General features: G+C 44.5%; 37 protein-coding genes (2 of these 37 cut by a window edge). 34 read left to right on the forward strand and 3 right to left on the reverse strand.

Annotated features, from left to right (window positions below; translation table 11 throughout):
- The 8 genes from ACTSEZ_RS17620 to ACTSEZ_RS17655 form a co-directional block, all read left to right on the forward strand.
- Positions 1–11, forward strand: the 3' portion of a protein-coding gene (locus ACTSEZ_RS17620) for a MurR/RpiR family transcriptional regulator (protein ID WP_035319428.1). It extends 841 nt beyond the left edge of the window; 11 of the gene's 852 nt are visible here — the last part of the coding sequence; its start codon lies off the left edge, out of view; the stop codon is at positions 9–11.
- 18 nt (positions 12–29) lie between these two features.
- Positions 30–929 carry an ROK family protein gene (locus ACTSEZ_RS17625; protein ID WP_369735648.1) on the forward strand — a complete coding sequence of 300 codons (900 nt, stop codon included), beginning with the start codon at positions 30–32 and terminating at the stop codon, positions 927–929.
- The gene (locus ACTSEZ_RS17630) at positions 926–1,801 is read left to right on the forward strand and encodes a carbohydrate ABC transporter permease (protein ID WP_369735650.1); all 876 of its coding nucleotides are present in this window, start codon (positions 926–928) and stop codon (positions 1,799–1,801) included. Before ACTSEZ_RS17625 ends, ACTSEZ_RS17630 begins: the two co-directional genes overlap by 4 nt.
- Before the next feature lie 4 nt (positions 1,802–1,805).
- Positions 1,806–2,696 (forward strand): carbohydrate ABC transporter permease, encoded by an 891-nt coding sequence (locus ACTSEZ_RS17635; protein WP_369735651.1) that lies wholly within the window; start codon positions 1,806–1,808, stop codon positions 2,694–2,696.
- 49 nt (positions 2,697–2,745) lie between these two features.
- The gene (locus tag ACTSEZ_RS17640) at positions 2,746–4,242 is read left to right on the forward strand and encodes a DUF4127 family protein (protein ID WP_369735653.1); all 1,497 of its coding nucleotides are present in this window, start codon (positions 2,746–2,748) and stop codon (positions 4,240–4,242) included.
- A gap of 72 nt (positions 4,243–4,314) precedes the next feature.
- Complete coding sequence (locus tag ACTSEZ_RS17645; RefSeq protein ID WP_369735655.1) at positions 4,315–6,612, forward strand: glycoside hydrolase family 10-like protein; 2,298 nt, start codon at positions 4,315–4,317, stop codon at positions 6,610–6,612.
- Between the two features lie 55 nt (positions 6,613–6,667).
- Positions 6,668–8,227, forward strand: a complete 1,560-nt coding sequence (locus ACTSEZ_RS17650; protein WP_369735657.1) for an FAD-dependent oxidoreductase — start codon at positions 6,668–6,670, stop codon at positions 8,225–8,227.
- Between the two features lie 122 nt (positions 8,228–8,349).
- Positions 8,350–8,616 (forward strand): excalibur calcium-binding domain-containing protein, encoded by a 267-nt coding sequence (locus ACTSEZ_RS17655; protein WP_369735658.1) that lies wholly within the window; start codon positions 8,350–8,352, stop codon positions 8,614–8,616.
- A 595-nt stretch (positions 8,617–9,211) separates the two neighbouring features.
- Here the strand turns inward: ACTSEZ_RS17655 and ACTSEZ_RS17660 are convergent.
- The gene (locus tag ACTSEZ_RS17660) at positions 9,212–13,273 is read right to left on the reverse strand and encodes an Ig-like domain-containing protein (RefSeq protein ID WP_369735659.1); all 4,062 of its coding nucleotides are present in this window, start codon (positions 13,271–13,273) and stop codon (positions 9,212–9,214) included.
- A 200-nt stretch (positions 13,274–13,473) separates the two neighbouring features.
- Between ACTSEZ_RS17660 and ACTSEZ_RS17665 the strand changes: the two genes are divergently transcribed.
- From ACTSEZ_RS17665 to ACTSEZ_RS17685, 5 genes are all read left to right on the forward strand, one after another.
- Positions 13,474–13,926, forward strand: a complete 453-nt coding sequence (locus ACTSEZ_RS17665; RefSeq protein ID WP_369735661.1) for a hypothetical protein — start codon at positions 13,474–13,476, stop codon at positions 13,924–13,926.
- A gap of 149 nt (positions 13,927–14,075) precedes the next feature.
- Positions 14,076–14,597 carry a competence protein ComK gene (locus ACTSEZ_RS17670; protein WP_369735662.1) on the forward strand — a complete coding sequence of 174 codons (522 nt, stop codon included), beginning with the start codon at positions 14,076–14,078 and terminating at the stop codon, positions 14,595–14,597.
- A gap of 100 nt (positions 14,598–14,697) precedes the next feature.
- Entirely contained in the window at positions 14,698–15,489 is a 792-nt protein-coding gene (locus ACTSEZ_RS17675) for a metallophosphoesterase (RefSeq protein WP_369735663.1), read from the forward strand.
- A gap of 52 nt (positions 15,490–15,541) precedes the next feature.
- Complete coding sequence (locus ACTSEZ_RS17680; protein ID WP_369735664.1) at positions 15,542–15,805, forward strand: hypothetical protein; 264 nt, start codon at positions 15,542–15,544, stop codon at positions 15,803–15,805.
- Between the two features lie 115 nt (positions 15,806–15,920).
- On the forward strand, positions 15,921–17,720 hold the full coding sequence (locus tag ACTSEZ_RS17685; RefSeq protein ID WP_369735666.1) for a YecA family protein: 1,800 nt from the start codon (positions 15,921–15,923) through the stop codon (positions 17,718–17,720).
- Positions 17,721–17,957: 237 nt separating this feature from the next.
- On the opposite strand, the gene tagU is transcribed toward ACTSEZ_RS17685, so the two are convergent.
- Positions 17,958–18,902: a polyisoprenyl-teichoic acid--peptidoglycan teichoic acid transferase TagU gene (tagU, locus tag ACTSEZ_RS17690; protein ID WP_369735667.1), complete on the reverse strand. Its 945-nt coding sequence runs from the start codon at positions 18,900–18,902 to the stop codon at positions 17,958–17,960.
- 232 nt (positions 18,903–19,134) lie between these two features.
- Between tagU and ACTSEZ_RS17695 the strand changes: the two genes are divergently transcribed.
- The 19 genes from ACTSEZ_RS17695 (at position 19,135) to wecB (ending at position 54,225) form a co-directional block, all read left to right on the forward strand.
- Complete coding sequence (locus ACTSEZ_RS17695; RefSeq protein ID WP_369735668.1) at positions 19,135–23,133, forward strand: leucine-rich repeat domain-containing protein; 3,999 nt, start codon at positions 19,135–19,137, stop codon at positions 23,131–23,133.
- Between the two features lie 143 nt (positions 23,134–23,276).
- Entirely contained in the window at positions 23,277–24,602 is a 1,326-nt protein-coding gene (locus tag ACTSEZ_RS17700; RefSeq protein ID WP_369735670.1) for a cell wall-binding repeat-containing protein, read from the forward strand.
- A gap of 148 nt (positions 24,603–24,750) precedes the next feature.
- Entirely contained in the window at positions 24,751–25,530 is a 780-nt protein-coding gene (locus ACTSEZ_RS17705; RefSeq protein ID WP_369735671.1) for an SGNH/GDSL hydrolase family protein, read from the forward strand.
- 108 nt (positions 25,531–25,638) lie between these two features.
- A complete protein-coding gene (locus ACTSEZ_RS17710; RefSeq protein WP_369735672.1) occupies positions 25,639–27,513 on the forward strand; it encodes a cell wall-binding repeat-containing protein in 1,875 nt (624 codons plus the stop codon).
- Between the two features lie 397 nt (positions 27,514–27,910).
- Positions 27,911–32,545 carry a cell wall-binding repeat-containing protein gene (locus ACTSEZ_RS17715; RefSeq protein WP_369735674.1) on the forward strand — a complete coding sequence of 1,545 codons (4,635 nt, stop codon included), beginning with the start codon at positions 27,911–27,913 and terminating at the stop codon, positions 32,543–32,545.
- Positions 32,546–32,732: 187 nt separating this feature from the next.
- Positions 32,733–34,841: a cell wall-binding repeat-containing protein gene (locus ACTSEZ_RS17720; protein WP_369735675.1), complete on the forward strand. Its 2,109-nt coding sequence runs from the start codon at positions 32,733–32,735 to the stop codon at positions 34,839–34,841.
- A 61-nt stretch (positions 34,842–34,902) separates the two neighbouring features.
- Complete coding sequence (locus ACTSEZ_RS17725) at positions 34,903–35,664, forward strand: hypothetical protein (protein WP_369735677.1); 762 nt, start codon at positions 34,903–34,905, stop codon at positions 35,662–35,664.
- Positions 35,665–35,712: 48 nt separating this feature from the next.
- Positions 35,713–37,947, forward strand: a complete 2,235-nt coding sequence (locus ACTSEZ_RS17730; protein ID WP_369735679.1) for a SpoIID/LytB domain-containing protein — start codon at positions 35,713–35,715, stop codon at positions 37,945–37,947.
- Between the two features lie 1,016 nt (positions 37,948–38,963).
- Positions 38,964–39,839: a UTP--glucose-1-phosphate uridylyltransferase GalU gene (gene galU, locus ACTSEZ_RS17735; RefSeq protein ID WP_369735681.1), complete on the forward strand. Its 876-nt coding sequence runs from the start codon at positions 38,964–38,966 to the stop codon at positions 39,837–39,839.
- Positions 39,840–39,854: 15 nt separating this feature from the next.
- Positions 39,855–41,162, forward strand: a complete 1,308-nt coding sequence (locus ACTSEZ_RS17740) for a UDP-glucose dehydrogenase family protein (protein WP_369735683.1) — start codon at positions 39,855–39,857, stop codon at positions 41,160–41,162.
- A 130-nt stretch (positions 41,163–41,292) separates the two neighbouring features.
- Complete coding sequence (locus tag ACTSEZ_RS17745) at positions 41,293–43,041, forward strand: N-acetylmuramoyl-L-alanine amidase (RefSeq protein ID WP_369735684.1); 1,749 nt, start codon at positions 41,293–41,295, stop codon at positions 43,039–43,041.
- 177 nt (positions 43,042–43,218) lie between these two features.
- Positions 43,219–44,217, forward strand: coding sequence for a class I SAM-dependent methyltransferase (locus tag ACTSEZ_RS17750; RefSeq protein WP_369735685.1), 999 nt, complete (start codon positions 43,219–43,221; stop codon positions 44,215–44,217).
- Positions 44,217–46,898 (forward strand): glycosyltransferase family 2 protein, encoded by a 2,682-nt coding sequence (locus ACTSEZ_RS17755; RefSeq protein WP_369735686.1) that lies wholly within the window; start codon positions 44,217–44,219, stop codon positions 46,896–46,898. The genes ACTSEZ_RS17750 and ACTSEZ_RS17755 overlap by 1 nt, the downstream gene beginning before the upstream one ends.
- 40 nt (positions 46,899–46,938) lie before the next feature.
- A complete protein-coding gene (locus ACTSEZ_RS17760; protein WP_369735688.1) occupies positions 46,939–48,579 on the forward strand; it encodes a glycosyltransferase family 4 protein in 1,641 nt (546 codons plus the stop codon).
- 78 nt (positions 48,580–48,657) lie between these two features.
- On the forward strand, positions 48,658–49,917 hold the full coding sequence (locus tag ACTSEZ_RS17765) for a nucleotide sugar dehydrogenase (protein ID WP_369735689.1): 1,260 nt from the start codon (positions 48,658–48,660) through the stop codon (positions 49,915–49,917).
- 302 nt (positions 49,918–50,219) lie between these two features.
- Positions 50,220–50,999, forward strand: coding sequence for an ABC transporter permease (locus ACTSEZ_RS17770; RefSeq protein WP_369735691.1), 780 nt, complete (start codon positions 50,220–50,222; stop codon positions 50,997–50,999).
- Positions 51,000–51,731, forward strand: coding sequence for an ABC transporter ATP-binding protein (locus tag ACTSEZ_RS17775; RefSeq protein WP_203289066.1), 732 nt, complete (start codon positions 51,000–51,002; stop codon positions 51,729–51,731). It abuts the gene before it with no gap.
- Positions 51,731–52,945 carry a glycosyltransferase gene (locus ACTSEZ_RS17780; RefSeq protein WP_369735692.1) on the forward strand — a complete coding sequence of 405 codons (1,215 nt, stop codon included), beginning with the start codon at positions 51,731–51,733 and terminating at the stop codon, positions 52,943–52,945. The genes ACTSEZ_RS17775 and ACTSEZ_RS17780 overlap by 1 nt, the downstream gene beginning before the upstream one ends.
- 134 nt (positions 52,946–53,079) lie before the next feature.
- Positions 53,080–54,225 carry a non-hydrolyzing UDP-N-acetylglucosamine 2-epimerase gene (gene wecB, locus ACTSEZ_RS17785; RefSeq protein ID WP_369735694.1) on the forward strand — a complete coding sequence of 382 codons (1,146 nt, stop codon included), beginning with the start codon at positions 53,080–53,082 and terminating at the stop codon, positions 54,223–54,225.
- Positions 54,226–54,411: 186 nt separating this feature from the next.
- Here wecB and ACTSEZ_RS17790 read toward each other — a convergent pair whose 3' ends face one another.
- On the reverse strand, positions 54,412–55,605 hold the full coding sequence (locus ACTSEZ_RS17790) for a glycosyltransferase family 4 protein (protein ID WP_369735696.1): 1,194 nt from the start codon (positions 55,603–55,605) through the stop codon (positions 54,412–54,414).
- Positions 55,606–55,705: 100 nt separating this feature from the next.
- Here ACTSEZ_RS17790 and ACTSEZ_RS17795 point away from each other — a divergent pair, with 100 nt between their 5' ends.
- Positions 55,706–56,821: a glycosyltransferase family 4 protein gene (locus ACTSEZ_RS17795; protein WP_369735697.1), complete on the forward strand. Its 1,116-nt coding sequence runs from the start codon at positions 55,706–55,708 to the stop codon at positions 56,819–56,821.
- A 131-nt stretch (positions 56,822–56,952) separates the two neighbouring features.
- On the forward strand, positions 56,953–57,671 hold the 5' portion of the coding sequence (locus ACTSEZ_RS17800; RefSeq protein ID WP_369735699.1) for a glycosyltransferase family 4 protein. Its footprint extends 358 nt past the window's final position; 719 of the gene's 1,077 nt are visible here — the first part of the coding sequence; the start codon lies at positions 56,953–56,955; the stop codon falls past the right edge of the window.

Below are 57,671 nucleotides of genomic sequence, written 5' to 3' on the forward strand. Positions count from 1 at the left end.
AAATCTACTGACGCATGTTTTCCGGGGGGATGGCAGAGGTGTACGCGATAGGACTGGATATTGGCGGGACTAAAATAAAAGGATGTATAACAGATGAGCATGGTGTGATGTTAACGCGGTTTGAAATTGCAACACCTGTTAAAGAAGGCAGAGAAGGGATCCTGACTGCTGCTGCGTTCGTCATTGATTCCCTTCTGACAGGAACAGACAGGGTAATGGGAATTGGGATTGGATCAGCCGGCAGAATCAATGAACAGACAGGAGAGGTTGTTTTTGCAACGTCAAACCTCCCCGGGTGGCAGGGAGTCAATCTGAAATCAGTTTTTGGAGATATGTATAAACTGCCGGTCTTTGCCGTTAATGATGCAAATGCTGCTCTATGGGGAGAGGCTTTGCATTATGAGAACGAAGATTTAGTGATGCTGACCCTTGGCACGGGTGTCGGCGGTGCAAACCGAATACGTCGAAACGTGCTTTCTGGTGCTCATCACCAGAGCGGCGAGTGGGGACATGTTGTTTTTGTCCCAAATGGACGTCCGTGCAACTGCGGACGAAGAGGCTGTGCGGAGCAGTACCTGTCAGGAACGGCTCTGAACACCATAATCAATGAACGCACCAGCTGGAAGCAGGTCCGGGGATCAGCTGTCTTTGATTTGTATGCAGGCGGCGATCCGGAAGTGGTTCCGGTTGTTGAGGAATATATGGAGTATTTGGGGATTTTTATTGAAAACATCGGCCATGGCATTGACCCTGATGCTGTGATCATTGGCGGAGGAATCATTGAGTCCAGGGAGCACTGGTGGAATCGATTACTGAAACGGGTGGAAGGTGTCAGGGTGATTCCCGCTGTGCTTGGAAACCAGGCGGGAATGATCGGCGCGGCACAGCTTGTCTTCCATTCATTAAAAAGCGGGGTGAGCGGGCGATGAAGCAAGGGAAGTTAACACCGTATCTGTTCCTGCTGCCAGGCTGCATCATTCTCGGGGCATTCATTTTTTATCCGATGCTGCAGGCAATCTGGCTCAGCTTCACCAACTATAACATGGTGACAGAGGCTGAATTTATCGGAACGGAGAATTATCAGAATCTGTTTGAAGATGATCTGTTTTGGAAGGTTCTCGGGCAGACGCTGCTTTATTTGGTCATAGTGGTTCCCGCACTTGTCATCCTTCCTATTTTTATTGCGATTCTTGTAAACCAGCAGATCAGGGGAATTGCTTTTTTCAGGTCTGCCTATTACATACCTGTTGTAACATCGATGGTTGTTGTAGGGATTACATGGAAATGGGTATACGCAGATCAGGGCGTGCTGAATTATTTTCTTGAATCACTTGGGATTATCGGAGAACCGGTGCACTGGCTTACTTCAACCTCAACCTCCATTTTTGCGGTTATGGCGGTAACCGTCTGGAAGGGCCTTGGCTATTATATGGTTATTTATTTGGCGGGACTGCAGGCCATTCCGGGAGATCTCTATGAGGCGGCCGACATCGACGGCGCAAGTAAGTGGAAGCAGATTATCCATATTACGATTCCCCTGTTAATGCCGTCAATCATGATCGTGACGATAATGTCATCCATTTCAGCGATGAAGGTGTTTGAAGAGATTTACGTCATGACAGGCGGCGGACCGCTGAACAGTACAAAAACGCTTGTTTTCTATATTTATCAGGAAGCATTTGAAAATTTGAAAATGGGATATGCGAGTGCCGGGGGAGTCATTTTATTCCTGATCACACTTGTCTTTTCAATCTTGAATATCAAGTTTATGAATAAACGCGAAACGGCGATGAGGGGGTGAGGCAATGGAGCTTCAGCGAAATCAATCACCTGCAGTCGGGGTGAAAGTAAACATGAAGAAAAAATGGAATGTGAAAAAGATCGTCAGGCTGACTTTGACATATGCCTTGCTCATATTTGTCACTTTCCTGACAGTCGGTCCGTTTCTTTGGCTGCTCGCAACGTCTCTGAAATCGGGAAGTGAAAACATCTTCGCCTATCCGCCGCAGTTCATTCCGGAAAACCCGACGCTCAGCAACTACACGCAGGTGATGGACACCTTCCCGTTTTGGCGGTATCTGGGGAACAGCGTCATCGTATCGGTGCTGACAGTCCTGTTAAACATTGTGCTGTGCTCGCTTGCTGCCTATCCGCTTGCCCGTATGAACTTCAGAGGGAAAAACCTTGTTTTCCTGCTGATCATCAGTACGATGATGATCCCGTTTCAGCTGCTCATGATTCCAATCTATTTGCTGTCACTTGATCTTGGTCTGCAGAACACGTATGCCGGTCTCGTTCTTCCACATGCTACAACAGCGTTCGGTATTTTCCTCATGAGGCAGGCCTTTTTAACGATTCCGTACGAGCTGGATGAGTCTGCGAGAATGGACGGGGCGAATGCCTTTCAGATTTGGTGGAAAATCCTTATGCCGCTAGTGAAGCCTTCTGTCGTGACGCTTGCCATCTTTATTTTTGTCATGGCTTGGGGAGATTTTTTGTGGCCGCTGATTATTACAAATGATCAGAACATGTATACACTGCCGCTTGGAGTAAACATGCTTGCAGGAAGCTTTTCAAGCAACTGGAGGCTGATTGCTGCAGGATCCATTATTTCAATCTTGCCGATCATTCTCTTCTTTGTAGCGATGCAGAAATACTTTATTGACGGCGCCATGAAAGGTGCTGTGAAAGGATAGAAAAAAGGGGAGGTGGATGATCATCTCCCTTTTCAAATGAGGTGAGAGTGTGAACTGTAAATTGGCTTTATTGCCTGTTGATGCGCGCCCAGTGACAAGGGATTTGCCTATCCATCTTGCGCAGATTGGAGGATGGGAGATCATTGCGCCGGACAAAGGATCTCTGGGATTTTTAAAAGAGCCCGGGAAGATTGAAGATCATAGAAAGTGGCTGCTTCAGACAGCGGGTGAAGTGGACGGGTTTATTCTCTCTATCGATATGCTGCTATATGGAGGGCTTGTTCCTTCGAGGGTCAGTTCTGCATCAATAGAAGTGCTGACGAAAAGGCTTCAGCTTTTAAAAGAAATTAAAGTTCAGTATCCAGATAAACCGCTCTATGCATTCAGTTCCACAATGAGAATTTCCAACAACTATGTGAATGAGGAAGAAAAAGAGTATTGGAATCAATATGGGGAAGAGCTTTGGGCTTATTCCTATTACAGTCACCGCTTCGAAAAAACAGGGGATGAAGCTTCCAAAAAGACAGTGGATCAGCTTCATATTCCCCGGGGAATTTTGTCGGATTATACCGAAACAAGAGAGAGAAATTTCAAGATCAATCTGCAGCTGCTTGATTATGTGGAGGATGAGGTTCTCGATTTCCTTGTTTTTCCCCAGGATGATACAGCTGAATATGGCTTTAATATCAGGGAACAGGAAGTGCTTGCAGATGAAGTGCTGGAGCGGGGGCTATCATCCAAGGTACTTATTTATCCTGGAGCCGACGAGGTGGCATCAACACTTGCAACGAGGATGATTTATCAGCTTGAAAACGAAACCCAGCCTCGCTTCTACCCGTTCTACAGCGGTGAGAAGGGTGCGCTTCTTCATGCCATGTATGAAGACAGGCCGATTGCGGAGTCTGTAAAAGGCCAGATTTTTGCAGCCGGAAGCCACACAGTTTGTTCGGCAGCTGAAGCCGATATCTTGCTTGCTGTGAATGTTCCTGGAAAGGCGCAGGGAGATCTTGCCCTGCAGAAACATCTTGGAGGCGTTCATACAGCTGACCGGAACGTGGGTGAGTGGATTGCACGATTAAAGTACTATCTCCCTACTAAACCGGTTGCTGTCGCGGACCTTGCCTATGCAAATGGAGCAGATCCGGCGATGATGAAGCCGCTTTTGGAACAGGTCAATCTGCTGGAGCTTGCGGGATTTGGCGCATGGAATACGGCGGGAAACACTCTGGGAACGGTTGTATCACAGGCTTGTCTGCGGCATTTAGCTGTGAAGAAAGGGCTTCTTCATACAGAAAGGAAGCACCAGGAGCAGCTCTTAACGAGAGCGGCTGAGGATTATCTGTATCAAACGGTTGTGAGGCAGGCCGTGAGAAAGCAGATTGATGAAGAGAACGCGAATCAAGAGGAGCTTGTGAAGCTTGTCAGCGCTGAGTTTTTAAAGGAAGTGGAAAGTTTTAAAGAAGAAACCGGTTTTGATTTTGAAGTAGAGGACATTCATCTGCCGTGGAATCGGACGTTTGAGATCGGGTTTACTTTGAGGAGGTGAGCGGGGGAAGCTGAACGAAAAAGGAACAATGGGGATGTTCTTTATCAAAGGTGAGAAGGGGAGAAATTTTTCATGAGCAAACAGGTTAAAACGTGGATTGTTTTTGCTGTGATCGCTGCATTTGTTCTTTCATACTACCCAAGTTTACAGCCTCAGGCAGCATTTAAGGAAAATCTGATTAAGGCACAAAACGGACAAACCTACCAGATCAGCGGATTCAACAAAATCCGCGAGGCCAATCAGCTGATTGTTTATACACCGGAGTTTGGGGCCTCTACTAAAAACAATCAGTGGGGTATTGAGATTATTGTTAAAAATGATGTGGTGACAGAAGTCCGGGATGCAGGACAAGGAGCTGATGCAAAGATTCCTGCAGACGGATATGTCCTTTCCGGACACGGTGAAGCCCGCACGTGGCTTTTAGCCAATGTGAAGCTGGGTGAACGGACTGAGATCCTCTATGACGTGATTTCAGAACCGAGAAAAGAATCGACAACCTCCTTTAACAAGCTGAATCCGCAGGCACCGTTTGAATTCCCAGGCGGACGCGGAGCAGATGAGCTGATCGTTTATACAAAGGATTACGGCTATGACACAACCGGAACCAATCAGTACGGTGCTGAAGTCATTGTCCGCAATGGCATTGTTGTTGAAATGTCGGGAAGCAATTCACCGATTCCGGATGATGGCTTTGTGCTGTCAGGCCACGGGAAGGGGAAGGACTGGCTGCTTAAATATACGCAGGTTGGAGCAAAAGTGACTTTTAACGAGGAAAACAAAACCGTAACGGCTGTCATTGATGCAAGTGCCTATATCAACGCAGCGGAGCTAGTCCTGAACAAAGCAAAAGCTTCACTTGCCTCTGCAAAAGAACAATTCCTTGATATTCCGGAAGCGGATGCTGAAGCCAAGATTGCTGAGGCGGAAGAAGTAATTGAGGAAGCGAGACGTGCTTTTTCAGATGAGAACTGGGAGAGCACGATGGAGCTTTCCGAACAGGCGGCCCTTCTTTCAAAAGAAGCTTATTTTTACAGTGTAGAATCTAAAAAAGTAGATGCCCGGGGAGTTTGGCACCGCCCTGTTGAAAAGAACCGCGAGGAGATTATAAAAACGCTTGATCGTCTGGAAGCTGCAAACTATAACCTTCTTTTTCTAGAAACGTACTTCCACGGCTATACGATCTATCCAAGCACAAAAGCAGAACAAAATCCACAGTTTAAGGGCTGGGATCCATTAGCTGTATTTGTCGAAGAGGCTAAAAAGCGCAATATTGAAGTGCACGCATGGGTTCATACTTTCTTTGTTGGACACGAATCTCTCAATCCGCCTGGCCCTGTTTTAAAAAAACACCCGGAATGGGCGGCCGTTGACCGTCAGGGTGATCTGCCTTCCAAAAAAGAGGTTGGCTACTACTGGCTTAATCCCGCACATCCTGAAGCACGCGACTTTTTATCAGATGTTTTTAACGAAATGACGGATGAATATGAGGTAGAAGGTCTGCATTTAGACTATATCCGCTATCCTGTCAGCCAGCCGTACGATGTTGGCTTCAGCTATGATGACTATACACGGAGTGAATTTAAGAAAGAAGCAGGAGTAGACCCGCTTGAGATAACCCCTGCAAGTGATCCTGAAAACTGGGAAAAGTGGAACAAATGGAGAGAAAGGCAGATTTCAACGTTTGTTGAGCGGATACGCGGTGAAATGAACGGCAAACAAGTCGATCTTTCAACTGCTGTTTTCCCGGAAGTATCAGATGCCATTAATGCGAAATTCCAAAACTGGGTGGAGTGGGTAAACGAAGGACAGCTGGACTTTATCACACCTATGGTCTATTCAGTGGATACAAACTATGTGGAGCGGACATCCCGTGAATTCATTGAGCGCATGACATATCCTGTTTTATCCTACATTGGACTTGCCCCGTTTGTAGGGTTTGACGATGAGCTTCTCGTCAGTCAGGCAGACGCAATAGGCAATACAGGAGCAACAGGGCAGGTTCAGTTCGCCTACCATACGCTTCAGGACCAGCATTTCCATGCCCTTGCTCTTGGACCGCAGCGGACCAGCGCGATTGTGCCGCACAGAAATTCGGTTCAATCAGCAACCGTCGCGTTAGAGGAGCTTTCGCGCAAAATGAATGAAATCTACGTTGCGAAAAAAGGACTTGACCCACAGCTATCGAAAATCATTGAGGTACAGCTGAAGCAGGCGCGGGCTAAATTAGAGAAATCAAAGAAAGAACAAGCGCTGAAACATATTGATCAAGCTGAAAAGCTTTTAAACACAGTCAAAAAGCAAGCTGATCCAAATGTGAAAACGCAGATTGAAAAGCAGCTTGATGATGCCAGAAGGTACCTGGCTCAATAATGGAAAGGTCCTCCCCAACATGCGGGAGGACATCTTTACATAGGGGGAAACAGCCATGACGGAAATGAAGGCGGATATCATCATTATTGGCGGGGGCCTCGGCGGAACGCTTGCCGCATTCTCAGCAGCCAAATCGGGCAAGAAGGTGATTTTAACGGAAGAAACAGACTGGCTTGGGGGCCAGCTGACGAGCCAGGCTGTTCCTCCTGATGAGCACCCGTGGATTGAACAGTTTGGCTGCACGCAAACCTACAGGGAGTTCCGTAATCGTGTACGGGAGTATTACCGCAATAACTATCCATTGAAGCAGGAAGAAAAAGAAAATCCTGCCCTTAATCCCGGGAATGCCTGGGTCAGCAGGCTGTCGCATGAGCCAAAGGTGGCTTTGAGTATTTTGAACGAGATGCTTTCACCATATGTGAACAGCGGACGGATTTCGGTTTTCTATTCAGCCGTGCCTGTTCGTGCAGAGGTTGAAAACGATGTGATTCAGTCTGTGACGGTCGAAAAGACTGGAACGGGTGAACGTATTTTGTTAAAAGGACCTTTTTTCATCGATGCAACAGAATGCGGAGATTTGCTTCCCCTCACAGGTGCGGAATACGTAACCGGTGCAGAGTCACGAGCGGATACGGGAGAGGAGCATGCAGGAGAAGTAAGCCGTCCGCAGGATATGCAGTCCTTTACGTTTGTCTTTGCTCTTGAGCACATTGAGGGAGAGGATTTCACCATTGAAAAGCCGCCTCAGTATGAATTCTGGAAGGAGTATCAGGCTCCCTTTTTGAAGCATAAGCAGCTGAGCTGGTTTATTCCGGATGCTCATACAGGCAGCTCAAAGGAATTTAAGATGTTCTCTCACGAAGATTCATGGGGGCTGTGGGATTACCGGAGAATTGCGGATCAATCATTCTATCAAGGGCTTTATGAGGGCGATATTTCTCTCATTAACTGGCCGCAAAACGACTATTGGCTCGGTTCCATTATTGATGTGGACGCAGATGAGAAAGAAAAGCATCTGTATCAGTCCAAGCAGCTCGGCTACTCGCTCTTATATTGGCTGCAGACAGAGGCTCCAAGGCGGGATGGCGGCAAAGGGTATCCGGGACTGCGGCTCCGAGGTGATGTGCTTGGAACGGATGACGGATTTGCAAAATTTCCGTATATCCGGGAATCTCGCCGGATCAAAGCTATTCACACTGTAGTGGAAGAAGATATCAATGCAAATCTGCGGGACTCCATCAAAAAAGTAAAAGACAGCGTCGGCATCGGCTGTTACCGGATTGACCTCCATCCGACCATTGAAACAAATACCTTATTCTACGCAGAAAGCTTTCCGTTTGAAATCCCGCTAGGTTCGCTAATTCCTGTCAGGCTAAAAAACCTGCTTCCTGCCTGTAAAAACATCGGCACAACACATCTGACAAACGGATGCTTCAGGGTTCATCCCGTTGAATGGAATATCGGTGAAAGCGCAGGCTATCTTGCAGCATTTGCAGCTAATCACAATGTGACGCCTAAGGAGGTTTTAGAGCAGGAAGATTTGCTGAGAAGCTATCAATCTATGCTTGAGAAGAATGGGATTGTGCTGCATTGGCCGGAGGTAGGGGCAATCTGATTAGTAGTTTAGCTGCTGCTTCTCTCCTATTTTTCCTCATTAGATAAAATTAAATTTTGTATTGTATAAATACAATTTATCCCTTATTATAAGGAAAAAGACATGAGAGGAAATAACTACATATGAAGCGATTTTTAGCTGTAACTCTATCTATTGGATTGGCATTAGGCGTTTCCGCTGCACCGGATTCAGCAGAAGCGAAAGCGAAAGTGAAAACGTACAAGAACTGCACGGAGCTTAACAAAGACTACAAAGGCGGAGTGGCCAAGTCTTCAAGCGTAAAAAACAAAGGCGGCAAAACAAAGTATAAGCCCCATGTTTCAAAAGATTTATATGAAGCCAACAAAAAGAGTGATCGAGATAAAGATTTGATTGCTTGTGAAAAATAATAGAGTGAAAGAAAAGGTGCGCCGGAAATGGTGCATCTTTTTTTGTGGCGCTTGAAGGGGTTGTAAGCTGGAAGTAAAAGAACCATCAAGCTTTGAAAAGTAAGCTGTTGAGGGCACTGATAAGCGGTAAAAGAACCATCAAGCTTTGAAAGTAAGCTGTTGAGGGCACTGATAAGCGGTAAAAGAACCATCAAGCTTTGAAAGTAAGCTGTTGAGGGCACTGATAAGCGGTAAAAGAACCATCAAGCTTTGAAAGTAAGCTGTTGAGGGCACTGATAAGCGGTAAAAGAACCATCAAGCTTTGAAAGTAAGCTGTTGAGGGCACTGATAAGCGGTAATAGAACCATCAAGCGTTAAAAGTAAGCTGTTGATGGTACTAAAAAGAAAAAGTAGAACCATCAACCGGTTGTGCTCAAGTAGTTGATGGCACTTATATGTAAGATAAGAACCATCAACAGAGAGAGCCGCCGCAGTTGATGTCACTGAATATAATTAAGGTAGGTAGCTGGACCATGATGAAAAAAATCCAGCTGCTCCTATTCCAACCAAAAAAGGTGTCCCGGAAGCAACTCCCCGGGACACCCTTTTCGTATTCTTATCGCAAAACCGTTACTTCTTTCTTGCTGCCTTTATTGCCGGCAGCATCAATGGCATGAACGCTTAGAACAGTGCCTTTTTTCTGGCTGCTGATCTTCACTCTGTATACTCCAGTTCGGTGGGTAACTTTTTGTTTTCCGAGCAGTGTTTGATCTTTGTAGACATAGACTGTTGCACCCTGTTCCGATTTGCCTGAAACAAATTTGGATCTGCTTGATAGTTTTTTGACAGTTGGCGCTGACGGTGCGGTTTTGTCTGCTACTTTTATTTTTGTGAGCGGGCTTCTTTTGCCTTGTTCACTTACAGAATAAATGAACAGAGGTTTTCCTGCTTCTGGTTTTGCAGAGAGCGTGACCGTAAATTGACCGGTGCTGTCGGCTTTAGCTTTTCCGATGACTGCAGCACGGATAGTCGTCTTGATAAAAACAGTTGCATTCGGGCTTGTTTTTCCTTTAATGACTGTACTGTTGTCTGAGACTGGCTCAAGAACTGGTTTGGCAGGTACTGTGTTTTTAATGACCTGGATTAAGGTCGTAGCACTTTGGTTTCCTGCTGTGTCTTTAGCTGAGATGGATAACGTCGTGCCGGATGTCTGTCCGGATTTGATGTCCACTTTGAACTTTCCTGTGCCGTCTGTTTTGGCTTCACCGAGCAGTATGTCGTTCTTTTTCACAGTGATGACGGCGTTTGCTTCTGCTTTTCCGGTGACCATTGTCTGATTTTCTTCAACTGGATCCACAGCAGGTCTAGCTGGGGCTGTTTTGTCCAGAACGGTAATGGAAACAGGTTCACTTTGGTTTCCTGCTGCATCTTTTGCGATGACAGAAAGTACGGTTCCCGCAGTTTGCAGAGATTTCAGATCAAGTGTGAAATCGCCGTTAGCTGCAGCTTTTCCTTCTGCGAGTGCTGCTGTTCCTTTTTTGATGAGAACAGCTGCACCTCCTTCTGTTTTTCCAGTCACAATAGGCTGATTGTCTCCAACAGGGTTAACGGCTGGTTTTGCAGGAGCTGTTTTATCTGTGACTGTTAGTGTGTAGGCGGCACTTTGATTTCCTGCAGTGTCTTTGGCAGAGATTGTGAGAATGGTTCCTGCAGGCTGCTTTGCTTGAATAGCAACGGCAAAATCGCCGTTAGCTGCCGCTTTCCCTTCACCCAGATTGACAGTACCTTTTTTGACTGTGATGGTGGAACCTGCTTCCGCTTTGCCTGTAACGGCCGTCTGATTGTCTCCAACCGGGTTAACAGATGGCTTAGCTGGTGCTGTCTGATCTGAAACGATCACCGTGCTTGCAGAACTTTGATTCCCTTCAGCATCTTTCGCGTAAACAGAAAGGGTTGTGCCGGCAGTCTGTTTCGTTTGAATGGTAACTGAGAAATCGCCGTTAGCTGCAGTTTTTCCATCTCCAACTGCTGCTGATCCATTTTTTACAGTGATCGTGGCACCTGCCTCTGTTTTTCCTGTGACAACCGTCTGATTATCTCCAACCGGATTGACAGAAGGCTTAGCAGGAGCTGTTTTGTCTGAGACTGTTACTGAAGCTGCAGGGCTTTGGTTTCCTGCAGCATCTTTTGCATAGACAGTAAGAACTGTGCCTGCAGTCTGTTTGCTTTGGATAGTGACACTGAAGTCCCCATTAGCTGCAGCTTTGTTTTCGCCAAGTACAGCTGTTCCTTTTTTAACTGTAACCGTTGCACCGCTTTCTGTTTTACCAGTAACGGCTGTTTGGTGATCGCCGACTGGCTGAACGGACGGAGCTTGTGGAGCGGTTTTATCCAAGACCTTAATTGATGCTTCTTCACTGCGGTTGCCTGCAGCATCTTCTGCATAGATGGCGAGCGTTGTGCCAGCAGTCTGTTTTGCGATTGTTACGCTGAATGTGCCTGAGCCTGAAGCTGAAGCATTGCCAATCACGGTTTCACCCTTTTTTACATAAACCTTGGAGCCTTTTTCCGCCTTTCCGGTAACAGCGGTTTGATTGTCTGAGACCGGCTGAACGTCAGGCTTGCCGGGAGCCGTCCAGTCCTGAACAGTTACAGAGGTCTCAGCACTTTTGTTTCCGGCACTGTCCTCTGCATAGATTTTTAGTTCTGTACCTGCTTGCTGTACCTGAATGCCGACAGTGAAGTCTCCGTTATCGTCTGCGGGGCTGGATCCGAGCGTTTCTGAGCCTTTTTTTACATAAACCATGGTATTTGGTTCAGTTGATCCTGTCACGGCATTGTCGTGGTCAGATACAAGGTTGACTGCAGGTGCAGATGGAGCGGCAGTATCCTCAGGGCCGACGAATGTATAAGTGACATCGGCTCCTTTATCTGCAGGAACGACAGTTGAATCTGATTTTTTTACAACAGCTCCGCCGCCTCTTAAGTATGTGTAGGAGCCTGTGTATAAACGTTCAGAAAGGGCGTCAAAAGCAGACTCTCCTTTAAAGCCGTATGGTCCTGTTTTGTTCTTTAAAAGAAGGGCAGCACGGAAATTTGTCATAAATGTTCCAAAATTCAGGCTCGGATCCATATATTTTTGAATGGCTTGTTCAACCGCCAGATAGTCATTGTTTGTATTTTTTAATACTTCTTTAAAAATTCCGTTCCCCTGATTTGCCTGGACTCTGAGGTATTGACCGAACAAGTAGGAAAGCGAATAGTTTGAGAGAGTATCTCCGGAATAGTCCCAATATAGAAGGGAATGTCCATTTTTAATTGAATTTGAAGCATTGTAGTAATTGATCCGGCTGGTTAGTGCTTCGCCTGTATAGATCTGTTCGGCTGCCATTGATAACGCCTCGTTCAGCCATGTATCCATATTGGAATAGTTTCCTTCAATAAATACATTTTGATTGAAGTTGACCATGTGCTGAAATTCATGTGCAAGCGTGGAATATGATTCTTCAACCGATTTTTCTGATCCTGATCCCATTAGAGGGTATGAATCAATATAAAAGATTTCAGACTGGTTGGACTCTGACATGTTATAAAGGTCTTTTGCATGGAAGTACCCGGCAATATAGCCGCCGCTGCCTGAAAATCCATCTTGAATGTCAAAAACAAGGATGTTAATCTTTCCATCATTGTCTACATCCGATTCCTCAGCAAAATGATTTACTACAGTTGGATGGATGCTGCTGTCGAACTCTTTCGAAAGCTTTTCTGCATCACCGGCGGTAATTTGATGATCATTTACCCAGATGTTCGTTTTTGAACCGCTGTGCATAAGTGTGGCATTAAGCTGATAAGTTCCGTTCGTTCTGAAATCAGATACCCAAAAATTTTTCTGGTCTCCTGTCTGATAGTTCGGCAATTGCTCTGCCTGCTTTTTTGAAAAGAGCTTGTTCTTATGCGCCTCAGGATTAAACGGAATATCTGCATCCATTTGATACACTTCAGGCTTCAGCTTTTTGTCGAATGTATAGTTTTCATTGTTTACCTGAAAGGTTCCTGAAGGCTGTGTATCTTCGGCATTGTAAGATTCATTGCTTATGATGGCATATTGGCCAGACTGAGGCTCCTCGGTAAAATCAGGATTTAAAGCTTTAAATTTCAGTGTGTCTGAGTAGTATGTATCATATTGTGAGGCCGATGTTCCTGCCCGCACATAAATATATGGCTCGCCTTCATAAAGATATTTTGGCAGCTCAAGGCTTAGGGTAGCATTGTTGAACCACGAGGTTGAATAGGTTGATTGAGTCAAGTAGGTTAACGTTCCGTTATCGTCCCTGAAAAACTCAAGTGTAAGCAAGCCCTCTTTAGTAGATGATCCAGCTAGATATGTAAGAGACAGCTTCATCATCTCATCTGAATCGTCCGTCAGAGAACCGAATGTAAGGTAATGATAAGCATTTAAGCTGTCAATCAGGGTGCCGATGTATTGGTTCTCTCCAACAAGGGGGTAATCATCAGGCTGGTAAAAGGCATCCTTTTCGGCAGAAATCTCCTGTTTTGGCTTTTGATCAGCCGTTAAGTTCGATGTTACCTCTTTGCCAGTTTTCGTTTCTTCGGCAAAGCCGGTCAGAGAACCGGAAATAAGGCAAGTAATCATTAACAATAATATGATTTTTCTCATGGTTTCTTCTCCTCGAAAATAGGTGATTTGATATAGTTATAAAATACTAGTTCGACTTCAGTATTTTACTATATATTTCCTCTGAATGGCCGCAGTTATAGGACAAAAGTTTTCGACAATTGTCGAAAAATGGGGAAACGTTCTTTTTGATCGCATTCCTTCATAAACTTGTCTTAGCATCCACAGGAGGTACGTCCCCAATGCGAAGACGAAGGCAATGGCCGGTTATTCCCCTGCTGCTTGTCTGTGCGGCAGGGTTGTTAATTTACGGTGTGTTTCACTTGTTTTCTCCTTTATCGCCGGAGGAGGCAGTGCAGGATTTTTACAGGATGGAGCAGAACGGGAACTTCGGAGATGCCTGGGAGCTGTTTCATCCTCTGATGAAGGATCGGTTTACGAAAAATGCGTATGTAACGGAGCGATCTCATATTTATATGAGTCATTATGGGGTGTCCACGTTTACGTTTGAGATTGAGAAGCAGAAGAAAGTCAGGAGATGGAGGATGGCGAAGGGCGCCCCGGTATTTAATGAGGCGCGCCTTGTTCAGGTCAGGCAGACGTTTAAAAGCAAGTTCGGCACGTTTGATGTCAGGCAGAATGTGTATGCGGTGAAGGAAAAAGGAGATTGGAAGATTGTGTGGGAGTTTGAATGAGGCCTCTAGTTGAGGTCTTTTATATTGATTGTAAAGAATTGTTTTAATATAGTAAATTTTTAATGGTTAATATTACCTACTAAAGCGATATTTTGTATGATAAACAGGAGGGTGGAAAATATTAGATAAATTAAAAAGAGGTGGAGAGAATGCTTGCTGAAGAAAGCTATACAGTTTGGAGAGAAACGATGGTATTAAAGCCGATTTATTCTGAGAGAGGAGAACGCTGGACGATTGTTCATGAACTGTACAAAAAAAGAATGATCAAAATGTCTCCACGAGCGATAATGGAGCGCAGCTGTGTTCATGCAGGTGCTTCATATCAGGGGATGGTGGATGCCGCAAAGCTGATCCTGCCGGGCAAGAAAATGCTCCCGATTTGCCTGTCTCCGGGCTACCGGATCTGCATGCTGCCGACGCTGTCGCCGGACCATGAGGACTGCATGTGGATTTCCTACCGATATGCAAAAAAGCCTTTTCTGAAGGGCAGCAAAACAATGATTGAATTTCAAAACAGAGAGCAAATCGAAATTCATGGCAGTGTGGAAAGCTTTCAGCTGAAATCTGGACATGCCCAGCAGCTTGTCCTGAATTATCTCGACAGGCAGGAGGAAATGTGGGAACTGCCTGTGTATGTGGCAGAGTCTTATGAAGGATACGACGTATATTAACATGCTGCAGCCGGGTTCCTGATGGAACTTGGCTGTTTTTTAATACTAATTTCCGGCGTCCTTTAGTAAACTGTAGGAAATAGAAAAAATGGGGGATCGTATGGCGGAATTCATTTGGTTCCTTGCTGGATGCACAGGGGTGTTTTACTTATTGTTCGTTGTGCCGACAAAATGGCTGAAGGTTGAAAGAGTGAACGTACCGCTCGGGATTAATAAAAAAATTCTTCATTTGTCGGACATTCATATTGAAAGAAACAGAATTCCTTCAAGTAAAATCAGGGACGTTTTAAAGCGTGAAAAACCTGATTATGTTTTTATCACCGGTGATTTTACAGCTCGGGAAAGGTACATTCCGCGCCTTGAGGCGTACCTCACAGCTTTTAAAGAGCAAGGCATTCCTGTTTATGCGGTTTTTGGAAATCATGACTACCGGACATTTCATTTGAGTCTTCTGCTGCGGGAATGGCTTCAGGAAAAAGGAGTGCATGTGCTGATTAATGAGTCCATTGAGCTTGAGGACTTTTCATTAATAGGTCTGGATTTTTACAGGGAAGACGAGTTTGGTGTGGAAAAAGCTTTTTCAAATGTAGTATCAGATAAACCGGGAATTGTTTTGTGCCACGATCCAAACGACCTTGAAAAAGTGGGTAAACCCTTTGATTTGATGTTATCCGGGCATCTTCACGGAAAACAATTTAATATTCCGCTTTTTTTCAAGTTCATCTCTAAAGGAGAGCTTGCAAAGCGCGGAATTTATAAAGGATTTCATGAAGTGGGCGGCCGTTATTTGTACATTTCAAAAGGAATCGGCCAGGCGCACTGGAATCTGAGGTTCGGGGTGCGGAGTGAAATGACGCTTGTTGATTTACGGAAAGAAGGAAAGCATGTATAAACTTCAAAAAGTTGTCCATAATTAGAGTAATTCTTTTTAGGGAGTGAATCCTTTGTCTAATCTGGACCATATTCTTTATGATGTACATGAATATTTCATCCTGAACAAAAACTTTCTCCGCGCCTGCTTTGAGGATTTAACTCTGACAGACTCCGAATGTGCAGAAGCGCTCAGGCTTTATTTTAATGATATTAAAGAGGAAGAGTATCACAATACGCTCATCCCGACACTGAACCGCGTCGGACATGACATTCATTTTGCATACGGTGAAGATCAAAGCATGTATATTTATAAAAAATCAGATCAAGTTGGTTAAACTGCTTGATGTACAAAACCGCAGAACTCAGTCTGCGGTTTTTTCATGCTCGTTGAATTATTCCCCGATAACTGGCACAATAGATGAGGGAATAAGGATTTAAAGGAGTTTACAAATGGATATTGGAAGAAATGACGCGTGCCATTGCGGCAGCGGAAAAAAATATAAAAAATGCTGTATGAATAAAGTGACGTCGATTGAAGCGATTCGTCATGCTGATCTTGAAAAGATGCAGGGAGAGCTGATGCAGTTCGCCTCCTCTGTCTATTCAAGAGAAATGGACAAGGCTGTCAAAGAGAAGATGCGCAAGTTTAACACAGGCGAGGATCAGCAGATTTACGGTTCACTCCTTGTCTGGGCTGTTTTCTCAGTGAATGTTGGAAACGGGACTATCTTAGAAGCCTTTATTGAGAAAAAACGCCGCGAAAATGTGAGACCGGTAACGATGGCCCAGCTGGAAAAATGGGCTGGCGCTGTTCCGACGTTTTCTGTCGTGGAACATGTGACAGACGATGAAAGCTACACAGTGAAAGATCTGTTTACAGATGAAGTAAAAGATGTGCGCGTGGACGAGGGAACCCATTCCTTTAAATCCGGCGCAATGCTTTTCGGGTATCTGCTGCCATTCGGAGACTACTACACGTATTTCATGATGCAGCTTGAATTTGAAGAAGCGCAGACGGAGTTTAATAAAAAACTGACGCTCAAGCTCTTTGAAGAGAGCACGTTCGATGACATCGGCGCGTTCATGGCGGATCAGTTCCCGGAAATGCTGATCTCCATGCTGACGGAGCCTGTGGATGAAGAGTCTGAGGTAGAAGAGGTGCCCCAGGTAGAAGAAGTAGAGCTGGTTTGGGATGAACCGTTGTACGAAAATGCTGCATTAAAAATGCAAAGAAATCTTCTAAAAGCCCATGTTCCAGCAGAAGCTGCCGAAAAGGCATTTGCTTTGATGCATAAATATCTTCACAAAGTAAAGCCGTCAATCAAAAAAGAAGTCATTTACTCAGCAGGTATGCATTATTTCGTTGAAAAACATATGCACAAACAGGGAATGACTCAGAAAAAAATCGCCGAGCTTTACGAAGTCAGCACAAGCTCTCTTTCAAAGGTATACAAAGAAATAAAAGCTGAGCTTGAGGCGGACCTCACTAAGGACAGCATCACTGTGTCCGAAAAAGGTGATGCGAAGAAGTATAGCGATGCAGACCGCGCGCGTGCGCAGGAACTTATTTATGAAGCGATGGAGAGTTCTCCGCAGCAAAGAGTAAAACTTGCCAAACAGGCGATGGAGATCTACCCGTTCCACCCTGATGCCTTCAATATGCTGGGAGAGGCAGAGAGTGATCCTGCCAAGCAGCTTGAGCTTTATAAACAGGGAATGGAAGCCGGCGAGGCGGACCTCGGCAAGGAGATCTTCAAGCGGGATAAAGGCATGTTCTGGGGATTGATCGAAACGCGGCCTTATATGCGCTCTAAGTTCAACTATGCGATTCTTGAAGCGGCAATGGGCAACCTGGCCGAAGCAATCAAACAGTGCGAGGAGCTGCTAGAGCTGAACGAGATGGACAGTCAGGGCGTGCGCTATACGCTGTTTGTCATGTACATGGATGCAGGTGAGCACAAAAAAGCCAAAGCGCTTCTTGAGAAATTCGATGAGACCGACTTTGCGGCAGGCGCCTACAACATGCTGCTTGTGGAATTCGCGTTAAAAGGAATGACTTCTGCGGTTGAAAGACTTGCTCAAAAGGCGAAAAACGTGAATCCGGTCATCTACGATGTTCTGGCCGGCAAGCGAAAGCTGCCTAAAGAGCCGGAGGAATTCGGACAAGAGTCTGAAGCGGTCGAGTACTTCATGGAATATGGATTTGTCTGGTCCAATCATCCGGAACTGGTTGAGTGGATGTCTGAATAATGCAAGGGTGAAGCCGGTTTTCCTTAGGGAAGCCGGTTTTTTAGTTCTTAAATAGAATTTTTAGTATTGAAACGCTGCAAAAAGGGCTGGCGCCAGCCTCTAACAATTCAAACCAGTTTTTGCAGCTGCCGGGGTTTTTCTAAGAACCATCCTCTTCTGTTTCCAAAGATAATCAGCCGCCCTCCAAAACTGCAAAAAAAAAACAAACCCCAATTTAACTTGAGGTTTGTTCTCTTATTAGTTCGAAGCAGTCGACCCAGACAGCTCCAAATGCTCTTTCAACTGGTTTGATAAGGCTGTACGCTCTTCTTCAGGAATGATGTAATAGTAGATTCCGCCAATCGTGTCGCTGGTGCCTTTGATTTGGTGCTGTTCCATAGAATTGCGTGCATCTTTGTAGTTCTCCTGGATGCTCCACATTTCGTCCATTCCGAGGTTCGTTTTGACGTTGTTTTCAACGATTTTAAACATCTCGCCGAATTTGGAGATGGAGGAGATGTTTGCTCCTTTTGCGATAACGGCTTCAATGACCTGGCGCTGGCGCAGCTGGCGGCCGAAGTCGCCCCGATCATCCTCATAGCGCATTCTTGAGTAGCTTAGTGCCTCTGCACCGTCTAATTGAATGAGGCCTTCATTAAACGTCTTGCCGTCATATTCAAAATACAGATCATTATTTACTTCCACTCCGCCTACTGCATCAACGATGTCTTTAAAGCTCTCCATGTTCACTTTTACAAAGTAGTCGACAGGTACGTCAAGGAAATGCTCGACTGTATCGATGGCCATTTCCGTTCCGCCGAAGGCGTATGCATGGTTGATTTTGTCTTCTTTGCCTTTTCCGATAATTTCGGTGCGGGTGTCACGCGGGATGCTGACCATGTTCATGGATTTTTTGTTCGGATTCACGGTTAAAAGAATCAGAGAGTCGGAACGTCCGCGGTCTCCTTTTCGCTCATCCACGCCCATAAGCAGGATGGAGATCGGGTCTTTTTCTTTAAATGCAACTGCCTGAGGGCGTTTTTCGGATTTCTCCCTGCCGATGTTTTCCTGAATTTTTGCCACCGTATCGGTTGCTGTTTTATACAAATAGAAGGCGTAGCCACCGGTACCCAGTACGAGCAGACCAATGATGCTTAGGGTAATCCAGAGCCATTTGCGCTTTTTGTGTTTTTGTTCTCTCATCGTCTCATCCTTTAATAGAAGTAATTGCCTATACACATTATATTTTTGCCGTATCATGGAAACAATACTTTTTTTGTAAAATTAAGAGGTTCCAAGAATATGACGTAGTGTTTAAGCCTTAAGTTTCATAAATTTGTAGATTTTTGTCTTGTGAATCAAATATACTTTATTATCGGCCATATCTATAATGGATTTAATATGTTGATAAAAACCAGGGGGAAAATATTTTACGATGAAAAAGATGCTGTCGGTCCTCATGACTCTACTTTTGCTTATAACCATGGTCTTGCCTTACGCGGCGGCAGCTGAAACGGGAACACAAATCGCCTTTCATTCCTATACAAACAAAGAAAACGGAATAAGGCTGGTGTGGACGGTGACCTCGGCTTCAAATGATCCGCAGTCTTTCCTTCTTGTGAAAAATGGCGCGGAACAAAAGATTGAGGCCGCACTTGCAGATGAACTGATAAACAGAGACGGTTCAGCTGCACGAACGTATGAATACTTGGACACAAATACTGCAGAAAAAGAGGTCTATACGTATTCCATTAAGCTTGAAAATGATGCAATGGTTCAAACAGAACCTATAACGATTGTCCATCAAAAAGAAAATGGCGGACCGGTGACTCCTGTTGATCCTGCAGATCCGGCAGATGAGGGATTTCTGCTGCATGCCCGTGCAGAGGGGACAAGTATTGCCGTTTCCTGGCCTGCTTATAAAAGCAGCGGGAAAGCAGTCTATCAGCTCTATCAATCCGGAACATTCGCTGGAAGCTATTCGGATGCCGGCGAACACATCTTTAAAGACTTGGAGCCTGATACGGACTATTCATTTACACTTAAAATTATTGTTGACGAGAAGCTGATTGACAGCAGGGAAGTGCACGTGAGAACAGAGTCAGAAAAAAAGCCTGCCTACACGGTATTCTTTTATCCCGTCAATGACACCACTTTTGAAACAAGCTGGTTTTTAGATGGTGCTGCCTTCTTTGATGTGTATCTTAACGGGAAGCTGATGCTTGAAAAAACGAAAGAAACAGAGTACCAATTTTCAGACTTAAAACCTGCGGCAGAATATGAAGTGAAAGTCACTGCGTTTGACAGAAACGGAAAGAAGCTGAATGAATCTTTTGTAAAAGGAAAAACAAAGGAAGCGGCAAACGGTCAAACAGTCCAATTTAAAGACAGTGCACTCAAACGTGCGGTGAAGGACCAGCTGCGGATTCAGCGCGATGTGACGGAAAGCGATCTCGAGAAGCTGACGTATTTGAATGCATCAGCTTATGAGATCAAAGATCTGACAGGTCTCCATCATGCGGTGAATCTACAGCATCTGGAGCTTGCAGGCAACAGCCTGAGGAGCATAGAACCATTGAGACTGCTGACAAATCTTGAGTATTTGGATCTTTCAATGACGGGGTCAGTCGATTATTTTCCTCTTAATGACCTCGTGAATCTGAAGAGTCTTGTGCTTGCAGATTCTTCTTTTAAGGACACGAAAAACATCCAGAATCTGACGAAGCTCAAGGTGCTGGATCTTAGTTTCACCAATGTGAAAAGTGTTTCTTCCCTCAGCTCGCTCTCTCAACTGGAAGAAATCAATCTTTCCTACACTCCAGTTAAAACGATTCAGCCGCTCCAAATACTGACATCTCTTAAAAAAATCATCTTGTACGGAGAGGTTTACTTAAAGGTGAAAGATGAGCTCCAGCAGTTTCGCGACAATCTTGAGATCATTTATGACGACAGTCTGAACATCCATCTCGTCCATGTAAAGCCGGGGGATAGGAGTGCTGCATTTGAGTGGGAATATGAGGGAGATGACATTCCTGCTTATTACGAAATTACGGTTGACGGAATCACTCAAAAAACCGAAAAAGAAGGACGTGTCATCAACTATGAGACGGCGGGTCTGAAGCCTGAAACCGTGTACTCCTACTCCATAAAGGCTTTTGAGCAAGATGGCGTAATGACCGGATTTGACAGCGGTTTTTTCACAACTCTAAAAACGCCTTCCGGAGAAAAAGCCGTTTTTCCCGATGCGAACTTGAGAACCGCAATGAAAACCCATTTCGGTTTAAAGCGCGACATTTATGAAAGTGATATGGAAACTCTGACAGAACTCGATCTGACAGGTGAGGGAATTAGTGACCTGACTGGGCTCGAGAGTGCAAAGAACCTTAAAGTCCTTGTCTTATCCGGCAATGGGATAAAAACGGTTAAACCGATTGAGTCTCTGAGCCTCACGTCGCTGCATCTTGAGGACAACCGTCTGGAAGATCTGTCTTCCATCATCAAAATGAAAAATCTGCAGGTTCTCAATTTGTCCAACACGGGAATCAAGAACGTTTCAGCACTTGCTGGGTTGAAAGACTTAACGGGGCTAAGCCTCGCATACAACGGGATTGCTGATCTTACAGCCATACCTGCAAGCGAAAAACTGTCAGCTCTCTATTTAAACGGAAATAAGCTGTCCTCGCTTAAAGGGATTGAAAAAGTTCAAAACCTCACTGAGCTCAGTCTTGAGGACAATCCAATCACAGACATTGAGCCGCTCACTGTTTTAAGACATCTTCAATTTGCAGATCTGTCGATGACTTCTGTGAAAAAGATTGAACCATTGCTGTCCATGGATTCGCTGGTGACGGTTCTTCTTTTCAGCATGAAAACGCTCGACCTTTCAGAAGGATCGGAAGCCTGGCAGGTCATCAGGCAGCTGATTGATAAAGGCGTCTATGTTGAATACGATGACTCCGGAAACTTGTTTTCCATCTATACAAGCAGAAAGACGGAGGATTCAATAGAAGTAAGCTGGGACTATTTTGGGGAAAAGGATATCGATTTCTTCAAAGTTTTAGTGAACGGAGATACAGCTTCAAAACGCGTGGAAGGCTATGAATACAGCTACTGGATCAGAGGACTGAAACCTGAGACGGCCTATGACATTGAAGTTAAGGCGTATGATGAAGAAGGAGAGCTTCTTTTCAGTGAATCAATGGAAGAGACAACAGAGGCAGCTCCTCAAGGCCCTGCTGTTATTTTTAAAGACAGGAAGCTTGCTGATTTGATCAAAGAGCAGCTTGGACTTGTCCGCGAAATTCGTCAAAGTGATATGGCGCAGCTAACCGAATTGTTTTTATTAGATTTGGATATTACAAGCTTGAAAGGACTGGAATCTGCGGAAAATCTGCAGTCTCTATTCATTCATAACAATGAGACGAAGCTTGACCTCCAGCCGCTAAATGCACTCAAGCTTGTGGATTTATCCATCGAAAACACAGAGATCAAGAACTACAAAGTGATTCATTCGCTTTCACATCTGTCTTTTCTGGCCATTAAAAACAATCAGCTTCAGGATCTGTCATTTATAAGCGGCCTCGATCAGCTCGTCTATCTGGATCTGTCCCAAAATAACATCACAGATCTGACGGCTCTATCCGGACTCGGCCAACTGGAAATGCTGCAGCTTAATCACAATCAGGTTAAGAACATCAGCAAAACGTTTAAACTCGAGAATCTTCAGCACCTTGAACTTGCAGGGAATCCTCTGGAAGATCTGTCTGGAATAGAAGCATTCGAATCTCTTTCAACTGTGATTTTCGAAAGGACAAAGCTGACAAACATTGATCAGCTGCTTTCCTTGGAGAACCTGGAATTGGTTTCGCTGTTTGGAATCGAAACGCTTGATTTGTCGCCGGGCTCCCGGGCTGCTTCTGTTGTGGAGGAGCTCAGGGCACGAGGTGTGAAAGTCTGGGCGGAAGCTTCTTTTTACCCTGAAATACACATCACCGGCGTCACGCAGACGACCATTTCCTTCTCATGGGACAACATGCTGGAAGGAGACGGAACCTATACGGTTTACGTTAACGGCGAAATGCAGGGGGACGAGCCTTTTCCTGCTGAAAAGACTTCCTATCGGTTAACCGGACTGGAACCTGATACGGCGTATTATATTGAGGTCTTTGGTGAAAGCGGGGGGTTCGTCAATACAGCCTGGAAAGAAGTCACAACCTTGTCTGAAGAGGGAGAGGAAATTTCGGTACCAGAACCTGTAAAACCTCATCAAGAAGAAGGAGAACCGGTCAGCAATCATCCGAATAAACCGGGTGAAATCGCAGCTGAGAACAAGCTTCCAAAGACAGCATCTATGATGTACCAATCCGTTTTCTTTGGAACGATTTTAATGGTGGCAGGTGCAGCTTTCCTCGCGGCCCGTCGAAAAAGAGGATAAAAAGATAGTCGAAAAGCAGCAGAAATGCTGTTTTTTTGCTGTCTATAGTCGTTTTTCCCCATTATTTGTAATGTACTTGTAAACTATCAGACTATTACTCCGGTGCTATAATGAGAAGGGTAAAAACATCATAGGAGAATGGTATGAAGAAAATAACACTTACATTGTTGAGCTGTCTAAGTCTAGTGATGCTTTTTCTTATTTCTCAGCCGGAGCATGCTCAGGCAGGGACGACAACAAGAATATCCGGTGAAGACCGGTATAAGACGTCTGTGGAAGTTTCAAAGAAAGCCTTTCCAAATGGCACGGCGAATATTGTGATTGCCGTGGGCACCAATTTTCCGGATGCACTGGCAGGAGGACCGCTTGCCTATAAATTGAAAGCGCCAATCCTTCTTACAAAGAAAGACTCTATCCCCACATCTGTAAACAATGAAATTGTCAGGCTGAAACAGCGGGGAGCCAAAAACGTATACATACTTGGCGGTGAAAATGCCGTCACTAAAGCCGTAGCAAGCAAGCTGACATCAATGGGTTTAACGGTTCAGCGAATTTCAGGCTCAGACCGCTACGAAACGTCCGTTGCCATTGCCAAGCATGTTGGCACAGCAACGAAAAAAGCATTCATAGCCAATGGCTCGAACTATCCTGACAGCCTTTCAGCATCTGCCATAGCAGCAAGGCAGGGCTCACCGATTCTGCTCGTTCAAAAAAGCAGCGTGCCGTCATCCGTTCAGACATTCTTAAAAGGATTTTCAAAATCGTACGTAATCGGCGGAACTGGCGTCGTGGATGGAACTGCTTTTTCCAAGCTTCCATATGGAGAGCGCATAGCAGGCTCAGACCGCTATGGTACATCGGCCAAAGTAGCCTCTAAGTTCGCAAGCTTTTCAGCGTCGCACGCCTTAGTAGTCTCAGGGCAAAATTATGCAGACGCCCTTACAGGATCTGTCTATGCGGCTCAAAAGAACATTCCGATGCTTTTAACAAAATCTTCGAGTCTGCCAACCGCTATTGGAAACTTAATCGACACTAAAAATATTGGAACTGTTACCGTCATCGGCGGAACAGCTGCTGTTTCAAACAGCGTTTTAGCCTCGATTTATTTTCCAGTGGACAAGCTGATTGAAACAGCCAAATCTCTGCAGGGCGTGCCTTATAAATACGGCGGCACGACAACCGCGGGCTTTGACTGCAGCGGCTACACAGAATATGTGTTCAATAAGCACGGCATTGACCTGCCGAGAACAACGAAGGATCAATGGAATACAGGCACTGTGGTGGCTGTTCCTCAAAAAGGAGATCTCGTCTTTTTTGAAACGGTTTCAGCAGGCCCGTCTCACGTCGGAATCTTCATTGGAAACAATGAGTTTATCCATGCGAGCTCATCAAAAGGCGTATCCATCACAACGATGGAGAACGTCTACTTTAAACCAAGATATCTTGGCACAAAAAAAGTCATTAATTAAGCGGTGAGGATACTCACTGCTTTTTTGATTGAGATTAATCCCCAAAAACATGTAAAATTTTCATAAATATCCTTAATAGTCTTGCAGGTATGCCGATGCATAACTATGATAGATTGTAGTACTTTTCATATTTTGGAGGAATACGGAAATGAATAAAATCGTTACAGCATGTGTCGTCATCCTGACCTTGTGTGCGCTTATACTCGGAAATCATCACTGGAACCAGAAAATCAGTTCCGTAAAAGCGCAGGAAGACCCGGCTAAGTCCGAAGAGATGAAGCAGGAAGAACAGCCAAAATGGCAAAAGTATGCGGCTAACCTTTCCGCACCTCTTAAAGAAAAAATAAAGAAAGCTCAAGAAGGAGGCGCGCCTCTTAAACTGGTTGCGGCCGGTTCTGAGAGCACGTCGATCCAAAGCACAGGCTGGCCGGCTCTGCTTCAGTCAAAGCTTGATGCAGCTTACGGAAAAAACATTTTCGCCGTCGAGGTATTATCATATCCGGAGGGCACTACTAGAACTTTTCTTAATGAAAATCATATGGAAGATATCAGCGAAAAAAAGCCGGATATCCTGCTTCTTGAGCCTTTTTCATTAAATGACAACGGAAATGTCGGCCTTGAGAATACGCTGCTGAACCTTGAAGAGATTCTCTCAGACATTAAGCAGTCAAGTCCGGAGGCAGTCATTTACATTCAGCCGTCCCATCCCATTTTCGATGCAACCTTCTATCCTAAAGAAGTGGACGCTTTAAAAGAGTTTGCAGAAGAAAAAGACTTTACATACCTCGATCACTGGACAAACTGGCCGGATGGCAAAGATGAAAAAATGAAAACGATGCTGACAGAAGATCAGCAGGCCCCGAATGTAGAGGGCAATAAAGTCTGGGCAGAGTATCTCGCGTCCTACTTTATCGAAAACGAGAAATAGATCCTGAGAAGGGTCTATTTTTCTTTTTATTGGAAACTTGTACAATATTTGATGGGTTTTTGTGATAGAATCTTACTAGAATCTAAGTTTCGGAGGGAATCCTTTTTTATGAAAAAAATTGCTTTATTATTGTTTGCTTTTATGGGGTTAAGTCTGTTTTCGGCAGCAGAAACCGGTGCAGCCTCAATCCAAAGCTATGAAACGATTGAAAACGAAGTGAAAAAAGTATGTAATTATGACCCAGCTGTGCAGTATGGAAAAGACATTCCGTATCAGACAGCTAACTGTTTGCTTACATCTGTAGCTTTAAAAATGGACGTGCCTGCTGAAATTGTAAAGGGAGTAGCAACTCAGGAAGAAGGCACTTGGCAGCAGTTTAAAAACGGTGAACCCCTTAAATCAATAGATAACGGTTATGGAATCATGCAAATGACTCTTATTGACGATCTTGGTGATAAAGAAAAAATCAAAAATAATGCGATTTACAATATTTATTCAGGAGTGAAAAGATTAAAAGATAGTCTTATCACTCCATATGTGCAAAAAGACGATCCATTAAAGTATTTGGAAAAATGGTACTTCTCCATGTTGAGATATAACGGAAATGTCCCTAAAAATAGCCCTGTCAATAAGTGCAGTGAGCCTATAGGGGCAAGAAATACTTCCGCATATCAAGAAACAGTATTCAGCAAAATAAGAGAGTTCCAATTTATTGATTCAAATGTTGAGGATCTCATCATGAATGTGGGGGACTTCTCATATGTGTGTGATAAAGAAGGAGAACGTATTAAGTATACTAAAGGACATTTTCAGACTGTAACGGGTGTTTTGACTGAGACGAAACACTTATTTAATGAAAATGATACCTTGGTTACATATGTTCCTTCAAACTCAAAGGACATTGCAAACATTAGAAAAACTCCCACTAAAGACATAAATATAAAACCGATTCAACAAGGTAACGGAATTGTTGTTAAACCAACTGGAAATTTCGTTTATGACTTAAACACCAAAATTTCAAACCGTTTTGTTTGGTATCCTGTTAAACTTCAAGATTCCAGAGAAGGATATGCATCTTCAAGCTACCTCAAACGTGTCACGACAAGACTTGAGGGGAAGAACAGATATGAAACAGCCGTTGAAATTTCGAAAGAAGGATGGAAGCAGTCGGAAACAGTAGTAATTGCAACTGGAGAGGAATTTGCTGATGCTTTGTCGGGAACTCCGCTTGCAGCAAAATACGACGCTCCACTTCTTTTAGTTAACAGCAATCCAAGTGCTGCAAACACTGCGGTCTTTAACGAAATTAAGAGACTTAAAGCAACTAAAGCCATTCTTCTTGGCGGAAGTGACGTTGTAAGCTCCAATACTGAAAAAACCTTAAATGAATTAGGGTTGAGCGTTTCAAGGATTGCCGGTTCAGACCGTTATGTGACATCTGCTAAAATTGCAGAACAGATATCTTCAAATACCGCTATTCTTGCAATTGGCACAAACTTTGCAGACGCTGTTTCAATTGCTCCTTATGCAGCTAAAAATGGGCACCCAATTCTGCTCACAAGAAAGACCGGCATTCCAGCTGCAATCATGCCAGCTGTCAATAAAGCGAGTAAAGCTTATGTAATAGGCGGAGATGATATCATTTCAAATGAAGTGTTCAATTCTCTAAAGGCTAAAAATCCAGTAAGAATCAGCGGCAAAGATCGTTATGCAACAAGTAAAGCGATCATTAATCAATTGCCGCTAGGAAATAATGAAATTTTCGTTGCTACAGGCATGAATTTCCCTGATGCATTGTCAGGTGCTGTGCTGGCAGCAAAAAATAATTCGTCTATTATGTTGGCCAAAGAGAATAACAAGGGCTTGGACGTCATAGATAATTACCAATCTGTTACGATACTTGGTGGTGCACAATCAAGTACAATACCAAATCCACAAATTACGTATCAAATGGAAGAAGACATGATCAACCTCCTGAAATAAACCCCAGCCTGCCGGACAACTCCGGCAGGCTTTTTCAATATTCCCCGGGAAACATGTCGCCTTATGACAAAATATGCCGGGACCAATTCCTCACTGGAAATCCTATACCAAAAAATAAATGGAATGTGCATAAAAACTCGGAGTCTGTCATCCCGGCACCTTTCTGATTTTTGCTTTTAAACATCGATGCATCAAAGGATAACAGGGTTATCTTAGGGGCTATCCATGTCGCAATTTGTCTTTCTTTTATTAACGAATAAAAGTTTTTATAAATGTTTGACTATTCAATATTTTACAAATAGAATAAGAGAGTAAATATATTCTATCTATGTAAAAGGAGGGATAAATTAGAAGTTTTTGAGAATTGCGAGGCTAATTTACTAGGGGGGTCAAGTAGTTGAAAGTTAAGCTGAAAAGATCGTTATTTTTAATGTTCGCTTTCTTGCTGGTTTTCTCAAATGCAGCTATGGCAGCTGTTCCAACGGTTCAAAAAGGGAATGCAAATACTGAAGTGAAGAAAAACTTCGGCAAGCAGACACTTAAAAATCCTGACACAGGAAAACAGTACAAGAGTTCAGATAAAGTACGTGTAATTGTCGAAGTAGAAGGCGAGCCTGCAATTACATATGCAACAAAACAAGGGAAGAAATTTGATGCTCTGCCAAAGGCTAAACAGGACGAGCTGAAAGCCAATGCTCTTAAAGAGCAAAAAGCTGTCAAAAATCAAATCGCTTCCAAAAATCTTGGAATGAAATTCGAACAGGAATTTACAACAGTCGTCAACGGTTTCTCCGGAGAAGTTCAATACGGCAAGATTGCTCTCATTGAGAAGCTGACTGGTGTAAATAATGTAACAATTGCTCATGAATACGAGCGTCCAAAAGTAAAGCCTGATATGAAGTACAGTAAAGAACTGGTTGAAGCGCGCGAGTCATGGGACCTTGGCTATGACGGAGAAGGCATGATCGTCGGAATTATCGACACAGGTCTTGATCCAAGCCACAAAGACATGATTTTAAGCGAAGATACAGTTCCTGCCCTTTCTGAAGGTGCTGTAAATGATGTTAAGTCTGAGTTTGGCCTGCCTGGCAAGTTCTATACAGAAAAAGTGCCATATGGCTATAACTATATGGATGAAAACGAAGAAATTCTTGATCTTGGACCTGGCGCTTCCATGCACGGCATGCATGTCGGCGGAACAGTCGGGGCAAATGGCGATGAAGATAACGGCGGCTTAAAAGGTGTGGCTCCTGAAGCGCAGCTTTTAGCTCTTAAAGTTTTTGGAAATGATCCGGAAATGCCGTCTACATGGGGCGACATTTATATTAAAGCGATTGATGATGCGATTGCTCTTGGTGCAGATGTGCTGAACATGAGCTTAGGCTCAACAGCATCGTTTGTACTGCCTGAAGATCCTGAGCAGATGGCCATTGCAAGAGCTGTTGAAAATGGCGTATTTATGGCTCTTTCAGCCGGTAACTCTGCTCATTTAGGAAATGGTTTTGCAAACCCGTATGCAAGCAATCCTGACGTTGGAGTAGTAGGAGCTCCTGGTCTGTCTTACGATTCACTTCAGGTCGCTTCACTTGAAAACTCTACAATTGACCTTGATGCAATGAAGGTGGATGCAGATGGTGCTCCATTTGGTACAATCGGATACCAAAAACAGGACGGACCTAAGTTCCTTGATAAATTTAAAGGGCAAAAGCTTGAAATTGTATATGTAGGCGACGGTCAGCCTGCAGGTTATGAAGGAAAAGATGTTAAAGGTAAAGTTGTATTTGTTGTACGGACTGGAAGCTATTTCTATACAAATATCCAGAAAACCGCTGAAGCACAGGGTGCTGCAGGTGTCATCATCCGCGGTTTGCCTGCACATGGCGATTATGTGAATATGGCTCTTGATAAGCCGGTTATTCCAATCATCTCCCTGAGTGTAGCTGACGGAAACGCACTTGAAGCACAGGCAAAAGCAGGCAAAAAGCTTGAAGTGACCTTCGGTGATGACAAAGTAGCGGCTCCTAATGCCGATGCAGGAAAAATGTCTGCCTTCACTTCCTGGGGTATAACGCCTAACCTTGATTTCAAACCGGAAATTACGGCACCGGGCGGTAAAATTCTGTCTACATTCCAAGACAATCAGTACGGTATCATGAGCGGAACATCCATGGCTTCTCCTCACGTTGCCGGCGGATCTGCGATTGTTCTTGAGAAAGTGGACGAGCTGTTTGATCTTGAAGGAGCAAAACGAGTTCAGATGGCGAAAAACATTCTTATGAATACGTCTCAGCCAGTTATGGATAAAGGTTATGTGAATAATGCACTAGGATGGGAAGTTCCTTACTCCCCGCGCCGCCAGGGTGCAGGCCTGATGAAGCTTTACTCAGCGCTTAACACTCCTGCTGTAGTAACGGAGTCAAAAACAGGAGAAGGCAAAGTAGCTCTTAAAGAAGTTGGCGATCAAGTGGAGTTTACCCTTGATATTAAAAACTTCAGTGAACAGGCTGTTGCATATGATGTGAAGGCGAATGTTCAGACTGATTTTGCGAATGAAGGATCCCTGGGCTATGCTCCTAACGGGCTTGAAGCACAGGAATTAATTGATGCAGTTATTCAAATCAACGGCAAAAGCACTGATAAAGTGGAGCTTGCAGCCGGCGAAACGAAAACAGTCAAGGTAACATTGGATACGACAAACGCCAAAGTGTTAGGTGATGACGTCGAAACACCTGTATCTGTAAAAGATGTCTTCAAAAACGGATACTTTGTAGAAGGCTTCGTAACATTCACGGCTGAAGGCCTATCTCAGCTTACGGTTCCTTATGTGGGCTTCAATGGAGACTGGGGCAAAGCGCCAATCCTTGATGCCATGAATTTTGACACAGAGAACGAAACGTTCTACGGAGATGCTGGGGTAGTGACACGTGACGGAAACAGCTTTAACTATCTTGGTTTTGATGCATTCAACAGCAAAATGCCTTTTGATGCACGCAAAATTGCGATTTCACCTAATGGTGATGGAAGCCAGGACGAGATCATTCCTGTTCTGTCCTTCCTGAGAAATGCGAAAGAAGTGAAATTCAACGTTCTTGACGAGAACAAAAACCAGCTGCGTGCAATCCGCACAGAGCTTGAAGTCCGCAAGCATTATTTTGACGGCGGCTCAGGTCCGACGTACTCATTAAATCCTGCTGCACAGTGGGATGGAAAAGTGAAAAATGCTCTTGTTAAAGACGGGCAGTATTACTATGAAATCGCCGCTACGGTCGATTTCCCTGGTAAAGCTCCTCAAAAAGTACACGTACCTGTGATTGTTGATACGGTTCAGCCGACATTAACAGCTGAATTCAATAAAGACACAGTCACATTTGAAGGATCAGATGACCGTTCAGGTCTTGCATACTTTGATGTCCTTGTTAATGGCCAGTCTGTTGTCGGCAAAGATAAAGCCGGAAACCCGCTGACTCTTGCGCCAACAACAAAAGAATTCAAGATTGCCGATCTTAAAGCCGGTTCAACGGTAACCGTTCTTGCGGCAGACAATGCAGGAAACACTTCTGCTAAAGAATTTAAAGGCGTGAATGACGGAACCATTCCTTCAATCATTGCTGAGCTTCCTGAAGCACTGGGAACGTATGATACGAGCGAAGTGCCTGTAAAAGGCTATATCACAGATGAGTCTAAAGTGACGAACTTTACAGTTGCAGGAAAACCTGTAGAGCTGAAATGGAACGCTGAGTTAAAACGCTATGAATTTGATACAAAATTGACGCTTGAAGACGGCTATCACAGCGTGACAATGGCGGGAGAAGACGAGGCAGGAAACAAGATTTCCTTCATCAAACGCTTCTTTGTTGATACGACAGCTCCTGAACTGACTGTTGAAGCACCTTCTTCTGTTAGTGAAGCAACTGAAAAAGTAACGCTTAAAACAACAGCATCAGACAATTTCGAAGAGCTTCGTGTGACAGTTGACGGAGATGAAGTTTTCGTTAACCTTCTGAAAGAGCCTTACGGAATGAACAAAATTACGAAAACGCTAAGCACGGATGTTTCCCTTCAGCCTGGAGAAAACACATTCATGGTTGAAGCAACTGACCTCGCGGGACACAAGACAGTAAAAGAAGTAAAAGTATACCGCGGAGATGACAAAGTCAGCCGCATCAGCGGAAAGAACCGCTATGAGACAGCTGCAGCAATCAGTGCAGAGGGCTGGGAAAGCTCAGAGCTTGTCTTCCTTGCAAAAGGACAGGACTTTGCAGATGCTTTAGCAGGTGTTCCTCTTGCAGCTCAATATGACGCTCCAATTTTACTGACAGATTCAAAAGGTTTGTCAGGTGCTACAAAAGCAGAACTTGACAGACTTGGTGCAGAAACTGTTGTCATCCTTGGAGGAACAGGCGCTGTATCAAAGGCTGTAGAAGATCAGCTTAAGAAGCTTGGCTATGATGTTGACCGTATTGCAGGTAAAGACCGCTGGACAACGGCAGCTGCTATTGCAGAAGAAGTAGCTCCGGATGGATCTGAAGATGCAGTCGTAGTCAATGGCACAAGCTTTGCAGATGCTCTTGCTGTAGCTTCTTATGCAGGACAATACGGCATGCCGGTTGTCTTGTCACAAAAAGATAAGCTTCCTGGTGCATCAAGCAAAGTTCTTAAAGAGCTTGGTGTTAAAAACACATTGGCAGTCGGCGGACCAGTGGCCCTTGCTGACAGTGTAGTGAAAAATCTTCCTGGCGCTGAGAGAATCTACGGCAAAGACCGTTATGCAACAAGCGTGAAGCTTGCTGAATTCTTCGAGCCGGAATTAGACGTTGTTTATGCAGCTACAGGTCTTAACTTCGCTGATGCATTAGCAGGCGGAGCACTTGCAGCCAAGCATGAAAGCGGAGTAATCTTAGTCGGCAAATCACTTTCTTCAGATGTGCGCAAGTTCTTTGAAGAAAATGAAATCGGCGAAGTAAAAGTATTTGGCGGTGAAACAGCCGTTTCAAATGACATCCTTGCTGAAATCAACAAAATTGTACGCTAAATCATGAAGAAAGCTGTCGGATTTTAAATCCGGCAGCTTTTTCCTGTTTTCAGTTCAAAAGTAGCAGATAGAGGAAAGAAGATTTCCCTATTTCTCTTTCAATCTCTAACTTTTCTGAAATTGTCAGATAGCCGGTGCTATAATAGGAGAGTACTAGCGAATCATGCAGAAAAAAGGAGAGTGAACGATGAACAGCAAGTCATGGATGCTTGGCATCCTTCTATTTGTCATGCTATTTTTGGCCCCGAACACCGGTTTTGCAGAAAAAGTGCTGGTGATTGATCCGGGTCATGGAGGCAAATTCAGCGGCACATGCGGCCTGACGGGTAATACGACCGGCTTCTGTGAAAAAAACGCCAACCTGATTGTTTCTCAAAAAGTAAGAGATTTGCTTAAGACGAGCGGGATCAAAGTATATCTTACAAGAGACAAGGATATGGAATTTGCTCCATACTTGAAAAAAGCTGATGGCAGCACAGACGGCGGGGACTTTGATATCCGCATGAGAACCGCCAATTCATTTGCAAGCGGAAACAACGATAACAGTGTCTTTATTTCTCTCCATCATAACGCACATCCAAGCAATCCATATGTAAAAGGCTATGAAACCTATTTCTACAATGGTGTTGATCATGCAAAGGAAGAGTATCCGCACGATCCGATGCAAATCAAGTACTTGGCAGACAACCGCAGACTGGCGAATGAAATTCATCCGACAGTGCTTGCGAAGCTTGGATCTATCGACAGAGGCATTATGGATGATCAGAGCTTTTATGTCATCCGCAATGCACAGATGCCTGCAGTCCTTGTAGAAATGGGCTTCATGACAAACCGTGAAGAAGAAGCGCGCATCAAAACAGCTGATTTCCAGAATAAAGCTGCCCAGGCGCTTGCTTCATCCGTCGTCAATTATTTCAAAGTTTTTGAAGTCTATGATATCAGCAGCAATAAAAAGCTTTATACGTCAAAATCAAAAGATCAGGCCCTTACATACGCTAAAAAACAGTCAAAACCGGTCAGAGTTTTTGACAAAAATGCTCAGAAAGATATCTATAAAACAACGGCTCTCTATGAAGTGCATCACCGTACCGTCGGCAAACTGGGAGATTTCTATACCTCACCGGATGCCATGGAGTATGCACAGAGCTACCGCAATACAAGACTGGTCTATAAAAGTACAGGATTTACACTGTGGTCTAACTTCCTGCCTGCTAAATATGAACTATACGTAAGCGGCACGAAGAAAGGAAGCTACGTAGACTTTGAACATGCGCGCCATATTGCAGAGAAGAATGCTCCAAACGCAAGAGTCATTAATAAAGTTTCGGGCGAAATTGTCTTTACGAATATCGCAAACGACAAAGTGACAAGAAAGCTTCCTGTCATAAAGCTTGCCGGGGATGACCGCTACAAGACAGCCATCAGCGTGTCACGTAAAATGTACCCTGCAGGTTTTGCAGACAGCAAGCCTGACAAAACGATTCTTATTGCAACAGGCACAGAGTATGCGGACGCTCTTTCTGCCGGACCGCTCTCACGCAAGCACGGCGCTGCGCCAATCCTTTTAGTGAAAGGAACCTCGCTTGGGACAGACACAATAAATGAAATCAGCCGTCTTAAAGCGAAAAAAGCGATTATTCTCGGAGGAGAAGTCGCGGTTACAAAAGGGATTGAAACACAGCTTCAATCAATGAAACTCTCGACACAGAGAATCAGCGGAGCAAACCGCTTTGAAACGAACCAGAAAATCCTGAACGAGATAGGAAATGTTGACGGCTATTTCATTGCTTCAGGCAGAAACTATCCTGATGCATTGGGTGCAGCACCGATTGCAGCCCAGAAAAATTGGGCCATCATGCTTTCGGATACGAAGTCACTTCCAAGCGCGTCAAGTGCAAAGCTGAAAGGCAAACAGGCTCTTATCGTCGGCGGGACGAGCGTGCTGACATCAGCGGTCGATACGCAGGTGAAAAACGCAGGACCGTCAAGCTATACGCGTTTAGCCGGGGAAAACCGATATGAAACGCTCGCTAAAGTATTATGGAAATTCGATTCCAGTTTAAGCTCAGATTCTATCATGGTATCAACAGGAGCGAACTTCCCTGATGCGCTGGCGGCAGCACCGCTTTCCATCGTAACGAAAGCGCCGCTGATTTTGACAGGCCCGGCAATCAACCGTCCGCTTGAAACCTATATTATGGAATACGGCGGGAAGCATCATATGAAGGAAATGACGCTGGTAGGCGGGGCAGTCCCTGCTGAAATGAGCAGCGAGATCTTCAACAGAATCAGATAATAGAAAAGATTCGGGCTTGAAGTCATATGCCCGGATCTTTTTTAGATAAGGAATGATAAATATGAAAAAATGGATGTTTATTTTGGGTGTGACTCTCATAGTTGCAGCCGGCTGTTCTCAGGAGCCGGAAGAAGCTGTGCAAGAACCGGAATCAGAAGCTCCGGTACAGGACGAAAAACCTGCGGCAGAACCAGAAAAAGAGAGCAAGCCATCTGAAGACACTGAGCCGTCAGATCAGGCAAAGGAAGAAAAAGAGAAAGAAGAAGGCAATGAAAGTTCTAAAGAAATGACAGGAAATTCCGATAAAAAGAAAGAGAGCAAGAATAGTTCGGACGGTCCTTACAAGGCCTACCGTCCTAAGACCGGAGCAACCAAGCAGTTTGAGGAACAGGGGACCGTTTTGCTGACGGAAACAATTACCGCAGCAAATGATGACTATGTTCAGATTGCTCTGAGATTAGGAGATTCAACAACTACCCAGATCTATAAGTGGACAGGCTCTGAAATGACTCTCGTCTATGAGGACAGAGAGCTTCAGGATCACACGGCGGATCTGCTTGATACATTTGAACCGAATATGAATGAAAAGCTGCTCGGTGAAGGTGCTGACTGGAAGCTGCTAGATTCTTCTGCAGCGGTTGAAACACCATACGGAAAAATCGAAAACGCGGTTGTCATTCAGAAAACATCAAATGAGGTAGTGGGAGAAGAAACGATTTTCACCAGGTATTATGCGCCCGGCCTTGGACTGGTAAAAGAAGATTTTGAACTGACAGGCGAAAATGGGTATAAGGGTGAGTCAAGTCTGTCCTCTGTTGAATAAACTAGTAATTCTATAAGCTCTCAATCTATTATTGCGGAGGAATTACTGTTGAATAAGGTTTTTATGTCAATTGTTGCGTTAACTCTCTTCTTTTTGTTTTCTGAAGAAAATGCGTTCGCTGCTTCTGGTAATCCTTCAGAAGTCTCTGTCAGTCTGAAAAACTATGTCGGAAAAGCAAAGGAAGTTACGGTCACAGTTGACGGTGAATATATGCTGTCAGGGGAATCCGGCTTTCTTTTGAAAAAAGGCAATACGTATAAAGTGAAAAATGAAAACGGAGTGCTGGTGCTTTACAACGGAAGCGCTAAAGCTAAAACTCTCGGCAGCTCAGGCGCCTTTGATCCGGTGAAGTATGGAACGGAGAATGTGATCAGCATTAACGGCCGTCCATATTTGGGCACGATGAAGTTTGCTGTTGAAAACAGCGTCTATGTGCGCCCTGTGAATCAGCTTCCGCTTGAAGATTACCTGAAAGGCGTCGTTCCCGGTGAAATGCCTTCAGGCTGGCCAGTTGAATCCCTTAAGGCACAGAGTGTAGCAGCCAGAACGTTTGCCCTGAAAAGAATCAATCAGACAATTGACGATACCGTCAGCTTTCAGAAATACGATGGTTATATCTGGTCAACTTCCATTTATGCCAACACCAATACAGCTGTAAACCGTACGAAAGGGCAGGTTCTCGAAGCGGACAGCAAGCTTATTGACGCTCCTTACAGCTCAAGCAATGGCGGCCGAACTGAAAATAACGCCAACGTGTGGACGTCAGGAACTCCGCTGTCTTATCTCCCTTCAAAAACTGATCCTTTTGATCCGGTGAACAGCTGGACAGTCGCGGTAAACGAAGTCCAAATTAACCCTGCATCACTGAACCTGGCTAATCCGGGTTCATGGTGGACAGCTGTAAAAGAAAAAGATGAAAAATACGCAGCAGCCATAAAAACCTGGCTGAAGACAGATAAAAATTATACAGACAAAGACCTTAAGATCGTAAATGTAAAAAACCTTGCAGTATCAAGTGAAAAAACAAGCGGCGACCGGAGAAAAACGGGCAGCTACCGTCTTGAATTTTATGTGAAGAACGCAAATGGAACCTATCAGATGAAAGACGGAAAAATTGCGACGGTCGTCAAAGAAGGCGTCAACGTCAATATTTCCATTCTCCGTTCAATGTTTGGAACAACGAATTTTAAAAGCCATCTCATTGACTCGCTTACATTTGAAAAAGGCATCTATACGTTCAGCGGCCGGGGATATGGGCACGGCGTCGGCATGAGCCAGTACGGAGCCAAAGCTATGGCGGATCAGAAAAAGAATTATATGCAAATTACCGATTTCTATTATCCGGGAACGAATTATGATAACTACATTCATAATGTTATAGAAGAAATTGAAGGGTACGACCGCTACGAAACAAGTTCGGAAATCGCGAAATTCGGCTGGTCCTCCGCCAAAACAGTCTTTATCGGCAGAGGAGACAATCCCGTTGATGCTTTAACAGGAAGCGTACTTGCCAAGAAGTTTAATGCTCCTCTGCTTTTGACAAACCCAAATCAATTATCAGATTCAGTCAGACAGACATTGAATACGTTTGATCCTGCTGCCATCATCATTCTGGGCGGAACAACGGCTGTATCCGCAGAAGTTGAATCAGAATTAAGAAACATCGCACCGGCAGTTGAGCGCATCAGCGGCTCTGAACGCTATGAAACGGCAGCCTTGGTCGCAAGACAGGTCGGACACTCAGGTGAAGTTTTCATCACATCCGACAGCAGCAATTCACCTGATGCATTGTCCATTGCCTCTTATGCGGCGGCAGAGCAAATTCCAATCCTCTTTGCCAAAAAAGATGCCGTGCCAAAAGCTGTCTCTGATTATATAAAAGACAGCGGAGTGCGCAAAGTGACCGTTATTGGAGGAGATGTCGCTGTGTCTGCCAAAGTGTTTGCTGAACTTGAGACACTTGTCGGCAAAGGAAACGTAGACCGTGTAGACGGCAAAAACCGCTACGAAACGAGCATCAATATCGTCAAGAAATATAACCTTGATACACGTAAAATCTTCTTTGCGCAGGGAACTGAATTCATCGATGCTCTTCCGGGTTCAGTGCTTGCAGCCAACACAAGATCGCCGATCATCCTTGTTGACCAGGATTCTGTTCCGACTCCAGTATCAAGCTATATTTACGATAATATGACCTTTATCCCGCATATTCACTACCTTGGCGGAAAAGGTGCAATCACTGCACAAAACCGAATCAACCTGCAAAACTGGTTTTTGCAGTAGGTCATTAAGCCGGCTCTCTATAGGAGAGCCGTTTTTTTATGTGCCTGCGGTTGGCGCGCGAAGCTGGATCCTTTAGTCCTTGCTGCGCTGCTAAAAGCAAAATGCCCAACTGCAGTTAGAGAAAGAGGGGGCGGCGGTTTGATTTTTTTATAGCACTTTAGGTATGAGGGAGTGGTGGTGAAGTGCAGTAGACAGGTTTTAACGGCACTTTGCCGGTGAGTGAGTGTTTGAAAAGTGTAGTAAGCAGGGTTTAGCAACAATTTGCGGTTGAGCGAGTGGTTGGAAAGTGTAGTAAACGGGTTTTAACAACACTTTGTGGTTGTGAGGGTGGTTGGAAAGTGTAGTAAACGGGTTTTAGCAACACTTTGGGTTGAGCGAGTGGTTGGAAAGTGTAGTAAAAGGGTTTTAGCAACACTTTGTGGTTGAGCGAGTGGTTGGAAAGTGTAGTAAACGGGTTTTAGCAACACTTTGTGGTTGAGAGAGCGGTTGGAAAGTGTTGTAAAAAGGGTTTTAGCGACACTTTGTGGTTGAGAGAGTGGTTGGAAAGTGTAGTAAACGGCTTATAGCAACACTTTGTGGTTGAGAGAGCGGTTGGAAAGTGTAGTAAAAGGGTTTTAGCAACACTTTGCGGTTGAGAGAGTGGTTGGAAAGTGTAGTAAAAGGGTTTTAGCGACACTTTGTGGTTGAGCGAGTGGTTGGAAAGTGAAGTTAACAGGTTTTAGCAACACTTTGTGGTTGAGAGAGTGGTTAAAAAGTGTTGTAAACATTTTGCAAGAACGGCTGATTCCGCATTTCGCATTGTCCAGCTCCGCCTCCCAGCCCTTCCGTCAGAACAAAATCCCCCAAAAAGTCAAAACCGGACTTTTCGGGTGATTTCTTTTCTGCCTGTCAGGCCTAAAAGGTCGGCTCCGCTTTTCGGTTTACCAAACTTTCATAAAACATTAAAGGAATCAATCCTCCCTGTGTTGTACTATTATAGGAGAGACTTTATACGACATTACCGGGGGGATTTTGACATGCGAGTGAGGAAAGCGATTATTCCGGCGGCTGGGCTTGGTACGAGGTTTTTGCCGGCTACGAAGGCACAGCCGAAAGAGATGCTGCCGATTGTGGATAAGCCGACGATTCAGTACATTATTGAAGAGGCGGTTGCGTCTGGGATTGAAGATATTCTGATTGTTTCCGGCCGCGGGAAGCGTGCCATTGAGGATCATTTTGATAAATCGTATGAGCTTGAAGAGACGCTAGTGAAGAAAGAGAAATGGGATTTGCTCAGCAAAGTTCAGGGTATTTCCGAGCTTGCGAACATTCATTATATCCGCCAGAAAGAGCCGCTTGGTCTTGGGCATGCTATTTATTGTGCAAGACGCTTTATCGGCAATGAGCCGTTTGCGGTTATGCTCGGGGATGACATCGTTCAGTCTGATGTGCCTTGCCTGAAGCAGCTGATTGATGTGTACGATCAGTTCCAGAGCACAGTCATCGGCGTGCAAAAGGTCAAGCCTGAAGATGTGTCCAAATACGGAATCGTCAGTTATAATCAAAACGAAAAGAAAGCCGATAACGTGTACAAAGTGCGGGACCTGGTTGAAAAGCCAAAGCGCGAGGATGCTCCTTCCAATACTGCGATTCTCGGGCGGTATATCCTTCGTCCCGAGATTTTCGAGATACTCGGAAATTTAAAGCCGGGCTCAGGAGGAGAAATCCAGCTGACAGACGCACTGAAAGAGCTTTCCCAAAAAGAAGAGGTAACGGCATATCATTTTGTCGGCAAGCGCTATGATGTGGGAGATAAGCTTGGTTTTATTCAGGCGACGATTGATTTTGCGATGGATAATGAAGAACTTAGAGATGATATTGTGAAGTATATTAAAAGCAAAGTTTCAAACTAGAAAGGTAGGATTCTTTTGAGAGTATCAGTAGCCGGAACAGGATATGTAGGACTGGTTACAGGGGTGTGTCTTGCAGAAATCGGGCACCGCGTAACGTGTGTTGACATTGACGAGCAGAAAATTGCCAAGCTGACTCAGGGGATTTCACCTATCTATGAACCTGGTTTAGAAGAACTGATGAAGAAAAATCATGAGGCTGGCCGCCTTGATTTTACAACTGATTCAGCACAGGTTTACGGCGAGAGCGACGTGATCTTCATCGCGGTTGGAACACCTGAGAATGAAGATGGCTCAGCCAATCTTACATATGTAAACGCCGCAGCTGAGCAGATAGCGAAACAGCTGAAAAAGGATGTTGTGGTCGCGGTGAAAAGCACCGTTCCGGTCGGGACAAATGAACACGTGCTGAATGTGATGAATCAGCATAAGCCTCTCTCCGTTAAAGTTGAGGTTGTATCCAACCCTGAATTCTTAAGGGAAGGGTCAGCAATTCATGATACGTTCCATGGAGACCGCATTGTCGTCGGTTCAGAGACGGCATCGGCCGGTGACCTGCTTGAAGAACTTTACAAGCCTCTTCGCATTCCTGTCGTCAGGACTGATATCCGGAGTGCAGAGATGATTAAATATGCAGCTAATGCGTTTCTGGCCACAAAAATAAGTTTCATCAACGAAATTGCCAACATCTGCGAGAAGCTCGGAGCGGATATTGAGGATGTTGCTGAAGGCATTGGAAAAGATGCTCGGATCGGGCCGCAGTTTTTAAAGGCAGGCATCGGGTACGGCGGCTCCTGTTTTCCAAAGGATACGAAAGCACTCGTTCAGCTTGCGGGAAATGTGCAGCACCAGTTTGATTTGCTCGATTCGGTTATTTCGGTTAACAACCGCCAGCCCCTGAAGCTGATTGAATCTGCCAGAAAGCATTTGGGCAGCCTCTCCGGGAAAAAAGTGGCCCTTCTTGGTCTTGCTTTTAAGCCGAATACAGATGATGTGCGGGAAGCGGCATCTCTGGTTCTTGCGAAGGAGCTTGTAAAAGAGGGTGCCGCTGTTTCAGGCTATGATCCAATTGCAGCGGAAGAGGCACGCAAAGTTCTCGGAGATTCCATCACTTACTGTGATTCCGTCTCAGAAGCGATCGAAGGGGCTGATGCAGCTTTTATCGTGACAGAGTGGGACTCTATCACTTCATACCCGATGGATCTTTACCGTGAAAAAATGAAGCAGCCTCTGCTCTTTGACGGCAGAAACATTTACAGTCTCCGGGATATTCCGGACTGGATGACGTATATTTCAGTAGGAAGAAAAGAAATTGTCCGTGCATGACGGCCCTCAAATTTGAGGGCCATTTTTTTGTGGTTTTTTCTAAAGTTTTCCCAGTTGGATGCGATATATAAAAGGAGTGGACTGTGCGGAAAAAAGTCCCAGTATCAATCAACCGGGAGGAACAAATAGAATGAAAAAGCTTTTAGCCAGCTTGCTGGCCGTTTTACTGCTGACTGCTGGAGTCTTTCAGGCGATGCCGGCTCATCAGGCAGAAGCAGCTGCCGCCTTTACCTATTATGCCAAAAATGACTTTCAAGCACGGACAGGACCTGGCGATCATTATGCCAAAGCGTTACATGTTCCATTTCAGACTGCCTTTGCTGTAAAACAAGGTGCAATCAAGAACGGCTGGGCAAAAATTCAGCTGAACGGCAAAACACTTTATGCGAAATCATCTTATATTACTAACAAAAAGCCAGCAAAAATCTATTTCAGCTACTATACAAAAGAACCGGTGAGTTTTTACGCAGGAAGAGGGACTCATACGAAACGCTACGGATCGATTGCGGAGGATGCGATCATCAAAGTAGGAAAAGGAACGGTATTAAATGGATGGGTGGAAATTCTGCACAATGGAAAAAACTATTATGCGGACTATTCCAAGCTGACATCCAAGCCACCGGTCTTCTTTACTTATTATGCGGTGAAAGATTTCACTTTATATAATGAAAGAAATAAGATAACACCGAAAAAAAAGGTATCAACAGGCTCTGCAGTCAAAGTGAAAAAAGGCAGCGTGCAAAACGGGTGGAGCCGGATTGAGTACAATGGCCTGAAAGGATATGCCCCGTACAGCAGCATTGCAAGCAAGCCTGCTGCGGCCGTTTATTTTACGTATTATGCAAATAAAAATACGGGCATTTACAGTACAACAAACACATCTTCAGGCAAGCTTGCCTCTCTAGTTCTAAATGATCAAATGAAAATTGAAAAGGGCAGCATATCAAACGGGTGGGCTGTGACGTCTTTTAACGGAAAAGATGCTTATGTGCCTTCGGCTGATATTTCGAACAAGCCGGTACCGGTTAAAGCGGAAGATCTTACGTACTACGTAAGAGAGGAATTAAATCTCCGCTCCAAGAAAACAACCGCTTCCAGCATTATCCTGACCATTCCACGGGGAAATAAAGTGGAGATCCTGAACCCTGAAGAACTGAAGGAAGAATGGATTTCTGTCAGATACAGCGGAAAAACGGGGTTTGTGAAGACGAGCTACCTGACTCTTGAACCGCAGCCTAAAGAAACAGCTCTTTCAAAGACAATTGTCCTTGATCCGGGCCACGGAGGAAAAGATCCTGGCGCCATCGGCAACGGTCTTCAGGAAAAAGCGGTTGTGCTTGATGTCGGAAAGCTTGCTTCAGATAAACTGAAAAAGCTTGGCTACAATGCCTACATGACAAGAGATAATGACACGTTTCTTTCATTAAATGAACGGACGGACTTTACATATACGAAAAATGCCGGTGTCTTTGTCAGTCTTCATATGAATGCAAGTACAGCTGCATCAGCAAACGGCACAGAAACGTTTGCTACAAACGGTTCGAATGCAAGTGCAGCTGCATCTGCAAAAAGTTCGAAAGCAAGCAGCAGCTTCAGAGCTTCTTCTCTTACTCAGGGTGAGAAGGATGACAGCGCAAAGCTTGCGGAATTTATTCAGGCAAGATTAATCAAAGCTCTCGGCACACGTGACAGAAGCACGAAAAAAGAAGCGTTTTATGTCATCGATAAAAACTACACAAGATCTGTCCTCGTGGAAATGGGCTTTATCTCGCACTCCGGGGACGCAGCCATTTTCAAAACATACGACGGCAAAAACAAAGCTGCAGAAGCCATCACACAGGGCGTAAACGATTTCTATCTGTGGAAGAACGGCAAGTGAAACAAAAAGACCTGAAACACGTGATCCGCGGTTTCAGGTTTTTTTATGGTTGTTAACGAAAGACTATATTCGATATAATAAGTAGGTCCTTGCAGAATACGTCGAAAAATTATGCAAAAACTACATATAGAACTTATACAAATTACGTTAAGCCATTAGCTAATTGGAGGAGTTTTTTTGAGTAAAAATATCATAGATCGCGTCAATGAAGCTTATTATGGAGCTTTAGGAACGGATTTCAGCAAAAAAACGAGAGAACGCATCAACTGGATTGTGACACGTGTTACGGGAAACAAGGTGCTCGACATCGGCTGTTCACAAGGTATTAATGCCATCCTCCTCGGCCGGGAAGGCAAAAAAGTAGATGGAATCGATATCTCCCGGGAATCGATCGATTACGCCATTAAAGAGCTTGGCAAGGAACATCCGTCCGTTCAAGCTTCTGTCACATTCAAAGTATCGAATTTCATGACTGATGACGAAATTGAAAAGGATTATGATACGATCCTTCTGACAGAGGTGCTTGAGCATATCAGTGATCCTGAAGCTTTCCTTAAGAAAACCCTGGCTCATCTTAAGCCGGGCGGCAGACTGATTGTCACCGTCCCGTTTGGCATCAATGATTTTATCGACCATAAGCGGACGTACTATTATTCATTATTGGCAGAACAAATCGGCCCTCATTTTAAAATTGAGTCCTTTGATTATTTAGGAAGATGGTCAGGCGTCGTCTGCACAGCTTCTCCTGAAGAAAATCTGCCTTTTTATACAAAAGAGAATCTGCAGAAGCTTGAACAGGGCTTTTACGCCCTGGAAAGAGATTATATGCAGCGCATCGGAACCCTTGCAGGTCAGACTGCAAAACAGGAAAAAGAGCTAAAAGAGCTTCGGCAGCCTAAAGAGTCTGGCGACACGCTGTATGAACAGCTGAAAGCACAGATTGCAAAGCAGGAGGAATATATCCGCCAGCTGCAGATTGAAACGGTTGAGCTTTTAAACCGCGAAGAAGATGCACTTAAAGCAGCTCTTGCAGCCGTAAATAAAATCGAAGATGCGAACCGAAAAGCATCTTATATTGAGCACCGCTATAATGTCCTGAAAAAATCCCGATTTGGCAGAGTTCAGCTGAAGTACTGGGCATTGAAGAAAAAACTAGCCGGAAGAGGTAAGAAATAATGCTTAAAGTGGAAATACTCAAACGTTTAGAGAAAGTCCGACTAACTAGAGCAAAGAAAATGGGGTATGACATCGAAGAGGAGCACGTGCGGAAAAATGAAAAGCCCCTCTACGATAAAGGCATCAGCGTTATTATCCCAACCTATAAAGGTGAAAAAGTCATAAAAAAATGCCTGACTTCATTGGCTGATCAGACAATTGATCATTCCATGTTTGAAGTAATCATTGTCATCAACGGCGAAAAAGACAATACAGAAGAGATGATCGGACAGATTGCCCTGGAAAGAAACATGTCCAATATCCGTGTCGTGACAATGGACGAAGCAGGAGCATCGATTGCGCGCAATAAAGGAATTTCGCTTGCAGCACGTGAATATGTCACGTTCCTTGACGATGACGATTATTTTTCTGCCAATTTCCTTGAGGAAATGTACAAGCAGGCAAAGCCTGATACAGCTGTTATTTCTCAAATTTACAATGTTGAGCCGGACGGAAACATTCAATCTTCCAATCCGATCAACCGCCAGATTTTAAAGTCCGTCATCAGCAAACAAAGCCCTTATATGAAGCTTCACACTGTCCTTACCATCAATGCGTGCAAGCTGATTCCGACTTTATATGTACAAAAGTATAAATTTGATGAGAGCCTTAAAAGCGGTGAAGACGTCGTCTTTTTCACAGAGCTTTTCGTTAAAAACGACCTTAAGTTCGCAGTGGCTTCATTAACTAAAAAAGCTGTATACTACCGCACGCTAAGGGAAAACTCCATTTCCCGCCAGGCAATGACGTTTAACTTTAACGTCGAACAGCGTGCAGACTGCATCGAGAAAATGAATGAACTGCTTGTTCCAGATCTGCCTTTTGAAAAGCGCGACTTTATCGAAAGAAAGATCAATGCACAGGTCTCGTTCATCGTGAAGTACTACGAAGAACATAAAGATGAGTATGACCGCATCATGAAAGAAATCTCATCAAGAAGACCTGTATACTTCCCGTACCATCTGCTGAACAAGGACCGCGTTGAGCAGCTGGTTGTTTCATACTGCTTCCCTCCTTACAACGACACAGCCGGCAACGTTATGGCGAAGCGTATGAGACAGGCAGGCAAGGTTTCAGATGTCATCTACAATACGATGGACAAAGTCCGTACAAAAAATGCATCCCTGAACCAAATGGTGGATGATTTAATTCATACAAGACTTCCGATCAATTCGCCGTCGAGCTTTTCACACTGGGCCCATATTAAAACGTTCGTAGACATGGGAATGAAAGGCGCAAACGAATTAGTCGAGAAAAACGGCGTTCATAAGCAGGTATTCAGCCGTGCGATGTGGGCAGCCTCCCACTTCCTTGCGTATGAGTACAAAAAGAAGTACCCGCAGACAAAATGGATCGCTGAATTCTCCGATCCATTGATCTATGACATTGAGGCTAAAAAGCGTCTTGTTGATATTACCGATCAGGGGTATTTAAAGCAGCTTGAAGCAGATGTAAAAAAAGCAGGGTTCCCGTCTCCAAACGATGCAAGTCTCTTCGTATGGTGCGAATATCTTCCGTATATTTTTGCAGATGAACTGATTTTCACTAATAAAAATCAGTATCAGTACATGATGGACATGTTCCCGATTGAGGAAATTAAACCGATCATTAAGCAAAAAGTTGTCATCGAGCCGCATCCGACTTTGCCGGAAAGCTATTACCACATGGAGGAATTTGATTATCCTCTTCTGTCTGAAGACCATGTGAACGTTGCCTATTTTGGAAACTTCTACAGCAAGCGGAACCTGAACGACTTGTTCTCAGGTTTAAAAGAAGCGCACGAGGATACTCAGCGCAAAGTCCTGATCCATGTCTTTACGGCTAAACCGACAGAGCTTGAAGATCAGCTTAAAAACGATCCGCTTGAGGACTCTATTATTGTCAACGGGTTTGTCGATTTCTACACGTTCCTGAACCTTTGCACAAAGTTCGACTGCCTGGTTGTCAATGACTCAACAACGAAAGACAACAAGCCAATCAATCCTTATCTGCCGTCTAAACTGAGCGACTACAAAGGAAGCGGCACGGACATTTGGGGCGTCTATGAAGAAGGCAGTATTCTCGGTCAAAGTGAAGGCATCACTTATTTGTCTCCGCTAAATGATGCAAGAGCTGCAGGAACTGTTTTTGACAAAATGGTTGCGAAGAAATTTTCCGGAAAGAAAGCTCGAAAAGTGGAAAAGGCACCGGTCGCTCCGGCTAAACCGGCAGCTGCTGCCGGCGGAACCGCAGCTGCTGGCACAGTATTCGAAAAAAGCTGGATCAAAAAGACGGAAACTGAACTCCATCATACTGCCGGCACGGACCAAGAGGAGCTCGAACGCTTAAGCCAGCTTGCCGACCGCCTGATTCAGGATAAGAAGGAAATGGAGCAGGAATTTAAAACCATCCTGACAGCTATTGCCGATGATGTGGAGTCCAGGGAGAACCTTGGCGAGCTGATCAGCAAACAGGAAGCTGCAGGACTGAAAAGGTCCGGCATTTCTCCAGAAATGATTTCAGCAGGACAGGAACAGCAGAAAAAGCTTCTTGAAGAAAAAGAGCGTACCATCAGCGAGCTGCAGACAAAATTGACGAAACTGCAAAATTCCAAACTTGGAAAATTACAGTTGAAATATTGGGGACTAAAACGCAGAAAATAAAGGTATGTCTCATATTTTTCAATTGACGGGAGGGGACATCATGCTGAATGTGCCGGTTAAAGAAATCACTTTTTTTGATAAATGGCCGAAAGATACAAAGAAAAGCTTTGATGTTCAGATTGACGGAGGCGCACAGCTGGACATCAAGATTGCCCAGCTGGTAAAAGACGCGGGTCCGATCATTCTTTATTATAATAAAGGCAACAGGGTTGACCGCAGTCTGAACCCGGGCTATACGTACATTGCAAGAATTGACGGTACAGTAAACAGCGGGGTTCAGGTGCAGCAGGTCATCGTCGGCTATGACAGAAATGACAACAAGGTATATGTTCAGTACAATCCGCTTGGAAGTGAAATGAATCTAAGCTTCCCTGCGAATGTGGCGAGCTATTCCATGGGAATCAGACTTTCAGGGTCAGGAGAAGCCGCGATAACCGATTTTTCCGTTTCAGCGTATAACGTGCCGACTTCAGACAGTCAGAAAGAGCTGTATTTAAGACACCCTGAGACTGACTACCTGATCGTTACGAATGTATATCCCGAGAAAAACACGTATTACCAGAACATGTTTGTTCACAAGCGCGTGCTCGGATACCGGGAAAATGGCATTAATTGTGCCATCTACCGATTGAACACATCTCCGGCAAGTATCGCTCACTACGTTTATGAAGGTGTGCCTGTCTATATTGGCGGAGAGGATGCGCTGACAAACCTTTTAAATGCAAAGCCGTACAAGAAAGTGATGTTTCACTTTATCAATGAAAGAATGTACCGCGCTGTCCGCAAGTCAAACGCAAGATACACGCCAAAGCTTGTATGGGTGCACGGGTTTGAGACAACAAAATGGTACCGCCGCTGGTTCAACTTTTACCAGAGCACAAAAGAAATCCGCAATAGCCTTGAATATGCGAAGCGCAATCAGGCGCAGCTGGATTTCATGGCAGATCTTTACACCACGGAAGATGACGACATAAAATTCATCTTCGTTTCGAAATGGTACAAAGAGAACGTTGCTGAAAAAGATACGAACACCATCATCAAAAACTACAGCATCATTCATAACTCAATTGATGACGAGCTGTTTGATTATGTAGAAAAAACAGAAGAGCAGCGCAAACGGATTTTAACAATTCGCCCGTTTGCTTCAAGAACGTATGCGAATGACCAGACCGTGAAAGCAATCCTTGCACTTAAGGACAAGCCGTTCTTCGAAGATCTGACCTTTGATATTTTCGGCCAGGGTCCTTTGTGGAATGAAACCGTCGAGCCGCTTAAAGGGATTCCGAACGTTCATCTGCATAATTACTTCCTGTCCCAGAAAGAAATCGCGGAGCAGCATAAATCCCACGGCGTCTTTTTAAGTCCATCACGGATGGATTCGCAGGGGGTATCTCTTGGAGAGGCGATGTCAAGCGGTCTTGTGCCGGTAACGTCAGCTGTTTACGCCATTCCTGAATTTATTGATGACTCGTGCGGCTTCCTTGCAAAAGGGGAAGACTACATGGGACTTGCAGAAGCCATTGAATATCTTTACTACAACCCAAAAGCCTTTCTGCAAAAATCAGAGGAAGCTGCGCATATCGTCAGGTTCCAGTGCGGCAAGCATAAAATGATTCAGGCGGAACTGAAAGAAATTAAAGAAAAAAAGGAAGAAAAAGTTCTCTTGGAGCAGGGCAGCTGAAATTATTGACACAGTGTTTTCTAAGCTGTAATGTGGTATGAGGGAAATTTTTGAACAACCAACTGGAGGAGAATTCACATGAAGATCGCAACACTAGGTCTTGGTTATATCGGACTGCCGACTTCTATTATGTTTGCAAAGCATGGCGTTGACGTGCTAGGCGTAGATGTCCAGCAGCATGTTGTTGATTCATTAAACCAAGGCAAAATTCATATCGAAGAGCCTGGACTTCAGGAAGCGCTTGAAGAAGTAATGGCTTCCGGCAAATTCAAAGCATCAACACAGCCTGAAAAAGCAGACGTATTCATTATTGCCGTTCCAACTCCAAATAAAGACGATCAATATAAATCAGTCGATTTAAAATATGTACTGAGCGCAGTTGAAATGATGATTCCTTACCTTGAAAAGGGCAACACGGTCATCGTAGAATCAACAATCGCACCGCGTACAACAGACGATCATGTAAAGCCGCTTCTTGAAAAGCACGGCTATACAATCGGCGAAGACATTTTCCTTGTGCATTGCCCTGAGCGCGTTCTGCCTGGACAAATCATGCATGAGCTTATTCACAACAACCGCATCATCGGCGGTGTGACAGAAGCCTGTAAAGAAGCCGGAGCAAAAGTGTACAGCACATTTGTTGAAGGCGAACTGATCCTGACAGATGCTAAAACAGCTGAAATGTCCAAGCTTATGGAAAACACATTCCGTGACGTCAACATTTCACTTGCAAATGAGCTTGTGAAAATTTGTACGGAGCTTGATATTAACGCTCTTGACGTTATCGAAATGGCCAACAAGCATCCGCGTGTAAACCTTCACCACCCTGGACCAGGCGTTGGCGGACACTGTCTTGCAGTTGACCCGTACTTCATCGTGGCAGAAGCTCCGGAGCAGGCTAAACTCATCTATCAGGCGCGCGACATTAACGTTTCTATGCCTTCTTTTGTTGTAGAAAACGTTTCTAAAATGCTTGGTGGCCTTGACGACAAGAAAATCACAGTCTTCGGATTAACATACAAAGGCAACGTTGATGACATCCGTGAAAGTCCTGCAATGGACATCTACCAGCAGCTTAAAATGGCCGGTGCAAACGAAGTCATCGCATATGACCCGCATGTTCAAAAAGACTGGGTAGAAAAAGACATCAAAAAAGCAACAGAGCAATCAGACCTTGTGCTTGTTCTGACAGACCATAACGAATTCAAAGCACTTGATGCTTCTGACTTCACAGCAATGAAAACAAAACGTATCTTTGACACGAAAAACGTCGTAAAGAACTGCCCTGAAGAGATCACGTACATCAACTTCGGCAACCTTTACAAATTCGTTAAGTAAGAAAAAAGACGAAATGGGGACCATATTAGTTTATGGTCTTTTTTTATTCCGGAGCTTCATTCCATTGATTAAATGGAGCGCATTGCGGGTAAATCCTGCACAGGGGCTGAATAGAGGGAAAGCGGGGATACTGGTGGTAAGGAGTTTCCAACTTGACGTTTTCTGCCTGGAGAAGGTATGAAAAGTTAGTCTGTCTGTTACTCATGTCAAAACCTTTACAAATCCCTCTAAAACTTGAAAGGTCTTTGGACTAGGTATATTATTAGGAAGGTGCAACATTTTGTGAGTTAGGAGAACATCTTATGCTACTTGATACATTTAAGGCCATTAAATCCAATAAAGACCTGATCTATCACTTGACTGCTTCTGACTTTAAAGCGAACAATTCAAGAACGTATTTCGGTTTTTTATGGTGGATCCTTGATCCAATTTTTTATATGGCAATCTTTTATTTACTGGTCGTGGTCATTCTTGACCGGGGTACGCCAAACTACCCGATCATTATCTTTACAGGGCTTATTCCTTTAAAATTCGTTACAGCTGCACTTGTTGATGGAACGAACTCGATTTCATCCAAAGGAAATATTCTGCAGCAGGTGTATGTGCCCAAAATTATTTTTGTTGTTGTGCGGCTGCTAGTAAACTGCATTAAGTTTTTAATCAGCGCCGTCGTGCTTATCTTGTTTTTGGTTATTTTCGGAACAGAGTTTACACCTTATGTTCTCTTATTCCCGCTGATTTTTATTATTAATGCATTCTGCCTGCTTGGCGTTATGATTTTCCTTGCACACTTAGGTGTTTTTATCCGGGATGTTAAAAATATGATGCAGTATATTTCCCGTGTTTTACTTTACTTATCACCCGTTTTATTTGAAATGAGCACAGTGCCGGACAAGCTTGTTCCGCTGCTCTATCTGAATCCTTTTACAACGATTCTGGAATCCTATAGAGACGTGCTGATTTACGGCAGAGCGCCTGAGTGGATCCCGCTCCTTATTTTAACGGTAGTTTCTCTTGCAATCCTGTATTTCGGAATTCGTTTGCTGAACAAAAATGAAAAAGAATATGCTAAGGTGATTTAATTGACTGATACTATAATCGAAGTTGAAGATCTTTGGGTTTCTTATCCGGAATTTACGGAGAAGCCGTTAAAGAAATTATTGAATATGCATAAGCAAGATGATCGTTTCTGGGCTCTGAAGGGCCTTAATTTCGAAGTGAAAAAAGGCGAGGTTTTAGGTGTCATTGGACGGAACGGCTCTGGGAAAAGTACGCTTTTAAAGCTGCTCAGCGGCCTGATTTCGCCTGATAAAGGCACATTTAACATCAAGGATGACGAGCATCCGGTTCTTCTTTCACTTGGAGCGGGCTTCCAGCCTGAGCTTCCCGGAATCGAGAACATCTATTTGAATGGACTGCTTCTTGGCCATAAAAAGAAGCAGATTGACGAGAAGATTGATGACATTATTGAGTTTTCCGAGCTTGGCGATTTTATTTACAAGCCTGTCCGCACCTATTCGGCAGGGATGAAATCGAGGCTTGCTTTTGCTACGGCGATTTCGCTTGATCCTGAAATTCTTCTGATTGACGAAGTACTTGGAGTTGGAGACACAGCTTTCCAGCAAAAGTGCCGAAATGCCATTATGGAGAAAATCAAGCAGGACAGAACCGTTATCTTAGTCACACACTCATCAAACCTTGTAAGAGCCATCTGCGACCGCGTCGTCTGGATTCATCTCGGCGAGCAAAAAGCAGTCGGTGAAACAGGACCGATCGTCAAAGAATACGATGAGTTCATGAAACAGGCAAAATAATGAACATCCTCATGCTGCTGTATAAGGATATTCCTTATGATGCCAGAGTGAAAAGGGAGGCCCTGGCCCTTGCGGAAGCTGGACATGACGTTTACCTTGCCTGCGTCCGCGAGTTTCAGGAACCGGATCCTTTTCTACATACCAATATTCATCTGATGCGTCTCCCTATTTCTGTTAAAAGCATGAAGGCGGCCATTTCGGGTGCAAATCCCGGACAGGCGCCGAATCGGTCCGGTCTGAAACGTGCAGTTGTTCGGGCTGCCAGACTGCCATTAGTCAAAATACTGAAAGATTACATGGCGTATTATGAGTTTTATAAAAAAGTAAAAAGCAAAGTGGGAGACCTTAAAATAGATGCTGTTCACTGTCATGACCTGAATACGCTATGGCAGGGAAGCATGCTTGCAAAGGATTTCTCCGCTAAGCTGATTTATGATGCCCATGAAATTTTCAATGAAATGGCAGGCCGCAATGAGCTTGATCGGTTTGTCGGCTATAAGATGGAAAAGCATCTCTTTAAAAAAATAGACAGGCTTGTGACGGTGAATCCGTATTTGAGAGATTATTTGTTTGAACGCAATGGAAAAAAACCTTGCGTGCTCATTCAAAATATCCCGCTTTTTTCTGAAGAGATGCTGGCCGGCAATAAGCCGATTGACTGGAATTATACCTTCAGAGAAGAAGATACGGTACTGCTTTATCAGGGCGGTTTTTCTCCATACCGCGGCCTTGATCTTATTGTGAAAACAATGGCTGAACTGCCTGAGAGCTTTAAGCTCGTGATGATCGGCTCCGGCTTACTTAAAGAGGAACTGGTGAAGCTTGCTGAGTCTCTCGGCTTATCAGACCGTGTGTTTTTTCAAGACCAGGTACCGTCAGAGGATCTCTTCTATTACACTCGGAAGGCCGACATTGGCCTTGTGATGTATGAGAAAGTTTCAAAAAATAACTATTACTCCACACCGAACAAAATGTTTGAATATCTGCAGGCCGGCGTTCCTGCTGTTTCTTCTAACCATCCCGGCAAATCGGTCGTAATCGATGAGTACAGGACGGGCGTGCTTGCTGAAGAAACAACAGAAGGCATCAAGGCCGGGATCATGAAAGTGAAGAACAATTACGAGTACTACCGGCAAAACTGCCTGCAGGCAAGGAGAGTTTTAACCTGGGAAGCAGAAAGCAGAAAGCTTGCTGAGATGTATAATAATCTGTGATGCGGTTTTAAAACCGCATCTTTTTTGAAAGACCTGAAATATTATTGAAGACAAATCTTAATACTATAGAAAACAACTCTCTTTCTGCTTAATGATATAATCATCCTAATTGGACATAAAAGGAGTTAGAATATATGGACCGCAAATTAAAAGTCATGACAATCTTCGGGACAAGACCGGAAGCGATCAAAATGGCACCGCTTGTACTGGAGCTTGAAAAATATCCGGATGAAATTGATTCGATTGTTACGGTAACGGCCCAGCACCGTCAAATGCTTGATCAGGTTCTGGAATTGTTTGAAGTCAAACCGGATCACGACCTGAACATTATGAAGGACCGTCAGACTCTGACCGGCGTTACGACAAAGGCGCTTGAAGGCCTTGATGAAGTCATGAAAGAAGTAAAACCTGATCTTGTTCTTGTGCACGGTGACACAACCACTACGTTTGTCGCAAGCTTAGCAGCGTTCTACAACCAGATTGCTGTCGGACACGTTGAAGCCGGCCTCAGAACGTGGAATAAGTATTCTCCGTTCCCTGAAGAAGTGAACCGCCAGATCACAGGGGTTATTGCTGATCTTCATTTCGCGCCGACAAACAAAGCAGAGCAAAACCTGCTTCAGGAAAATAAGAAGGGCGAAACGATTTACATAACTGGAAACACAGCGATTGATGCACTGAAAACAACGGTAAAAGAAGAATACACACATGAAGTCCTTGAAAAAGTAGGATCTGACCGGATGATCCTTTTAACAGCGCACAGACGGGAAAATCTCGGCCAGCCGATGAGAAACATGTTCCGTGCGATTAAACGACTGATTACCGAGCATGAAGATGTTCAGGTTGTATACCCTGTTCACTTAAATCCTGCCGTTCGTGAAGTGGCGGATGAGGTGCTTGGAAATGACCCTCGCATTCATTTGATTGAGCCGCTTGGCGTTTATGATTTCCATAACTTCGCAGCTAAAGCACACATCATTTTGACCGATTCAGGCGGCGTGCAGGAGGAAGCTCCTTCACTTGGAGTCCCTGTCCTTGTCCTGCGCGACACAACTGAGCGCCCTGAAGGCATCGAAGCAGGCACTCTGAAGCTTGCCGGTACAGAAGAAGAAACCATTTATCAGCTTGCCTATGAGCTGCTGAACGATAAAGAGCGCTATGAGGCGATGTCTAAGGCATCCAACCCATACGGCGACGGCGAAGCTTCAAGAAGGATTGTAGAAGCAATTTTGCATCATTTCGAGAAGCGCAGCGATAAGCCTGTTCCATTTGAAGTGTAAAAATACAAAAGACCTGATGCTGCGGCATCAGGTCTTTTGTCTGCTTCTCATTGGAAGCGGATGGGAAAATTCAAGGAATGAAGCAGATTTGGCAAGTAATCTTTGAGCTGCGGCAAGTAAAATGGTCTAGCCGGCAACTAAAGCGTTATTTTCGGCAACTAATACGTCCACTTCGGCAAGTAACGGTCATTTCTGCAGCTTTTGCAGAGCATCAGACAGTTCTTTTGCCTGCGTTTCCCGGTTGAATGACTGAAGCAGGTGGCCGCGCAGTCCTTTTTTCATGGTCTGGAGACGTTCCGGCTGACTTTGAGCAAGTTTTAAAGCACGGATAAAGTCATCTGCGTTTTCAGGCTCAAATGGGAAGCCGGCCTCATTTGCTTCAACGATTTCCTTTGCCTCACCTTCCACGCCAATCAGGACAGGCAGCGAGACGGCCATGTAATCAAATACCTTTGATGGAATTGTAATTTCAAACAGCGGATGTTTTTTCAGGCTGACGATGCCAAGGTCCGCACTTTCGTAGTAGGAGGCAAGATCCTCTTTTCGTTTGCCCTCAAGAAAACGTACATTTGTCAGTCCCATCGAAGCGGCCTTTTCCATTAAAGGTTCTTTTTCAACGCCTTCTCCGATGAAAAGGAAACAGACGCTTGGGTCATGTTTAAGCTTGTCTGCTGCTTCAATGATGGTTTGAAGACCTTGGGCAGCGCCGATATTGCCGGTGTAGAGGACAAGGAACTGATTTTCGATGCCAAGCTCTTTTTTCACATCGTGTACTTGTGAAGGAGCTTCCAGTGAGGGCGGGTTGACGCCGTTTGGAATCACGATGATTTTATCGGCTGATATACCCATGCCAATCAGACGGTCTTTATAGCCGTGCGTCACGACAACAATCAAATCGGCCCTGTTGTAAATGAACCTTTCAAGCTTTCTTGCAAGGTCAAGCAGGCGCTTGTTTTTAAACTGGCCGAGAATCTCAGCGAAGTCGACCCATAAATCGCGGACTTCAAAGACGAACTTTGTTCTGTGGATCCTGCTCAGGATATATCCCGTCACACCCTGGAAAAGCTGAGGGGAGGTCGCATATACAATATCCGGCTTTCTGACTCTGAAACCGCTGAAAACGCTTGATACCATAAAGGATAAATAGTTGGCGAGCCGGCGTATGGAGCTCTTTTTCGTATCTCGTATTTGAAAAGATCGGTAAACAGACAGTTTATTTACCTTCTCTTTGCTGAATAATGTTGAGGATGGCTTTGGAAAGGCCGTCAGCACATGCAGGTCATGGCCCAAATTTGAAAGGTTTGTGCTCATATCAAATGCACGTCCCTGAGCTGCACCTATTTCAGGCGGAAAGTGCTGTGTAATGTAAATAATTCGCATAGTAATCCCTTTCCATAAAATATTAGGATATGTCAATATATTAGTGTAAAGTATTAATGGAAAAGTTACAACTTTGATGTGAAAAGGAATGGATAAGCCCATGAAGAAAATATGTGTCATCACCTCTGTCCACCAGGCATATGACGGACGCATTTACCATAAACAATGCAAGTCGCTGCAGAAGGCGGGTTATGATGTGACGCTTGTCGCGCCAAAACCTGATGCTGTTCTGGATGATTCCATTAAAATCGTGCCGGTCGAAAAGCCAAAATCAGAGCTCAAACGATTTTTACATACACTGACGGTTATGAAAACGGCCAGAAAAACGGGTGCGGATCTCTATCATTTTCATGACCCTGAGCTGATCCCTGCGGGTACACTGCTGCGCATCATGACAGGCAAACCCGTCATTTTTGATGCCCATGAGCACTATCCGAATGCCATCATGAGTAAGAAATATTTAAAAAGCTGGCTGAAGAAGCCGGTGCGGTTTGCGTATGAGATGATTGAAAAAATCTGTCTTCCCATTTTATCAGGCGTGATTTATACAACGGATGAAGTAGGGGAGAGGTATCAAAAATACCGGTCATGCAAAATTGAAAATTATCCGCTGACAGATATGTTCACCGTTCATAACGGCAAGAAGGACCGCAGCCTTGTTCTATATCTAGGGGGGATAACGCCGATCCGGGGGATCAGACAGATGACGGAGGCGTTCATCATGACGGCGGACAAGCATCCTGATGCAGCCTTTCTATTTGTAGGGAGATTTGAATCAGAAGCGTTTGAAAGAGAGATCAAGGAAATGGTTGAGAAAAGCGGGCATTCTGACAGGATCACATTTGCCGGAAGCGTTCCTTACTCTGAGATTGAATCGTATTTGTCCAGAGCATCCATCGGCGTTATTCCTTATCTGCCTGAGCCCAATCATTTAGTCTGTCTGCCAAATAAACTGTTTGAATACATGGCAGCTGGAACAGCGGTAGTGGCTTCTGATTTTCCGCACTACAGAAAAGTAGTGGAGAACTCAAACAGCGGACGGCTCGTTGACCCTGAGAGCCCGGCAGCAATTTCCGGTGCGCTTTCCGGCCTTCTTGAGCACCCCGATCAGGCAGAGAGTTTTGGTTGGAACGGCCGAAAAAGTTTCGAAACCGTCTATAATTGGGAATCAGAAGAGAAGAAACTGACAGCGTTTTACCGGAAGCTCCTGAAGTAGCAGGAATTTGTTCAAAAAGCGTTCAAACTTAGAATAGCCGCAACAGATTCTTAACAAAATAATAATTGCAAGTTTAAATATTTTTGCTATGATGGAGGAAGTGAAAATATCACACATAAGTTGGTGCAGACATGTTAGATTATTCTAATTATATTATAGCTTTTATAGTTTCTTTTATAGTGGCTGTATCGATCACACCACTTATTAAAAAACTTGCAATAAAAATGGGTGCAGTTGATAAGCCCGACAGCCGGAAAATCCATCAGGGCCTGATGCCGAGGATGGGCGGTCTTGCGATCTTTATCGGAACCGCTGCAGGCTTCCTTTATCTTAAGCCCGAATCCATGTATATGAATGAAGTCATCATCGGCGCGTTCATCATTGTTCTTGTCGGTATTCTAGATGACCGTTTTACGCTTAAAGCGAAGTATAAGCTCATCGGACAGCTGGCCGCTGCCGGAGTTGTCGTATCCTCAGGTTTGCTGATCAACAAAATCACGCTTCCGTTTTTCGGGCTCATTTACCTTGATTACTGGAGCTATCCTGTCACGATCCTCTGGATTGTCGGGGTAACCAATGCGATCAATCTGATCGACGGACTGGACGGGCTTGCTGCAGGTGTTTCATCCATTGCGATGACAAGCATCCTGATTATGGCCTTTACAAACTTTCAATTTGCGGTCGTGTCGCTGTGCGTCATTCTAATCGGAAGCTCGCTTGGCTTTCTGGTGCACAACTTCTATCCTGCCAAAATCTTCATGGGAGATACCGGGGCGCTGTTTTTAGGCTACTCAATCGCCATACTCTCCACGATGGGATTATTTAAAAACATCACATTGTTCGGTTTTAT

It is taken from the genome of Metabacillus mesotrionivorans (assembly GCF_052171315.1).
In the GTDB taxonomy this organism is placed as follows: Bacteria; Bacillota; Bacilli; order Bacillales; family Bacillaceae; genus Bacillus_P.

Coding starts and splice junctions, on each gene's coding strand:
- ACTSEZ_RS17645 (WP_369735655.1), top strand. CDS start 4,315: ATGAGCAAACAGGTTAAAACGTGGATTGTTTTTGCTGTGATCGCTGCA.
- galU (WP_369735681.1), top strand. CDS start 38,964: ATGCGAGTGAGGAAAGCGATTATTCCGGCGGCTGGGCTTGGTACGAGG.
- ACTSEZ_RS17760 (WP_369735688.1), top strand. CDS start 46,939: ATGCTGAATGTGCCGGTTAAAGAAATCACTTTTTTTGATAAATGGCCG.
- ACTSEZ_RS17655 (WP_369735658.1), top strand. CDS start 8,350: ATGAAGCGATTTTTAGCTGTAACTCTATCTATTGGATTGGCATTAGGC.
- tagU (WP_369735667.1), bottom strand. CDS start 18,902: ATGAGAGAACAAAAACACAAAAAGCGCAAATGGCTCTGGATTACCCTA.
- ACTSEZ_RS17635 (WP_369735651.1), top strand. CDS start 1,806: ATGGAGCTTCAGCGAAATCAATCACCTGCAGTCGGGGTGAAAGTAAAC.
- ACTSEZ_RS17770 (WP_369735691.1), top strand. CDS start 50,220: ATGCTACTTGATACATTTAAGGCCATTAAATCCAATAAAGACCTGATC.
- ACTSEZ_RS17720 (WP_369735675.1), top strand. CDS start 32,733: ATGAACAGCAAGTCATGGATGCTTGGCATCCTTCTATTTGTCATGCTA.
- ACTSEZ_RS17630 (WP_369735650.1), top strand. CDS start 926: ATGAAGCAAGGGAAGTTAACACCGTATCTGTTCCTGCTGCCAGGCTGC.
- ACTSEZ_RS17700 (WP_369735670.1), top strand. CDS start 23,277: ATGAAGAAAATAACACTTACATTGTTGAGCTGTCTAAGTCTAGTGATG.
- ACTSEZ_RS17665 (WP_369735661.1), top strand. CDS start 13,474: ATGCGAAGACGAAGGCAATGGCCGGTTATTCCCCTGCTGCTTGTCTGT.
- ACTSEZ_RS17650 (WP_369735657.1), top strand. CDS start 6,668: ATGACGGAAATGAAGGCGGATATCATCATTATTGGCGGGGGCCTCGGC.
- wecB (WP_369735694.1), top strand. CDS start 53,080: ATGGACCGCAAATTAAAAGTCATGACAATCTTCGGGACAAGACCGGAA.
- ACTSEZ_RS17790 (WP_369735696.1), bottom strand. CDS start 55,605: ATGCGAATTATTTACATTACACAGCACTTTCCGCCTGAAATAGGTGCA.
- ACTSEZ_RS17675 (WP_369735663.1), top strand. CDS start 14,698: ATGGCGGAATTCATTTGGTTCCTTGCTGGATGCACAGGGGTGTTTTAC.
- ACTSEZ_RS17745 (WP_369735684.1), top strand. CDS start 41,293: ATGAAAAAGCTTTTAGCCAGCTTGCTGGCCGTTTTACTGCTGACTGCT.
- ACTSEZ_RS17625 (WP_369735648.1), top strand. CDS start 30: ATGGCAGAGGTGTACGCGATAGGACTGGATATTGGCGGGACTAAAATA.
- ACTSEZ_RS17755 (WP_369735686.1), top strand. CDS start 44,217: ATGCTTAAAGTGGAAATACTCAAACGTTTAGAGAAAGTCCGACTAACT.
- ACTSEZ_RS17780 (WP_369735692.1), top strand. CDS start 51,731: ATGAACATCCTCATGCTGCTGTATAAGGATATTCCTTATGATGCCAGA.
- ACTSEZ_RS17685 (WP_369735666.1), top strand. CDS start 15,921: ATGGATATTGGAAGAAATGACGCGTGCCATTGCGGCAGCGGAAAAAAA.
- ACTSEZ_RS17710 (WP_369735672.1), top strand. CDS start 25,639: ATGAAAAAAATTGCTTTATTATTGTTTGCTTTTATGGGGTTAAGTCTG.
- ACTSEZ_RS17725 (WP_369735677.1), top strand. CDS start 34,903: ATGAAAAAATGGATGTTTATTTTGGGTGTGACTCTCATAGTTGCAGCC.
- ACTSEZ_RS17765 (WP_369735689.1), top strand. CDS start 48,658: ATGAAGATCGCAACACTAGGTCTTGGTTATATCGGACTGCCGACTTCT.
- ACTSEZ_RS17670 (WP_369735662.1), top strand. CDS start 14,076: ATGCTTGCTGAAGAAAGCTATACAGTTTGGAGAGAAACGATGGTATTA.
- ACTSEZ_RS17705 (WP_369735671.1), top strand. CDS start 24,751: ATGAATAAAATCGTTACAGCATGTGTCGTCATCCTGACCTTGTGTGCG.
- ACTSEZ_RS17795 (WP_369735697.1), top strand. CDS start 55,706: ATGAAGAAAATATGTGTCATCACCTCTGTCCACCAGGCATATGACGGA.
- ACTSEZ_RS17695 (WP_369735668.1), top strand. CDS start 19,135: ATGAAAAAGATGCTGTCGGTCCTCATGACTCTACTTTTGCTTATAACC.
- ACTSEZ_RS17660 (WP_369735659.1), bottom strand. CDS start 13,273: ATGAGAAAAATCATATTATTGTTAATGATTACTTGCCTTATTTCCGGT.